General features: G+C 62.6%; 55 protein-coding genes (2 of these 55 only partly in view). 25 read left to right on the top strand and 30 right to left on the bottom strand.

Annotated elements, in window-relative coordinates; translation table 11 throughout:
* The 3 genes in view from ctaD to OGV19_RS23550 are tightly spaced (at most 16 nt apart) and all read left to right on the top strand, a layout consistent with a single transcriptional unit that may run on beyond the window.
* Window positions 1-654: the 3' end of a cytochrome c oxidase subunit I gene (gene ctaD, locus OGV19_RS23560; RefSeq protein ID WP_264310873.1), read on the top strand. 936 nt of this gene lie to the left of the window's left edge; the window shows 654 of its 1590 coding nt (coding positions 937-1590); the start codon falls outside the window, past its left edge; its stop codon occupies window positions 652-654.
* A 2-nt stretch (window positions 655-656) separates the two neighbouring features.
* Window positions 657-1223, top strand: coding sequence for a cytochrome c oxidase assembly protein (locus OGV19_RS23555; protein WP_264310872.1), 567 nt, complete (start codon window positions 657-659; stop codon window positions 1221-1223).
* A 16-nt stretch (window positions 1224-1239) separates the two neighbouring features.
* Window positions 1240-2127 (top strand): cytochrome c oxidase subunit 3, encoded by an 888-nt coding sequence (locus tag OGV19_RS23550; RefSeq protein ID WP_264310871.1) that lies wholly within the window; start codon window positions 1240-1242, stop codon window positions 2125-2127.
* 150 nt (window positions 2128-2277) lie between these two features.
* Here the strand turns inward: OGV19_RS23550 and OGV19_RS23545 are convergent, their stop codons facing one another.
* A complete protein-coding gene (locus OGV19_RS23545) occupies window positions 2278-2481 on the bottom strand; it encodes a twin transmembrane helix small protein (RefSeq protein WP_027591992.1) in 204 nt (67 codons plus the stop codon).
* A gap of 51 nt (window positions 2482-2532) precedes the next feature.
* Between OGV19_RS23545 and OGV19_RS23540 the strand changes: the two genes are divergently transcribed.
* The 5 genes from OGV19_RS23540 to OGV19_RS23520 are packed head-to-tail and all read left to right on the top strand — an operon-like array spanning window position 2533 to window position 6410.
* Entirely contained in the window at window positions 2533-3270 is a 738-nt protein-coding gene (locus OGV19_RS23540) for an SURF1 family protein (RefSeq protein ID WP_264313994.1), read from the top strand.
* The gene (locus OGV19_RS23535) at window positions 3239-3820 is read left to right on the top strand and encodes a PA_0111/PP_0108 family redox-active disulfide protein (protein ID WP_264310870.1); all 582 of its coding nucleotides are present in this window, start codon (window positions 3239-3241) and stop codon (window positions 3818-3820) included. The genes OGV19_RS23540 and OGV19_RS23535 overlap by 32 nt, the downstream gene beginning before the upstream one ends.
* Window positions 3821-3829: 9 nt before the next feature.
* Complete coding sequence (locus OGV19_RS23530) at window positions 3830-4903, top strand: COX15/CtaA family protein (protein WP_264310869.1); 1074 nt, start codon at window positions 3830-3832, stop codon at window positions 4901-4903.
* Entirely contained in the window at window positions 4888-5781 is an 894-nt protein-coding gene (gene cyoE / locus OGV19_RS23525; protein ID WP_264310868.1) for a heme o synthase, read from the top strand. The genes OGV19_RS23530 and cyoE overlap by 16 nt, the downstream gene beginning before the upstream one ends.
* Window positions 5778-6410 (top strand): SCO family protein, encoded by a 633-nt coding sequence (locus OGV19_RS23520; RefSeq protein ID WP_033702518.1) that lies wholly within the window; start codon window positions 5778-5780, stop codon window positions 6408-6410. Before cyoE ends, OGV19_RS23520 begins: the two co-directional genes overlap by 4 nt.
* A 562-nt stretch (window positions 6411-6972) precedes the next feature.
* Here the strand turns inward: OGV19_RS23520 and OGV19_RS23515 are convergent.
* From OGV19_RS23515 to OGV19_RS23505, 3 genes are all read right to left on the bottom strand, one after another.
* Window positions 6973-7743, bottom strand: a complete 771-nt coding sequence (locus OGV19_RS23515; RefSeq protein ID WP_264310867.1) for a MetQ/NlpA family ABC transporter substrate-binding protein — start codon at window positions 7741-7743, stop codon at window positions 6973-6975.
* 64 nt (window positions 7744-7807) lie between these two features.
* The gene (locus OGV19_RS23510; protein ID WP_264310866.1) at window positions 7808-8479 is read right to left on the bottom strand and encodes a methionine ABC transporter permease; all 672 of its coding nucleotides are present in this window, start codon (window positions 8477-8479) and stop codon (window positions 7808-7810) included.
* Window positions 8479-9486, bottom strand: a complete 1008-nt coding sequence (locus OGV19_RS23505; RefSeq protein WP_264310865.1) for a methionine ABC transporter ATP-binding protein — start codon at window positions 9484-9486, stop codon at window positions 8479-8481. Before OGV19_RS23505 ends, OGV19_RS23510 begins: the two co-directional genes overlap by 1 nt.
* Window positions 9487-9712: 226 nt before the next feature.
* On the opposite strand from OGV19_RS23505, the gene katE reads away from it, so the two are divergent.
* Entirely contained in the window at window positions 9713-11857 is a 2145-nt protein-coding gene (gene katE / locus OGV19_RS23500) for a catalase HPII (RefSeq protein ID WP_264310864.1), read from the top strand.
* A 68-nt stretch (window positions 11858-11925) separates the two neighbouring features.
* Here katE and OGV19_RS23495 read toward each other — a convergent pair whose 3' ends face one another.
* The 4 genes from OGV19_RS23495 to zur all read right to left on the bottom strand — a co-directional run bounded on the left by OGV19_RS23495 (window position 11926) and on the right by zur (window position 14791).
* Complete coding sequence (locus tag OGV19_RS23495; RefSeq protein WP_264310863.1) at window positions 11926-12633, bottom strand: PA5502 family lipoprotein; 708 nt, start codon at window positions 12631-12633, stop codon at window positions 11926-11928.
* Window positions 12634-12760: 127 nt separating this feature from the next.
* The gene (znuB, locus tag OGV19_RS23490) at window positions 12761-13543 is read right to left on the bottom strand and encodes a zinc ABC transporter permease subunit ZnuB (protein ID WP_264310862.1); all 783 of its coding nucleotides are present in this window, start codon (window positions 13541-13543) and stop codon (window positions 12761-12763) included.
* Complete coding sequence (gene znuC / locus OGV19_RS23485) at window positions 13536-14309, bottom strand: zinc ABC transporter ATP-binding protein ZnuC (RefSeq protein ID WP_264310861.1); 774 nt, start codon at window positions 14307-14309, stop codon at window positions 13536-13538. Before znuC ends, znuB begins: the two co-directional genes overlap by 8 nt.
* Window positions 14306-14791 carry a zinc uptake transcriptional repressor Zur gene (gene zur, locus OGV19_RS23480; RefSeq protein ID WP_264310860.1) on the bottom strand — a complete coding sequence of 162 codons (486 nt, stop codon included), beginning with the start codon at window positions 14789-14791 and terminating at the stop codon, window positions 14306-14308. Before zur ends, znuC begins: the two co-directional genes overlap by 4 nt.
* Before the next feature lie 18 nt (window positions 14792-14809).
* Between zur and OGV19_RS23475 the strand changes: the two genes are divergently transcribed.
* On the top strand, window positions 14810-15763 hold the full coding sequence (locus OGV19_RS23475) for a zinc ABC transporter substrate-binding protein (RefSeq protein ID WP_264310859.1): 954 nt from the start codon (window positions 14810-14812) through the stop codon (window positions 15761-15763).
* A gap of 111 nt (window positions 15764-15874) precedes the next feature.
* Here OGV19_RS23475 and OGV19_RS23470 read toward each other — a convergent pair whose 3' ends face one another.
* Entirely contained in the window at window positions 15875-16825 is a 951-nt protein-coding gene (locus OGV19_RS23470) for a homoserine kinase (RefSeq protein WP_264310858.1), read from the bottom strand.
* Window positions 16826-16894: 69 nt separating this feature from the next.
* A complete protein-coding gene (locus tag OGV19_RS23465) occupies window positions 16895-17182 on the bottom strand; it encodes a DUF2782 domain-containing protein (protein WP_264310857.1) in 288 nt (95 codons plus the stop codon).
* Window positions 17183-17256: 74 nt separating this feature from the next.
* On the opposite strand from OGV19_RS23465, the gene polA reads away from it, so the two are divergent.
* Window positions 17257-20007: a DNA polymerase I gene (polA, locus tag OGV19_RS23460; RefSeq protein WP_264310856.1), complete on the top strand. Its 2751-nt coding sequence runs from the start codon at window positions 17257-17259 to the stop codon at window positions 20005-20007.
* 361 nt (window positions 20008-20368) lie between these two features.
* On the opposite strand, the gene yihA is transcribed toward polA, so the two are convergent.
* The gene (gene yihA, locus OGV19_RS23455; RefSeq protein ID WP_264310855.1) at window positions 20369-21001 is read right to left on the bottom strand and encodes a ribosome biogenesis GTP-binding protein YihA/YsxC; all 633 of its coding nucleotides are present in this window, start codon (window positions 20999-21001) and stop codon (window positions 20369-20371) included.
* A gap of 201 nt (window positions 21002-21202) precedes the next feature.
* On the opposite strand from yihA, the gene OGV19_RS23450 reads away from it, so the two are divergent.
* The 7 genes from OGV19_RS23450 to OGV19_RS23420 all read left to right on the top strand — a co-directional run bounded on the left by OGV19_RS23450 (window position 21203) and on the right by OGV19_RS23420 (window position 28368).
* Window positions 21203-21505, top strand: a complete 303-nt coding sequence (locus OGV19_RS23450) for a c-type cytochrome (protein ID WP_186655332.1) — start codon at window positions 21203-21205, stop codon at window positions 21503-21505.
* Window positions 21506-21536: 31 nt separating this feature from the next.
* Window positions 21537-22154: a c-type cytochrome gene (locus tag OGV19_RS23445; RefSeq protein WP_264310854.1), complete on the top strand. Its 618-nt coding sequence runs from the start codon at window positions 21537-21539 to the stop codon at window positions 22152-22154.
* Window positions 22155-22323: 169 nt separating this feature from the next.
* Window positions 22324-22956: a thiol:disulfide interchange protein DsbA gene (gene dsbA, locus OGV19_RS23440; RefSeq protein ID WP_264310853.1), complete on the top strand. Its 633-nt coding sequence runs from the start codon at window positions 22324-22326 to the stop codon at window positions 22954-22956.
* Between the two features lie 11 nt (window positions 22957-22967).
* Window positions 22968-23822, top strand: a complete 855-nt coding sequence (locus OGV19_RS23435; protein WP_264310852.1) for an endonuclease/exonuclease/phosphatase family protein — start codon at window positions 22968-22970, stop codon at window positions 23820-23822.
* A gap of 27 nt (window positions 23823-23849) precedes the next feature.
* Complete coding sequence (locus tag OGV19_RS23430; protein WP_264310851.1) at window positions 23850-25781, top strand: diguanylate cyclase; 1932 nt, start codon at window positions 23850-23852, stop codon at window positions 25779-25781.
* An 80-nt stretch (window positions 25782-25861) separates the two neighbouring features.
* The gene (locus tag OGV19_RS23425) at window positions 25862-26650 is read left to right on the top strand and encodes an N-acetylmuramoyl-L-alanine amidase (protein ID WP_264310850.1); all 789 of its coding nucleotides are present in this window, start codon (window positions 25862-25864) and stop codon (window positions 26648-26650) included.
* Window positions 26651-26748: 98 nt separating this feature from the next.
* On the top strand, window positions 26749-28368 hold the full coding sequence (locus OGV19_RS23420) for an EAL domain-containing protein (protein ID WP_264310849.1): 1620 nt from the start codon (window positions 26749-26751) through the stop codon (window positions 28366-28368).
* A gap of 16 nt (window positions 28369-28384) precedes the next feature.
* Here OGV19_RS23420 and OGV19_RS23415 read toward each other — a convergent pair whose 3' ends face one another.
* Together OGV19_RS23415 and algB are read right to left on the bottom strand one after the other, a co-directional pair.
* Window positions 28385-30163 (bottom strand): KinB sensor domain-containing domain, encoded by a 1779-nt coding sequence (locus tag OGV19_RS23415; protein WP_264310848.1) that lies wholly within the window; start codon window positions 30161-30163, stop codon window positions 28385-28387.
* Window positions 30160-31506, bottom strand: a complete 1347-nt coding sequence (gene algB / locus OGV19_RS23410) for a sigma-54-dependent response regulator transcription factor AlgB (RefSeq protein ID WP_264310847.1) — start codon at window positions 31504-31506, stop codon at window positions 30160-30162. Before algB ends, OGV19_RS23415 begins: the two co-directional genes overlap by 4 nt.
* A 209-nt stretch (window positions 31507-31715) precedes the next feature.
* On the opposite strand from algB, the gene OGV19_RS23405 reads away from it, so the two are divergent.
* From OGV19_RS23405 to OGV19_RS23380, 6 genes are all read left to right on the top strand, one after another.
* Window positions 31716-32537: a BON domain-containing protein gene (locus tag OGV19_RS23405; RefSeq protein ID WP_264310846.1), complete on the top strand. Its 822-nt coding sequence runs from the start codon at window positions 31716-31718 to the stop codon at window positions 32535-32537.
* Between the two features lie 174 nt (window positions 32538-32711).
* On the top strand, window positions 32712-33002 hold the full coding sequence (locus OGV19_RS23400) for a hypothetical protein (protein WP_264310845.1): 291 nt from the start codon (window positions 32712-32714) through the stop codon (window positions 33000-33002).
* Between the two features lie 55 nt (window positions 33003-33057).
* The gene (locus OGV19_RS23395) at window positions 33058-33219 is read left to right on the top strand and encodes a DUF1328 domain-containing protein (RefSeq protein ID WP_003252966.1); all 162 of its coding nucleotides are present in this window, start codon (window positions 33058-33060) and stop codon (window positions 33217-33219) included.
* A 2-nt stretch (window positions 33220-33221) separates the two neighbouring features.
* Window positions 33222-33692 carry an inhibitor of vertebrate lysozyme family protein gene (locus OGV19_RS23390; protein ID WP_264310844.1) on the top strand — a complete coding sequence of 157 codons (471 nt, stop codon included), beginning with the start codon at window positions 33222-33224 and terminating at the stop codon, window positions 33690-33692.
* Between the two features lie 783 nt (window positions 33693-34475).
* A complete protein-coding gene (gene gltP, locus OGV19_RS23385; RefSeq protein WP_264310843.1) occupies window positions 34476-35804 on the top strand; it encodes a glutamate/aspartate:proton symporter GltP in 1329 nt (442 codons plus the stop codon).
* 151 nt (window positions 35805-35955) lie between these two features.
* Window positions 35956-37185: a spore maturation protein gene (locus OGV19_RS23380; RefSeq protein ID WP_264310842.1), complete on the top strand. Its 1230-nt coding sequence runs from the start codon at window positions 35956-35958 to the stop codon at window positions 37183-37185.
* On the opposite strand, the gene OGV19_RS23375 is transcribed toward OGV19_RS23380, so the two are convergent.
* From OGV19_RS23375 to OGV19_RS23335, 9 genes are all read right to left on the bottom strand, one after another.
* Window positions 37167-37790 carry an ABC-type transport auxiliary lipoprotein family protein gene (locus tag OGV19_RS23375; protein ID WP_264310841.1) on the bottom strand — a complete coding sequence of 208 codons (624 nt, stop codon included), beginning with the start codon at window positions 37788-37790 and terminating at the stop codon, window positions 37167-37169. The two genes, OGV19_RS23380 and OGV19_RS23375, sit on opposite strands and share 19 nt — an antisense overlap.
* Window positions 37787-38725, bottom strand: coding sequence for an MlaD family protein (locus OGV19_RS23370; RefSeq protein ID WP_264310840.1), 939 nt, complete (start codon window positions 38723-38725; stop codon window positions 37787-37789). Before OGV19_RS23370 ends, OGV19_RS23375 begins: the two co-directional genes overlap by 4 nt.
* Window positions 38726-38728: 3 nt before the next feature.
* Window positions 38729-39520, bottom strand: a complete 792-nt coding sequence (locus OGV19_RS23365) for an ABC transporter ATP-binding protein (protein ID WP_264310839.1) — start codon at window positions 39518-39520, stop codon at window positions 38729-38731.
* Window positions 39517-40650: an ABC transporter permease gene (locus tag OGV19_RS23360; RefSeq protein ID WP_264310838.1), complete on the bottom strand. Its 1134-nt coding sequence runs from the start codon at window positions 40648-40650 to the stop codon at window positions 39517-39519. The genes OGV19_RS23365 and OGV19_RS23360 overlap by 4 nt, the downstream gene beginning before the upstream one ends.
* 113 nt (window positions 40651-40763) lie before the next feature.
* Window positions 40764-41786, bottom strand: a complete 1023-nt coding sequence (locus OGV19_RS23355) for a DUF5924 family protein (protein WP_264310837.1) — start codon at window positions 41784-41786, stop codon at window positions 40764-40766.
* Window positions 41787-41916: 130 nt separating this feature from the next.
* Window positions 41917-43323 (bottom strand): M16 family metallopeptidase, encoded by a 1407-nt coding sequence (locus tag OGV19_RS23350; RefSeq protein ID WP_264310836.1) that lies wholly within the window; start codon window positions 43321-43323, stop codon window positions 41917-41919.
* Between the two features lie 30 nt (window positions 43324-43353).
* Complete coding sequence (locus OGV19_RS23345; protein ID WP_264310835.1) at window positions 43354-45012, bottom strand: Na/Pi cotransporter family protein; 1659 nt, start codon at window positions 45010-45012, stop codon at window positions 43354-43356.
* A 226-nt stretch (window positions 45013-45238) separates the two neighbouring features.
* On the bottom strand, window positions 45239-46009 hold the full coding sequence (locus OGV19_RS23340; protein ID WP_264310834.1) for a TerC family protein: 771 nt from the start codon (window positions 46007-46009) through the stop codon (window positions 45239-45241).
* A gap of 72 nt (window positions 46010-46081) precedes the next feature.
* The gene (locus OGV19_RS23335; protein WP_264310833.1) at window positions 46082-47389 is read right to left on the bottom strand and encodes a CitMHS family transporter; all 1308 of its coding nucleotides are present in this window, start codon (window positions 47387-47389) and stop codon (window positions 46082-46084) included.
* Window positions 47390-47656: 267 nt separating this feature from the next.
* On the opposite strand from OGV19_RS23335, the gene OGV19_RS23330 reads away from it, so the two are divergent.
* Window positions 47657-48058: a GFA family protein gene (locus OGV19_RS23330; protein WP_264310832.1), complete on the top strand. Its 402-nt coding sequence runs from the start codon at window positions 47657-47659 to the stop codon at window positions 48056-48058.
* 80 nt (window positions 48059-48138) lie between these two features.
* Here the strand turns inward: OGV19_RS23330 and OGV19_RS23325 are convergent, their stop codons facing one another.
* The 8 genes from OGV19_RS23325 to OGV19_RS23290 all read right to left on the bottom strand — a co-directional run.
* A complete protein-coding gene (locus OGV19_RS23325; RefSeq protein ID WP_264310831.1) occupies window positions 48139-50094 on the bottom strand; it encodes a DUF7844 domain-containing protein in 1956 nt (651 codons plus the stop codon).
* Window positions 50091-50411: a DUF2388 domain-containing protein gene (locus tag OGV19_RS23320; protein ID WP_027591949.1), complete on the bottom strand. Its 321-nt coding sequence runs from the start codon at window positions 50409-50411 to the stop codon at window positions 50091-50093. The genes OGV19_RS23325 and OGV19_RS23320 overlap by 4 nt, the downstream gene beginning before the upstream one ends.
* A 36-nt stretch (window positions 50412-50447) precedes the next feature.
* Window positions 50448-50753 carry a DUF2388 domain-containing protein gene (locus OGV19_RS23315; protein ID WP_264310830.1) on the bottom strand — a complete coding sequence of 102 codons (306 nt, stop codon included), beginning with the start codon at window positions 50751-50753 and terminating at the stop codon, window positions 50448-50450.
* A gap of 86 nt (window positions 50754-50839) precedes the next feature.
* The gene (locus OGV19_RS23310; RefSeq protein ID WP_264310829.1) at window positions 50840-51157 is read right to left on the bottom strand and encodes a DUF2388 domain-containing protein; all 318 of its coding nucleotides are present in this window, start codon (window positions 51155-51157) and stop codon (window positions 50840-50842) included.
* Between the two features lie 295 nt (window positions 51158-51452).
* Entirely contained in the window at window positions 51453-51668 is a 216-nt protein-coding gene (locus OGV19_RS23305; RefSeq protein WP_186661706.1) for a DUF1127 domain-containing protein, read from the bottom strand.
* A gap of 335 nt (window positions 51669-52003) precedes the next feature.
* Window positions 52004-53497 carry a succinyl-CoA:acetate CoA-transferase ScpC gene (locus OGV19_RS23300; RefSeq protein ID WP_264310828.1) on the bottom strand — a complete coding sequence of 498 codons (1494 nt, stop codon included), beginning with the start codon at window positions 53495-53497 and terminating at the stop codon, window positions 52004-52006.
* Between the two features lie 188 nt (window positions 53498-53685).
* On the bottom strand, window positions 53686-55122 hold the full coding sequence (locus OGV19_RS23295; RefSeq protein WP_264310827.1) for an NAD(P)(+) transhydrogenase (Re/Si-specific) subunit beta: 1437 nt from the start codon (window positions 55120-55122) through the stop codon (window positions 53686-53688).
* 2 nt (window positions 55123-55124) lie between these two features.
* A protein-coding gene (locus OGV19_RS23290; protein ID WP_027591944.1) for an NAD(P) transhydrogenase subunit alpha part 2 crosses the window boundary here: on the bottom strand, window positions 55125-55351 show its 3' portion. The gene runs 88 nt beyond the window's last position; the window shows 227 of its 315 coding nt (coding positions 89-315); the start codon falls outside the window, past its right edge — the gene reads right to left on this strand; it ends in the stop codon at window positions 55125-55127.

Below are 55351 nucleotides of genomic sequence, written 5' to 3'. Positions count from 1 at the left end.
ATCCCGGTGGTGGGCGAACTGTTCTTCATGTACGCCACCATGCTCATCGCCGTGCCCACTGGGGTGAAGGTGTTCAACTGGGTCAGCACCATGTGGGAAGGGTCGCTGACCTTCGAAACGCCGATGCTGTTCGCCATCGCCTTCGTCATCCTGTTTACCATCGGTGGGTTCTCCGGGTTGATGCTGGCCATCGCGCCGGCGGACTTCCAGTACCACGACACGTACTTTGTGGTTGCGCACTTCCACTATGTGCTGGTACCGGGGGCGATCTTCGGCATCTTCGCCTCGGCCTACTACTGGCTGCCGAAATGGACCGGGCACATGTATGACGAAACCCTCGGCAAGCTGCACTTCTGGCTGTCGTTCGTCGGCATGAACATGGCCTTCTTCCCCATGCATTTCGTTGGCCTGGCCGGCATGCCACGGCGTATTCCGGACTACAACCTGCAGTTCGCCGATTTCAACATGGTCTCCTCGATCGGGGCATTCATGTTCGGCGCCACGCAGATCTTCTTCCTGTTCATCGTCATCAAGTGCATCCGTGGCGGCGCGCCGGCGCCGGCCAAACCCTGGGACGGTGCCGAGGGCCTGGAGTGGTCTGTCCCCTCGCCTGCGCCTTACCACACCTTCCAGACGCCACCGGATGTGAAATAGCCATGAACGGCCTGTCGCTCAAACGCCTGGTCACGCGCCTGCTGATGCTGACGGTGGTGATGTTCGCCTTCGGTTTCGCCCTGGTGCCGATCTATGACGTGATGTGCAAGGCCTTCGGCATCAATGGCAAGACCGGCGGCCAGTATGAGGGCAGCCAGGTCAGCGACCCGTCGCGTTCGGTGCGGGTGCAGTTCATGTCGACCAACGCCAGCGACATGGTCTGGGACTTCTACTCCACGGCCGACCAGATCGACGTCAACCCGGGTGCGGTCAACCAGATGATCTTCGTGGCCCGCAACCCGACCGACCGGCCGATGAGTGCCCAGGCGATACCCAGCATCACCCCGGCCGAGGCCGCGGCGTACTTCCACAAGACCGAGTGCTTCTGCTTTACCCAGCAGGTGCTGCAGCCCGGCGAACGCATCGAGATGCCGGTGCGCTTTATCGTTGACCGCGACCTGCCGGCCAGCGTGAAGCACCTGACACTGGCCTACACCTTGTTCGACATCACCGCTCGCCACCCGCCGGTCGCGCATGTTGCGGCCCAGGACGTCCAGGGCGCCCGTTAAGGGAAGGAGAACAGCAATGGCAAGTCATGAGCACTACTACGTTCCGGCGCAGAGCAAGTGGCCGATCATCGCGACAATCGGCATGTTCATCACAGTGTTCGGCCTGGGCACCTGGTTCAACGACATGAAGGCCGGGCACCCCGACTCCCATGGGCCGCTGATTTTCTTCGTCGGCGCGCTGTGCCTGGCCTACATGCTGTTCGGCTGGTTCGGTGCGGTGGTGAAAGAGAGCCGTGGTGGGTTGTACAGCCCGCAACTGGACCGCTCGTTCCGTTGGGGCATGAGTTGGTTCATCTTTTCGGAGGTGATGTTCTTCCTGGCCTTTTTCGGTGCGCTGTTCTACGTACGCGTACTGGCCGGGCCTTGGCTTGGCGGTGAAGGGGCCAAGGGCGTCGCGCATATGCTGTGGCCGAGCTTCGAGTTCGCCTGGCCGTTGCTGCATACCCCGGACCCGAAACTGTTCCCGCCGCCCAAGGAGGTTATCGACCCTTGGCACTTGCCGCTGATCAACACCATTCTGCTGGTCAGTTCGAGTGTGACCATCACCATTGCCCACCACGCCCTGCGGCGTGATCACCGGGGCGCGCTGAAACTGTGGATGGCACTGACCATCGTGCTGGGGATCAGCTTCATCACGTTGCAGGCCTACGAGTACCACGAGGCTTATACCAAGCTGGGGCTGACGCTGGGGTCGGGGATCTATGGCGCGACCTTCTTCATGCTCACCGGCTTTCACGGTGCCCACGTGACGCTGGGCACGATCATCTTGATCGTGATGTTCGTGCGTATCCTGCGCGGGCACTTCAACCCCGACAAGCACTTCGGTTTCGAGGCGGCCAGCTGGTATTGGCACTTCGTCGATGTGGTGTGGGTGGGGCTGTTTATCTTTGTTTATGTGCTTTGACACATGTGGGAGCGGCCTTGTGTCGCGAAAGGGCTGCACAGCAGCCCCAGGGGCTTAGCACAAATGCATAAATTGCTGGGGCTGCTGTGCAGCCCTTTCGCGACACAAGGCCGCTCCCACAAAGGCGGGGCCAGTCAAGGCGATATAGGTTCAAAACGGGGCGTGTGACACCAGTTGGCCACTGATGAAACCGTAGGCCACCAGCCCTATGGTCAGAGCCGCCAGGGTCACGCGCACGGTCAGTGCCTTCAGCAAGCGGGTCGAGTTTTCATCGTCCTTGACCAGGAACACCAGGCCACTGAACAGGCTGGCAACCGTGGCCAACAGCATCAGGACAATCGCGGCCTTGAGCATGGCGCTTCTCCGGGGGGATGCGGTGATGTGGATAAGTATAGCGAGGCGCCTGTGAAGCCGTTTCGCCCAGGCTGGGTACCGACCCTGGTGGTGCTTGCGCTGCTGCCGGGGCTGGTCGCGCTCGGCTGCTGGCAACTGGGCCGCGCCGACGAAAAGCGCGCGTTGCTGGCGACCTATGCCGAGCGCAGCCTTGATGCGCCACTCTCCACTGCCCAGTTGCAGCACAGCGATGATGCCGCTTACCGCCGCGTGCACCTGTACGGCCGTTTCGATGGCGAACACAGCCTGCTGCTGGACAACCGCATGCGCGACGGCGAGGCCGGTGTCGAGCTGTTGCAGCCCTTCCATGACCAGGCCAGCGGCCTGTGGTTGCTGGTCAATCGCGGCTGGTTGCCGTGGCCGGACCGCCGCGTGCCTGTGCACGTTGATACCCCGTCGCAGCCCTTGGCCCTGGATGCTTCGGTGTATGTCGCGCCTGGCAGCACCTTCCAACTGCGCCCGGACCCCATCGGCGGGCAATGGCCGCACCTGCTGACTGCTATCGATGCCGCGCAGCTATGGCAACAGCTTGATCGCGAAGGCTTCGCCCACGAACTACGCCTGGAGCCCGGCCCGGCGAGCTATCGCCTGGGCTGGCCGGTCGTCGCCATGGGCCCGGAAAAACACGTGGGCTACGCCGTGCAGTGGTTTGCCCTGGCTACCGCTCTGGTTCTGCTTTACCTCTATTTCGGCTGGCACCAAAACAAGGAGAAACGCCATGGCCACCGCCACTCCACTGGACCTGCCTGAACGCAGCAAGCCCCGAGCCCGTGGGCGTTTGCAGCTGATTCTGATTTTGCTGGTCGTGCTCGGCCCGATGATCCTGGCCACCAGCATGTACAAGCTCAAGTTCTGGGTACCGGAAGGCCGCAGCTACCACGGCGCGATGATCGGCAACGGCGAAAGCCGCAGCGATATCGGCATCGACGGCCAGGACGCGCGCTGGCAAGTGTTGGTCAGCACCCCCGAGGCCTGCGCCGAAGACTGCCAGCGCCTGGTGTACCTGACTCGGCAGATACAAGTTGGCCTGGGCCGTGATGCCGGCCGCGCCAGCCACGCGCTGGCTGCCGCGCAGCCGTTGAGCGGCGACTACCAGGCGTTGCTCGGCCGTGAGTACCCGCAGTTGCAACGCTACCCGCTGGATGCTCAGCGCTACCTGAACAAGGTCGGTGAGCTCGGCCCGCAGCTGTGGATCGTCGACCCGCACGGCAACCTGGTGTTGCGCTACGACGCCAAGGTCAACGGCAAGCACGTGCTGGACGACCTGCGCCACCTGCTCAAGCTGTCCAACATCGGCTAGGAGCCTGTCATGGCCAGACCTGGAATGCGCCTTGCTGTGTTCGCCACCCTGCTGGCACTGGTGGTCGTTTTGCTCGGTGCCTATACCCGCCTGACCCACGCGGGCCTGGGCTGCCCCGATTGGCCAGGCTGCTATGGCTTCATCAGTGTGCCCAAGACCGACGCCCAGCTGGCCCATGCCGAAGTGCATTTCCCCGAGCACCCGGTGGAAGCCGCCAAGGGCTGGGCCGAGATGGTCCATCGCTATTTCGCCGGTACTCTGGCGCTGGTGATTGCCTGGCTGGCCTTGCAGGCCGTGCGCCGGCATGCGCGTGATGGCCAGCCCTACCGCTTGCCGGTGCTGTTGCTGGCGGTGGTGTTGGCCCAGGCGGCGTTCGGCATGTGGACGGTAACCCTCAAGCTCTGGCCGCAAGTCGTCACCGCGCACCTGCTGGGCGGGTTCACCACCTTGAGCCTGCTATTCTTGCTGTCTCTGCGTCTATCTCGGGCCTTTGCGCCGTTGCCGAAACTACCGCTGAGCCTGCGCCGGATCGCGGCCCTGGCGTTGCTGGTGGTGATCGGCCAGATCGCCCTGGGTGGCTGGGTCAGCGCCAATTATGCCGCGGTCGCCTGTATCGACCTGCCCACCTGCCATGGCCAATGGTGGCCAGCGGCGGACTTCAGCAACGGCTTCCACCTGACCCAGCACGTCGGGCCCAACTACCTGGGCGGCCAACTGGACAGCGATGCGCGCACGGCCATCCACATCAGCCACCGGCTGGGCGCCTTGCTGGTCAGTGCGGTGCTGCTGATGCTGAGCTTCAAGCTGTACCGCTGCGGCCTTTCTGGCCTGGCGCGGCTGGTGCTGTTGGCCTTGGCCGTGCAGGTCGGCCTGGGCATCAGCAACGTGCTGTTCCACCTGCCGCTGGGCGTGGCAGTGGCCCACAACGCGGGTGGGGCCATGCTGTTACTGAGCATGGTGCTGGTGAATTATCGCATCCGCGTGGTCGATAAAGTGCGCGTCGGCCATGGCTGGCGCCTGACACCGGTGGTGGGCGTGGATATCTCCCACCCTATGAGGAACGATTCGTGGCGACGCTTCTAAACGCACAGCGGGCAGGTTGGCGCGACTATCTGGAACTGACCAAACCCAAGGTGGTGGTGCTGATGTTGATCACCTCCCTGGCAGGCATGTTCCTCGCCAGCCGCGCAGGCGTTGCCTGGAGCGTGCTGTTGTTCGGCAACCTGGGCATTGGCCTGTGTGCGGGTGGCGCGGCGGTGGTCAACCACATAGTGGACCGGCGCATCGACGCCTTGATGGCGCGCACCCACAAACGGCCGCTGGCCACAGGCCGGGTCGCGCCGCTGCCCGCGCTGGCCTTTGCATTGGCCCTGGCATTGCTGGGCATGGCACTGCTGCTGGTGTTCACCAACGCCCTGACCGCCTGGCTGACTCTGGCTTCGCTGCTGGGCTATGCGGTGCTCTACACCGGCTTTCTGAAGCGTGCCACGCCGCAGAACATCGTGATTGGCGGCCTGGCCGGCGCGGCGCCGCCACTGCTTGGCTGGGTGGCGGTCAGCGGCCATCTCAGTGCCGAGCCCTTGTTGCTGGTGCTGATCATCTTCGCCTGGACCCCGCCGCACTTCTGGGCCCTGGCCATCCACCGCAAGGCGGAATACGCCAAGGCCGATATCCCGATGTTGCCGGTGACCCACGGCGAGCGCTACACCGCGCTGCATATCCTGCTCTACACCCTGATTCTGCTGGCGGTGAGCCTGCTGCCCTATGCCATCCACATGAGCGGCCCGTTGTACCTGGCGTGTGCCCTCGCCCTGGGCCTGCGCTTCCTGCAGTGGGCCTGGGTGTTGTACCGTGGCAGCCGGCCGCACGCGGCGATCGGCACCTTCAAGTACTCTATCGGCTACTTGTTCGCGCTTTTCATCGCGTTGCTCATTGACCACTACTTGTTGCTGAATCTATGACCCGAACCCAGAAAACCGTCTTCATCCTCGTCGCCCTGGTCGCGTTGATCCTGGGCCTGACCGTCAACAAGGTGCTCAATGGCCGCGATCAGCCAAACCCGACCGAACTGATCGATGCCGGCATCATCCTCTTGCCGCAGAGCCGTACGGTGGCGAACGTGACCATGACCAACCAGGACGGCCAGCCCGTGGCGCTGGATGATCTGAAGGGCAAGTGGTCGTTGCTGTTCTTCGGCTACACCTACTGCCCGGACATCTGCCCAACCACGTTGGCCCAGTTGCGTCAGGTGAAGAGCGAACTGCCCAAGGAAGCCGTGGACCGTTTGCAGGTGGTGCTGGTGAGCGTGGACCCGAATCGCGATACGCCGAACCAGCTCAAGCAGTACCTGGGCTACTTCGACAAAGATTTTGTCGGGGTGGCGGGGTCGATCGAAGACACCCAGAAACTGGCCAATGCCTTGAGCATTCCGTTCATTCCGGCCGATACCAGCAAGCCTGGGTATACCGTGGATCACAGCGGCAACCTGGCGATTGTCGGGCCGGATGGGCGTCAGCGCGGGTTCATTCGTGCGCCGTTCAACAACCAGAAGCTGGTGGCGCAGTTGCCGGGGTTGGTAAAGCGGGATTGATGCAGGCCTGAAAAGCTTCGCGGGGCAAGCCAGCTCCCACAACTACCCCACTGAGCTTGAATACGGTGAGTTGCCTGTGGGAGTTGCCGGGGTTGGTAAAGCGGGATTGATGCAGGCCTGAAAAGCTTCGCGGGGCAAGCCAGCTCCCACAACTACCCCACTGAGCTTGAATACGGTGAGTTGCCTGTGGGAGTTGCCGGGGCTGGTAAAGCGGGATTGATGCAGGCCTGAAAAGCTTCGCGGGGCAAGCCCGCTCCCACAACTACCCCACTGAGCTTGAATACAGTGAGTTGCCTGTGGGAGTTGCCGGGGCTGGTAAAGCGGGATTGATGCAGGCCTGAAAAGCTTCGCGGGGCAAGCCCGCTCCCACAGGTATCCCACTGAGCTTGAATATAGTGAGTTGCCTGTGGAAGTTGCCGGGGCTGGTAAAGCGGGATTGATGCAGGCCTGAAAAGCTTCGCGGGGCAAGCCCGCTCCCACAGGTACCCCACTGAGCTTGAATACAGTGAGTTGCCTGTGGGAGCGGGCTTGCCCCGCGAAGCATCCAGCGCAATTTAACGGCTTAGAACGCCGGCACTACCGCCCCTTTGTACTTCTCGAGGATGAACTGCTTCACCTCTGGCGAGTGCAGCGCGGCCGCCAGTTTCTTCATGTCTTGCGAGTCTTTGTTGTCCGGGCGGGCAACCAGGATGTTCACGTAAGGCGAGTCGCTGCCTTCGATGGCCAGCGCGTCCTTCTCAGGGTTCAGCTTGGCTTCCAGCGCGTAGTTGGTGTTGATCAGGGCGGCATCGACCTGGGTCAGCACGCGCGGGATGGTGGCCGCTTCCAGCTCACGGAACTTGATGTTCTTCGGGTTCTCGGCAACGTCCTTCACGGTCGACAGGATGTTTTTGTTGTCCTTGAGCTTGATCACGCCAGCCTTGTCCAGCAGCAGCAGGGCGCGGCCACCGTTGGTGGCGTCGTTGGGGATGACCACGGTAGCGCCGGAGGACAGCTCGTCGAGCTTCTTGATCTTGGCCGAGTAGACGCCCAGCGGCTCGATGTGCACGCCGGCAACGCTGACCAGCTGGGTTCCCTTGGCCTTGTTGAACTCATCGAGGTACGGCTGGTGCTGGAAGAAGTTGGCATCCAGGCGCTTCTCGGCAACTTGCACGTTCGGCTGGATGTAGTCGGTGAACTCCTTGACCTTCAGCTCTACGCCCTCTTTCGCCAACTGCGGTTTGACGAAGTTGAGGATCTCGGCATGCGGCACCGGGGTGGCGGCGACGGTCAGGGTATCGGCGTGGGCCGAGAAGGCCGCGACAGCGGCAGCGACAGCAAGCAGCTTCTTCATTGATCACTCCTTGTGAGGGCCGCGACGGCCCCCGAACGGGTCGGCCAGGCCGACCCCATTGGGGTTACTTACGGGAAAAATGCACGACCAGTTTGTCGCCCACGCTCTGCAGTACCTGAACCAGCACCAGCAACAGCACCACGGTCACGACCATGACATCGGTCTGGAAGCGCTGGTAGCCGAAGCGGATGGCCAGGTCGCCCAGGCCGCCCGCGCCCACCACACCGGCCATGGCGGTGTACGACACCAGGGTGATGGCGGTGACGGTGATGGCCGCGAAGATGCCCGGGCGGGCTTCCGGCAGCAGGGCACTGGTGATGATCTGGCGCGTGGTAGCGCCCATCGACTGGGTGGCCTCGATGATGCCGCGGTCCACTTCACGCAGGGCGGTTTCGACCAGGCGCGCGAAGAACGGCGTGGCCCCGACCACCAGCGGCGGAATGGCGCCGGCGACGCCCAGCGAGGTGCCGGTGATCAGCACGGTGAACGGGATCATCACGATCAGCAGGATGATGAACGGCAGCGAACGCAGGATGTTGACGACCAGCGACAGCAGCGCATACACACCCTTCTGCTCGAACATCTGGCGCGGGCCGCAGAGGAACAGCAGCACGCCCAGCGGCAGGCCCAGCAACACGGTGAAGAACAGCGAGCCGAACAGCATGGTCATGGTGTCGAGGGTGGCCAGCCAGATTTCGGCCCAATCGACGTTGGCAAAGAAATTCAGGGCGTCCATCAACGCAGTACCTCCATATGTACGTCAGCTGCCTTGAAGCGGTCGAATGCCGCTTCCATGTCGCCGCCGGTGACGGCCAGGGTCAGCTGCCCATAGGGGACATCCTTGATGCGGTCGATACGCCCGGCCAGGATGCTGTAGTCGACACCGGTTTCGCGGGCGACAGTGCCCAGCAGCGGCGCGTAGGTAGCGTCGCCCTGGAACGTCAGGCGCACGATGCGCCCCGGCACGTGGGCGAAGTCATCGCGCTGCTCGCCTTCATCGACCTGTTCGTCCTCCTGGACGAAACGCTTGGTGGTCGGGTGCTGCGGGTGCAGGAATACATCGGCCACCGAGCCCTGCTCGACGATCAGCCCGGCATCCATGACCGCCACGCGGTCGCAGACCCGGCGGATCACGTCCATTTCGTGGGTGATCAGGACGATGGTCAGCTTCAGCTCACGGTTGATCTCGGCCAACAGTTGCAGCACCGACGCAGTGGTCTGCGGGTCGAGGGCACTGGTGGCCTCGTCGCACAGCAGGATCTTCGGGTTGGTGGACAGGGCGCGGGCAATGCCGACGCGCTGCTTCTGGCCGCCGGACAGCTGCGCGGGGTACTTCTTGGCGTGGTCTTGCAAGCCGACGCGGGCCAGCAGCTCGGTGACGCGCTTGTCGATCTCGCTGCGCGACAGCTCGCCAGCCAGGGTCAATGGCAGGGCCACGTTGTCGGCCACGGTCTTGGATGCCAGCAGGTTGAAGTGCTGGAAAATCATCCCGACTTGCTGGCGGAAGCCGCGCAGCTGGTTGGCATTGAACGCGGTGACGTCCTCACCATCGACGATGATCTTGCCGCCCGAAGGCTCTTCGAGGCGGTTGATCAGGCGCAGCATGGTGCTTTTGCCAGCGCCGGAGTGGCCGATCAGGCCGAACACCTGGCCATCTTCGATGGTCAGGCTGGTCGGGTTGAGGGCGGGGATTTCCCTACCGGCGACGCGGTAGGTCTTGTGTACATGTTGGAACTCGATCACGTAGCGAACCTTGTGGGGCGCATGGAATTTTGGGTCAGCGGTTAGCTGGGGTGGCGCATTTTAGCCTTTTCCCATAGCTGTTCTTAGCATTTATTTCGTAATGCACCAACCCATCTGGCATAACGCGACAACCGGTAAAGCTTATTGAACGCAGGCAATCGCGCTCCAGTCACTACTTGAACAAGCCCTCACGGGCAAGCCTGATGACTGATGAGGAAAGCCGACCATGCCTAGCAAGAAAGTTGATGCGCCCAAAGAAAGCCAGGCCGCCGGGGTCAACAGCCCCGATCATGCCAATACCAATACCAAATTGCAGAGCCTGGAGGGTGTGCGCAGCGATGCTACGGGCCAGGCGCTGCGGACCAATCAAGGTGTGAAGATCGCTGACAACCAGAACAGCCTCAAGGCCGGGCCACGCGGGCCTTCGCTGCTCGAAGACTTCATCATGCGCGAGAAGATCACTCACTTCGATCATGAGCGTATCCCTGAACGCATCGTCCATGCCCGGGGCACCGGCGCCCATGGTTATTTCCAGAGTTACGGTAACCACGCCGAACTGACCAAGGCCGGTTTCCTGCAGGACCCCGAGAAGATCACCCCGGTGTTCGTGCGCTTTTCCACGGTGCAGGGCCCGCGCGGTTCGGGCGACACGGTGCGCGATGTGCGTGGTTTTGCCGTCAAGTTCTACACAGATGAAGGCAATTTCGACCTGGTAGGCAATAACATGCCGGTGTTCTTCATCCAGGATGCGATCAAGTTCCCTGACTTCGTGCATGCGGTCAAACCCGAGCCGCACAACGAGATGCCCACCGGTGGCTCGGCCCATGACACCTTTTGGGATTTTGTCTCGCTGGTGCCGGAGTCGGCGCACATGGTCATCTGGGCCATGTCCGACCGTGCGATACCTCGCAGCCTACGGATGATGGAGGGTTTTGGCGTGCACACCTTCCGCCTGATCAATGCCGAAGGGGTGGCGAGCTTCGTCAAGTTTCACTGGAAACCGCGCCAAGGCGTGCACTCGGTGCTGTGGGACGAGGCGCAAAAGCTTGCGGGCAAGGACACCGACTTCCACCGTCGCGACCTTCGCGAAGCGATCGAGACCGGTGATTACCCTGAGTGGGAGCTGGGTGTACAGATCGTGCCGGAAGCTGATGAACACAAGTTCGAATTCGACCTGCTCGACCCCACCAAGATTATCCCCGAGGAACTGGTGCCGGTTACGCCGTTGGGCAAAATGGTGCTCAACCGTAACCCCGACAACTTCTTTGCCGAAGTCGAGCAGGTCGCGTTCTGCCCTGGGCATATCGTGCCGGGCATCGACTTTTCCAATGACCCGCTGCTGCAGGGCCGGTTGTTCTCCTACACCGACACCCAACTGAGCCGCCTGGGCGGGCCTAACTTCCATGAAATCCCGATCAACCGCCCGGTGGCGCCGAACCACAATAATCAACGTGACGCGCTGCACCGGCAGACTATCCACAAGGGCCGTGCGTCTTACGAGCCAAACTCGATTGACGGCGGCTGGCCTAAAGAAACCCCTGCCGCTGCCCAGGATGGCGGCTTCGAAAGTTATCAGGAGCGCATCGATGCGGTGAAAATCCGGCAGCGCAGCGAGTCATTCGGTGACCACTTTTCGCAGGCGCGTCTGTTCTTCCAGAGCATGAGCCCCAATGAGCAGCAGCACATCATCAAGGCCTACAGCTTCGAGCTGGGCAAAGTGGAGCGCGAGCATATCCGCGTGCGTGAGGTGAACGAGATTCTGGCCAACATCGACCTGAAGCTGGCGGCGGCTGTGGCAGCCAACCTCGGCCTGCCTGCGCCCAAGGCTGGCACGGTGCAGGTCAAAGGCAGCAAGTTGGCGCAATCACCTGTCTTGAGCCAGATGAATCACCCAGGGGATGTCGGTATCAAAGGCCGCAAGATCGCTGTGCTGGTGGCCGACGGCGTGGATGGGGCGAGTGTCGATCAACTGGTCAAGGCGCTTGAAGCCCACAGTGCGCGCATTCTGGTGCTGGGGCCGAGTTCGGCGCCGGTTAAAACCGCCCAAGGCAAGCAGCTGCCGGTGGATGCGTCGATGGAGGGTATGCCTTCGATCATGTTCGACGGGATTCTGGTGCCGGCGGGCAAGGCGTCATTGGACGCATTGGGTGCCAGCGGCCTGGCCAAGCACTTCCTGCTTGAGGGCTACAAGCATCTGAAGGCGATCGCATTGGCCAAGGAAGGCAAGGCATTGCTGGGCAGCTTGGGGCTCAAGGAGGACAAGGGCCTGTTGCTGGGGGATGACCAGAAGACCGTGGATGCCTTTGTCAAAGCGGTTGAAGGGCATCGGGTGTGGGAAAGGGAGGCAGTTGCTGAAGCTGTGCCAGCCTGACAGGGCCTCTTCGCGGGGCAAGCCCGCTCCCACTGAGTAGGTGGGAGCGGGCTTGCCCCGCGAAGCTTTTAGCGCTGATGCGGGACCAGAACCACCTGGGCTGGCAGCTTGCGCTGGATTTCGTGCTTCTGCTTAAGCTCGAACCCGCTGTCGATCTTGTGCACCCGTTTTTCCAGCAGCGTCTTCAGCCAAGGCGCATCCTCGGTCCGTGGCACCTGGAACACCACATGGCACTGGTAGTTCACCACATCGGCAGCAATCTCATCGAGCTGGCGGCGCATGGCAGCAATGTCCGTGGTCTTCAGCGCAATCACGGTGCTCGGTGCGGTTGGGTCGATCACCCGCGCCTGAGGCTTCGCCTCGGCCGCCTTCAAGGCTGCCTCGGCCTTTTCCAATTCTGCTTTGCGCGCCTGGCGCACAGCATCGCCACCGGTCACCGCCGGGGCTTGCGGCATCAGCGCGCGGGCACGCGCCAGGGCAGTGGCAGCGGCGTTGACATCGCCTTTCTGCAAGACAATCTGGCTACGCTGCAGATACGCCTCGGCCAACTGCCGCTGGTACTGTTCCAGGCGCGGGTCAACGGGCGACTGCGCCTGCAAGGCAGCCAACTGGTCTTCGGCGGTAGCCAGCTCATTGCTGGCGATGGTCTGTTGCAACTGCTGCCAGGCATCGGCTTGAGCAGGTGCATCGGCCTGTTCGACCGGGGCACTGGAGCAGGCGGCCAGGAACAGGGATAACGCGGCAACAAGCAGATAACGGGAGGCAAACGGCTTCATTCCTGCGACTCTCTATTTGCGCAAAAAGCGAGCAAGTCTACACCCAGGTGCGCACGCTCGAAAACAAGTCTTACAGACCCTTTACCCGTGAAACGGTAACAGGGCGCGCCTTGACGCACCCTGGATTTCAGCGTTTCGGCAAGGCCAGGCTCAGCAAGAATAGCACTGCCGCGCAGACCACGATCGATGGGCCGGCGGGGGTGTCCTTGAACCAGGACATGGCCAGACCGCCACAGACCGCGGTCACCCCCAGCAGGCTGGCACCCAGGGCCATCTGCTCGGGCGAACGGGCGTGGCGTTGCGCCGCAGCGGCGGGAATGATCAGCAGCGAGGTGATCAGCAGCACACCGACGATTTTCATCGCCACGGCAATCACCACCGCGATCAACAGCATCAAGGCCAGGCGCAGGCCCGCCACCGGCAGGCCCTCGACCATGGCCAGCTCTTCATGCACGGTCACTGCCAGCAACGGCCGCCACAGCGCGGCGAGCAACAGCAGTACCAGTACGCTGCCACCGAGGATCCAGCCCAGGTCGGTGGGGCTGATGGCCAGCAGGTCGCCGAACAGGTAGGCCATCAGGTCGATGCGCACGTCGTGCATGAAACTCAGTACCACCAGGCCCAGGGAAAGCGTGCTGGGGGCAAGAATGCCGAGCAGGGTGTCGGAGGCCAGCGGCTGGCGTTGCTGCAAGGTCACCAGCAGGATCGCCAGCAGCAGGCAACCCACGGTCACCGCCAATGCCGGGCTCACGTCCAGGGCAAAACCCAGGGCTACACCGAGCAAGGCGGCGTGGGACAGGGTGTCGCCGAAATAGGCCATGCGCCGCCACACCACGAAAGACCCCAGTGGGCCGGCCACCAGCGCCAGGGACAAACCGGCAAGCAAGGCGTAGAGAAGAAAATCAGCCATGCTTGCAGTGCTCTCCGTGAACATGGGTGCCAGGGGCGACCACCGAGCCATGCAGGTCGTGGCTGTGGTCGTGATGGTGGTGGTAGACAGCCAGGCTTGGTGCGTTCTGGCCGAACAGCTCGACAAAGGCCGGGTCGTTGCTGACCTGCTCGGGGTGGCCGGAGCAGCACACATGACGGTTGAGGCAGACCACCTGGTCGGTGGCGCTCATCACCAGGTGCAGGTCGTGCGAAACCATCAGCACGCCGCAACCGTGGCGGTCGCGCAGGCGGGTGATGAGGTTGTACAGCTCGGTCTGGCCGACCACGTCTACGCCCTGCACCGGTTCGTCGAGCACCAGCAGCTGCGGCTCGCGCAGCAGTGCCCGGGCCAGCAGCACGCGCTGCATCTCGCCACCGGAAATCGTCTGGATGGGGCTGTCGATGACCTGTTCGGCACCCACTTCCTGCAGCGCCGACAAGGCAGCCGCGCGGTCTACGCCGGGCACCAGGCGCAAGAAACGCAGCACTGACAGCGGCAGCGTGGCATCCACCTGGATTTTTTGCGGCATGTAGCCGATGCGCAGCTTCGGCTTGCGCCAGACCGTGCCGCGGTGCGGCTTGAGCAGCCCGAGTACGGCGCGTACCAGGGTGGTCTTGCCTGCCCCGTTAGGGCCGATCAGGGTCACGATCTGGCCCGGTGCCACCGACAGGTCAATGCTGTCGAGCACCGCTTCGCCCGCGAAGGTGACACCCACCTGCTCCAGGCGGATCAGTGCGTCGCTCATGCCGCGCTCCGGCAGTTGCTGCACAGGCCGACCACTTCCACGGTCTGTGTCTCGACGTTGAAGCCGACGCCCTTGGCGCTGCTGATGATGGCGTCGCTGATGCTGTTCTGCTCCAGCTCGATGGCCACATGGCAGGCGCGGCAGATCAGGAACTGGCCCTGGTGCACGTGCTCTGGGTGGCTACAACCGATGAAGGCGTTGAGCGAGGCGATGCGGTGCACCAGGCCGTTGTCGAGGAGGAAATCCAGGGCGCGGTACACGGTCGGCGGCGCGGCGCGGCGGCCGTCCTGCTCGCTGAGCACGGCGAGGATGTCGTAGGCCCCCAGCGGCTTGTGGCTTTGCCATACCAGCTCCAGCACACGGCGGCGCAGAGCGGTCAGGCGCAACCCCTGGCGGGTGCACAAGGCATCGGCTTCGGCCAATGCGCTATGCACGCAATGGGAGTGATCGTGGGGGCGGTTGGCCAGCGGCGTGATGGACATGGGCAGCGACGGTTCTGGATGGAGACGTTATTATGTTACCTGTTTCTGTCGAGCCGAGTATTCACCGTGTCCCGATTCCTAGCCCTTTTTGTCGCTTTCATCGCATTTTCCGCCCAGGCCGACGTGCGTGTGCTGACCAGTATCAAACCGCTGCAGCAGATTGCCGCCGCCGTTCAGGACGGGGTGGGCCGCCCGGACGTGCTGCTGCCGCCTGGCGCTTCGCCGCACCATTACGCCCTGCGCCCCTCCGACGTACGGCGCGTCGCGGATGCCGACCTGTTGTACTGGATCGGCCCGGACATGGAAAACTTCCTGCCGCGGGTGCTGAAAGGGCGGGACAAAGCCACCGTCGCGGTGCAGTCGCTGACCGGCATGCAGTTGCGCCATTTTGGCGAAGACAGCCACTCGCATGAAGAAGCCGACCACGACGATCATGATCACGATCACCGCCCAGGTAGCCTGGACGCGCACCTGTGGCTGTCGTCGGTCAATGCCCGGGTAATTGCGGCGAAGATGGCGGCGGACCTGGCTGAGGCCGATCCGGCCAATGCCGCACGCTACCAGGCCAACCTGAAGGCTTTCGTCGAACGTCTGGATGCTTTGGATGGGCGTATCAAGGCGCGGGTGGCGGGTATTGCCGGCAAGCCGTACTTCGTGTTCCACGAGGCGTTCGATTACTTCGAAGCCAACTATGGCCTGAAGCACACCGGGGTGTTCAGTGTGGCGTCCGAGGTGCAGCCAGGCGCCCAGCATGTGGCCGCGATGCGTAAGCGCCTGCAGGAAGTGGGCAAGACCTGTGTGTTCAGCGAACCGCCGTTGCGGCCACGCCTGGCTGAGACGCTGACGGCTGGGTTACCGGTGCGGTTGGCCGAGCTGGATGCCTTGGGCGGCGATCCTGTGGATGCAAAGGGCTATGAGCGCCTGCTGGAGAAGCTGGGTGGCGACCTGGCGGGGTGCCTGGAGCAGCTCTAGGGTCTGCACTGGCCTCTTCGCGGGCAAGCCCGCTCCCACAGGTACACCACCGCTCGTGAGAACGGTGGAACACCGGTGGGAGCGGGCTTGCCCGCGAAGAGGCCGCCTCGGTTACAAGGCGAACGGCAGGTGCAAATCCACCTGCTGACGCTGCGCCAGGCGCACCTCGAACTCGCTCGGGTCATGGATCATCACATCCATCCCGGCAAACGACTCGGCCGCGATCAAACGCGACAGCCAGAAGCGCACACACCCGATCCGCAGCATCTCCGGCCACAGCTCGGCCTCGGCGGCGGTAAACGGGCGCAGCGCGGCATAGGCCCCCAGCAGCGCCTGGGCGCGTGGCACATCGATTGCCCCGTGCTCATCAATGCACCAGTCGTTCACGGTAATGGCGATGTCGTACAGCATCGGCCCGGAGCAGGCGTTGTAGAAGTCGATCACCCCGGTCAGGTGGGTGCCTTCGAACATCACGTTGTCGCGGAACAGGTCGGCGTGCAGGTTGGCCCGTGGCAAGGCCAGGATCTGCGCCTTGTGCGCGTTGATTTCGTCCAGCGCGGGTTGCAGCAGCGCCACCTGCTCGGCGCTAAGGCGCGGCATCAGCTCGGCGCCAGCGGCCAGCATCCAGTCCAGGCCCCGGTCGGTCTTGCGCTCGATGACGTGGTCACGGGTCGCCAGGTGGATGTGCGCGAGCAATTCGCCAACCTGGGCGCAGTGCTGATTGTTGGGCACCTTGATGTGCTTGCCCGACAACCGCGGCTGCAGCAGCGCAGGCTTGCCGCACAGTTCGCGCAGGCCATTGCCGTCGCGGTCACGCAGGGCGTAAGGCACGGGCATGTCGGCGGCATGCAGCACGTCGAGCAGCTCGATGAAGAACGGCATGTCTTCGCTCGGGCCGCGTTCGATCAGCGTCAGGACGAACTCACCCTGTTCGAGGCTTACGAAGAAATTGCTGTTTTCGGTGCCGGCGGCAATGCCCTGGAAGTCGAGTAGACGGCCCAGCTGGTATGGCGCCAGAAAGGTTTCCAGCTCAGGCCGGGTCACGGGGGTGAAGACTGACATGATGAAAAAATGCCCATACGGGCACTTCCGCCGGGAAGTGCCGGGTTGATGTGAACGATACGCGTCAGCTTACCACTCGAAGATCTTCCAGGACGGAATCAGCATGTCCGGCTGGTCGGAACGAATGAAATTGGCATCAGTGCCATCGGCGCGTACCAGAAAATAAGGCTTGCCGTTTTTCGGCGTGATCTTGATCGCATACAGGAAGCCGTTCTGGCGGTACTCCTGGATGGTTTTATCGCCTTCCGTGCGAATGGTCACCTCGGGATCGGCCGAGGGGGCGTCGTCCGCCGCCAGGGTGACGACTGGCATGGTTGCCAACAGACCGAGCACTAACAGGCGATTGAGTGTACGCATGATAACCTTGTCCCTTTGTCGTCATTGATCCGGCTATTCTAGCTCCGGACCCGCCGAAAAGGTTGATTCTGCTCATGAGCCAAGCGCCCCTCGTCCTGGTGGACGGTTCCTCCTACCTCTACCGCGCTTTCAACGCATTGCCGCCGCTGACCACCTCCAAGGGCATGCCCACCGGCGCGGTCAAGGGTGTGCTGAACATGCTCAAGAGCCTGCGCAAGCAATACCCTGACAGCCTGTTCGCGGTGGTGTTCGACGCCAAGGGCGGCACTTTCCGCGATGCCATGTTTGCCGATTACAAGGCCAACCGCCCGAGCATGCCCGATGACCTGCGGGTGCAGATCGAACCGCTGCATGCCAGCGTCAAGGCGCTGGGCTACCCGTTACTGTGCGTCGAAGGCGTGGAAGCCGACGATGTGATCGGGACCCTGGCGCGCAGCAGTGCGGCGCAGGGCCGGCCGGTGATCATTTCGACGGGCGACAAGGACATGGCGCAGTTGGTGGACGGCCATGTAACCCTGGTCAACACCATGACCGGCAGCGTGATGGATGTTGCCGGGGTGCACGAAAAGTTTGGTGTCGGCCCTGAGCACATCATCGATTTTCTGGCCCTGATGGGCGACAAGGCCGATAACATCCCGGGCGTGCCGGGTGTGGGCGAGAAGACCGCTGCCGGCCTGCTGACCGGTATCGGTGGCGGCCTGCGCGATGTGTACGACAACCTCGACAAGGTCCCAGGCCTGAGCATTCGCGGCGCCAAGACCTTGCCGGCCAAGCTTGAGGAGCACCGTGAGGCGGCGTTCCTGTCCTATGAGTTGGCCACCATCAAGCTCGACGTGCCGCTGGATATCGAAGTTGAGGCGCTGGTCTGCGGCGAGCCAGACCGTGATGCGCTGCTGGCGTTGTACACCGAGATGGAGTTCAAGAGCTGGGTCGCCGATGTCCAGCGCGAAGCCGCCAGGGCCGGTGCAACCGTGGCAGTGCCCGAAGAGGCGCCGGCAGCCAAGGTTGAACCGAAGTACGAGACGGTCCTCGATCAGGCCCGCTTCGACGCCTGGCTGGACAAGCTGCGCCAGGCGCCGCTGTTCGCCTTCGACACCGAAACCACCGGCCTGGACGCGCAACAGGCGCAACTGGTCGGCCTGTCGTTCGCGGTCGAGCCCCATGAGGCGGCCTATGTACCGCTGGCCCACGACTACGAAGGCGCGCCGGTTCAACTGGACCGGGAGGCCGTGCTGCTGGCGCTCAAGCCCCTGCTGGAAGACCCGGCCAAAGCCAAGGTCGGGCAAAACGCCAAATACGACATCAACATCCTGGCTAATGGCGCCCCGGCCATCGACATGCGCGGCGTGGCCTACGACACCATGCTCGAATCCTATGTGCTGGACTCCACGGCCACCCGTCACGACATGGACAGCCTGGCGCTGAAGTACCTCGATCACACCACCATCACCTTTGAGCAGATTGCCGGCAAGGGCGCGAAACAGCTGACCTTCAACCAGATCCCGCTGGACAAGGCCGGCCCGTACGCCGCTGAGGACGCCGACATCACCTTGCGCCTGCACCAGGCGCTGCAGGCGCGCCTGGCCAAGACCCCAAGCGTGCAACCGGTGCTGATGGACATCGAGATGCCGCTGGTGCCGGTGCTGGCGAAGATCGAGCGTCAGGGTGCGCTGGTGGATGCCGAATTGCTCCACGTGCAAAGCGGTGAGCTGGGCGTGAAAATGGCTGAGCTGGAGCGCCAGGCCTATGAGCTGGCTGGCGAGACGTTCAACCTCGGCTCGCCCAAGCAGTTGGGTGCGATCCTCTACGACAAGCTGGGCATGCCGGTGCTGAGCAAGACTGCCAAGGGCCAGCCGTCCACCGCCGAGGCGGTACTCGACGAACTGGCCGAGCAAGGCTACCCGCTGCCCGAAGTACTGATGCAGTACCGCAGCCTGAGCAAGCTCAAGAGCACCTACACCGACAAGCTGCCGGGGCAGATCAACCCACGCACCGGGCGTATTCATACCTCTTACCAGCAGGCGGTGGCCGCCACTGGGCGCCTGTCGTCTAGCGACCCGAACCTGCAGAACATCCCGATCCGCACCGCCGAAGGTCGGCGTATTCGTCAGGCCTTCGTGGCCAGCCCCGGCTATAAGCTGCTGGCGGCGGACTATTCGCAGATCGAGCTGCGCATCATGGCCCACCTGGCCAAGGACGAAGGGTTGCTGCATGCCTTCCGCAACAACCTCGACGTGCACCGCGCTACCGCTGCCGAAGTGTTCGGTGTGGCGCTTGAGGCTGTCACCACTGACCAGCGCCGCAGTGCCAAGGCCATCAACTTCGGCCTTATCTACGGCATGAGTGCCTTTGGCCTGGCCAAGCAGATTGGTGTCGATCGCAAGCAGTCCCAGGACTACATCGACCGTTACTTCGCCCGCTACCCAGGGGTGCAGGCCTACATGGAACGCACCCGCGCCCAGGCGGCCGAGCAAGGCTTCGTCGAAACCCTCTTCGGCCGTCGCCTGTACCTGCCGGACATCAACGCCAAGAACCCGGCCCTGCGCAAAGGCGCCGAGCGTACGGCGATCAACGCACCGATGCAGGGTACGGCTGCCGATATCATCAAGCGGGCGATGGTCAATGTGGACAACTGGCTGACCGAAAGCGGCCTGGATGCCCGGGTGATCCTGCAAGTGCACGACGAACTGGTGCTGGAGGTACGTGAAGACCTGGTCGAGCAGGTGAAAGATGAAATCCGCCTGCACATGAGCCGTGCCGCGCAGCTGGATGTGCCGTTGCTGGTCGAGGCAGGCATTGGCGCGAATTGGGACGAAGCTCACTGATTGAGCGGGCAAAGCTGTGTAGGATCTGCGACGTAGTGACGCGGATCCTGGCATGGCGAGATGCCATTAGTGCTGGAGCTTCATGAAACTATCGCAAATAGTTTTCAGGGGGTCGGAACTAAACCGGTGAAGCGGAACTCAGAGTAACTGAATGGCTGGTGAAGCCCTTCGATGCTCCTATGTTGTGTTAAGTGTTGGCAGATATCTGGACCCCGCCCTAGCGGTCCGGACTTGGACCCCGAACTTCCCCCTCCCCATACGAAGTCCGGGGTTTTTTTTGCCCGCAATTCCTGGTCTGTGCTGTCCTTGTAGGGGCGCCCCGGCAAGGCCGCCCCTACAAAAGGTAGGGCAATGCAGGCCTTCAGGCTGCCGGCTTGTCTTCCAGTTCCATCCAGCCCGCCAGCACGCGGTAAGCCTCTTCCAGCCCCAGGCGCTTGGGTGCCGAGAACAGCTGGATGGTCACAGCGTCCCCCCAACCCTTGCGGATCTCGGACTGCACCTTGAGCAAGGTGTTCTTGCCCGCGCCATGGGTCAGCTTGTCGGCCTTGGTCAGCAGGATGTGCATCGGCATGCCGCTGGCTTTGGCCCAGTCGAGCATCATCTTGTCAAAGTCGGTCATCGGATGGCGCACGTCCATCATCAGGATCACCCCGCGCAGGCACTCGCGGCTGCCCAGGTAGGCTTCCAGGTGGCGCTGCCAGTGCTGCTTGAGCGGAATCGGTACTTTTGCATAACCGTAGCCCGGCAGGTCGACCAATCGCCGTTCATCGTCCAGACTGAAGAAATTCAACAGCTGGGTGCGCCCCGGGGTTTTCGAGGTACGCGCCAGGCTGGCATGAGTCAGGGTGTTGAGGGCGCTGGATTTGCCGGCGTTGGAACGGCCGGCGAAAGCCACCTCGTAACCCTGGTCGTCCGGGCATTGTTCGACCTTGGCAGCGCTAAGGGCGAATGTGGCTTTCTGGCAGAGGCCGAGGATGGGGTTCTTGACTTGCATGGGATATCCGATGTGGGTGTTGCCTGACTCTGTAGGCCCGAGCCTGGCAAGCGGTGTCGTTTCCGTTTGGATGGCGGAAGTATATAATGCCCCAGTTTTTGTGTGCTCATTCTCCCAGCGAAGGAGAGCGAGCATGGGGTGTCGAACAATAGCTCGCGCATCAGAACGCAGCGCGGCCCCCAACCCTGAAGGTCGTTCCGCATGGCGAAATGGCTGCTTGCTGTCGGTATGTTCCTGCCGTTTTTCAGCGCACAGGCTACACAGGATCCCGAGGTGTTGTACAACCGCACGTGTGCGGCCTGTCACGCCGGACAGTTGCCACAGGCCCCCCAGCGGGGTGACCGGGCAGCGTGGGAGCCAAGGCTGGCGCAAGGTGTGGATGTACTCGTGAGGCATGTGACCCAGGGTTTCAAGGCTATGCCGCCGCGTGGATTGTGCATGGACTGCAGTGCCGAGGACTACCGTTTGGTCATCCTTTGGATGAGCGGCAGTCCCGATACATAACATTTCACCCTTAGCCGTGTTGGATTAGCTGATGAACAAACTAGTCGTGAGTCTGCTGTTGACCATGGGTGTCGCAGGTGCGGCCACTGCTGCGGAACCTATCAAAGGCGATGCCGCCGCCGGCCAGGCCAAGACGGCCGTCTGTGGTGCCTGCCATAACCCCGACGGCAATAGCCTGGCACCAAACTTCCCGAAACTGGCAGGTCAGGGCCAGCGCTACCTCGAAAAACAACTGCACGATATCAAGTCCGGCAAACGCACCGTGCTGGAGATGACCGGCATGCTGGCCGCCTTCAGTGACCAGGACCTGGCCGATATCGCGGCGTACTTCGCCAGCCAGAAAGGCAGCGTGGGCGCCGCCGATCCTAAGCTGGTCGAGCGTGGCAAAGCGCTGTTCAACGGCGGCGACCTGGAAAAAGGCATGCCCGCCTGCACCGGCTGCCACTCGCCGAATGGCGCAGGCCTTGCCTTGGCCGGCTTCCCGCACCTGAGCGGGCAGCACTCGCAGTACGTGACCAAGCAGCTCACGGACTTCCGCGAAGGCAACCGCACCAACGATGGCGATGCCATGACCATGCGCACCATTGCCGGCAAGCTGAGCAACAAGGATATCGAAGCGTTGGCCAGCTACATCCAGGGCCTGCACTGAGAGAAATTGGCGCATTAACATTCGGTTAATGTTGTAAGCCAAAGATGAAAGGGCGGCCGGACCGCCCTTTTTTACGTCCGCAGCCGTTACACTACAGAACTCGGGCCTGGCCCGGCCTGTCTCAATACAGGTCGCGTTGAGGCGACCCATGAATGCTCAGGAGTAAAGCATGCGTAAACTGATTCTCAGCGCTGCGTTGGTCGCCGCCAGCGTATTTGGTATGACTGCCGTACAGGCCGCCGAGCCTGTTGCCGGCAAGGAATATATCGAGCTGAGCAACCCTGTTCCGGTTTCCGTGCCTGGCAAGATCGAAGTGGTCGAGCTTTTCTGGTACGGCTGCCCTCATTGCTATCACTTCGAGCCGACCGTCAACCCATGGGCTGAAAAGCTGCCGGCTGACGTCAACTTCAAACGTGTTCCCGCCATGTTCGGTGGCCCATGGGACGCTCACGGCCAGATGTTCCTGACCCTCGAAGCCATGGGCGTCGAGCATAAGGTGCATGCCGCAGTGTTCGATGCCATCCAGAACCAGCGCAAGCAGTTGACCAAACCAGACGACATGGCCGACTTCCTCGCCACTCAAGGCGTGGACAGGGACAAGTTCCTCGCTACCTTTAACTCCTTCGCCATCAAAGGCCAGGTCAACCAGGCCAAGGAACTGGCGAAGAAGTACGAAATCACCGGCGTACCGAGCATGGTCGTCAACGGCAAGTACCGCTTCGACCTGGGTACCGCGGGCGGGCCAGAGGGCGTGCTGAATGTCGCTGACCAACTGATCGCCAAGGAGCGCGCCGCTAAGTAAGCGGCGCACCCATGCCCCGCTTCAGAAGCACGCGCGGCATTGGCCTGCACCAGCCGCAGGTCAACGAGCATCACCTGCAGGCGCCCGGCCTGCCAGAGGATGGTCGCCTGCGGCTGCTCAGTTTCAACATTCAGGTCGGCATCAGCACCGAGCGCTACCGGCATTACCTGACCCGCAGCTGGCAGCACCTGCTGCCGCATACCGGGCGTGCGGGTAACCTGCGCAAAATCGGCGAACTGCTCAGTGACTTCGACCTGGTTGCCCTGCAGGAAGCCGATGGCGGCAGCCTGCGTTCAGGCTACATCAACCAGGTCGAACACTTGGCCCAGCTGGGTGCCTTCCCCTACTGGTACCAGCAGCTCAATCGCAACCTTGGCCGATTCGCCCAGCACAGCAACGGTGTGCTCAGTCGCCTCAAACCCCAACAACTTGAAGACCACCCCCTGCCCGGCCCGGCCGGTCGCGGTGCCATCCTGGTGCGCTTCGGCGAAGGTGAAGACGCGCTGATCGTGGTGATGATGCACCTGGCACTCGGCGCCAAGACGCGCGCCCTGCAGCTCAGCTACATTCGCGAGCTGATCGGCGGCTACCGCCATCAGGTGCTGATGGGCGACATGAACACCCATGCCACCGACTTGCTGGAGCATTCGCCCCTGCGCGATCTGGGCCTGGTCGCCCCTCAGGTCGAGGCCACCTTCCCCAGCTGGCGACCGCAGCGTTGCCTGGACCACATTCTGCTCAGCCCAAGCCTGACGCTTGAGCGCGTCGAGGTACTGGCGCAGCCAATTTCCGATCACCTTCCCGTTGCCGTCGAGATTCGATTGCCTGATGCATTGACTGTGGATACGCTGCCGGTTTTGAGCTAATTGCCATCACCGTTTGCGGACCTGGGCATGACTGACAACGCTGAGCGCTGGAAAGAGAAATACCTTAAGAGCATCGAGCAGCAAGAGAAGCTTGAACGCCGTTGGGACGCACGTCTTGACCTGCTGCGTCGGGGGCTTGTGCGCAGCACCCTGGCCGCCGAAGGCAGCGACAAGGCGGTGGACGAGTGCATGAAGGAAATGCGCGAGGTCATCCGCAGCGACAACATGGACGCCGGCCTCGCCGGGCTGATTCCTCGCCTGGAAAAAGCGGTGTTGGATTCCGAGCAGCGCCGGGAAACCCGTATGAACCAGGTCAGCGATGCGCTGACGGCGCTGGTCAGCCAGTTACAGGGCCTGCCGCTGCCGAGCGAGATCTCGCGGCCGCTGAAAAAGCTGGCGAAAAAGCTCGACGGTGGGGTCGCCCAGTCCCGTGAACTGCCCCCGCTGCTGGGGGAGCTGAGTGGCCTGCAAGGCCGCGCACTCTCGGCTTTGGGCAAGCCCGAAGAAGAGCGACCGGGCTTCTTGCAGCGGTTGTTTGGTGGCCGCGACAACGAGCAACCCGGCGAGGCGCAGGTTGCACTGGAGGCAGCGCCTGCTGCCGCGTTGGCAGACGCAGTGACGCAGCCAGCAGTTGCCCCCGTACAGCGCGTTGCCGAAGACCCTCAGCCCGAGGATGTGGACGCCCTGCTACCGCTGACAGCCCCTGGGCCCGCCGAGCAAGCCTTGCCACAGGAGCCAGAGGGCCCGGCGCTGATCGAAACCGCTGAGGTGCCGGCCGCCCCGCAACCTGAGCCTGTGCTGGACGAGGGGTCTGCCCTCATCCCCTCAGCAGCTGAAACGGAACCTGCGCAGACGCTAGAGGAAACCTTCGGTGAAGACGGCCCCTATGCCCTGCCCTATGCGGTAGAGCCGCCCTACAGCCAGGTGGCCGCGCACATCGAGCAGACCCTGATCGGCCTGCTCGACGACCTCAGCCTGCCCGAACGGCACAAGGCCCAGGCCCTGGAAATGCGTGAGCGGGTGGCGCGCGGGCTGAACTGGTATGAGTTGATCCCGGTGCTGGATGACCTGGCGGTGCTGATGCTGGCGATTACCGACAGCGGCCAGCACGAATTCGAGACCTACCTGCAACAGCTCAATGAGCGCCTGGAGAGCTTCCAAGGCCACCTGCACGAAGCCAGTGCCGGGCATGCCGACAACAGCACCGCCGCCCAGGAGCTGGATACCCAGCTGCGCAAGCAGGTCGATGGGCTGCAGAGCAGCGTGCAAGGGGCCGCCGACGTGGACAGCCTCAAGCACATCCTGGAAAACCGGCTGGAAGGCCTGCTGGTGACCATGGACGAGCACAAGCACGAGCGTGATCGTCGCGAGCAGGAGCTTGCGGGGCGTCTGCAAGGGTTGTCCGAGCGCGTGGCGAACATGGAGCACGAGGCGCTCGGCTACCGCGAGCACCTTGAAGAGCAGCGGCAAAAGGCATTGCTTGACCCGCTGACCGGCCTGCCTAACCGCGCGGCCTGGAGCGAGCACCTGGAACGCGAGATGCTCGACTGGCATGAAAATGGCGGCCACCTGGCAATGGCGATCCTCGATCTGGATCACTTCAAGCGCATCAACGACAACTATGGGCACTTGGCCGGGGACAAAGTGTTGAAGATTGTGGCCGACCAATTGCGCAAGCGCCTGCGAGGGCGCGATTTCATCGCCCGCTTCGGGGGTGAGGAGTTCGTCCTGCTGTTCCCGCAGACCTCGCCCGCCGCTGCCGTGCAGATGGCCGAGCTGCTGCGTGCGACCATCGAAGCCTGCCCGTTCCACTTCAAGGGCGAGCGGGTGGTCATCACTGCCTCCATCGGGTTGGGTGCGTTCCGCTCCGGCGAGCGCGGCGACCAGGTGCTCAAGCGCGCCGATACGGCGCTGTACCGTGCCAAGGACCTGGGGCGCAACCGTGTCGAACAGGGGTAAAGCGTGGCGGCTGACTCGTGGCAGACACGGGGCATGGAGAGCACGTTATACTGTAGCGCTTACACGCTGAGGCCGCTGACGTGCTTTCCACCGTTAAAAAAACACTGCTCACCTGCTTGCTGGTTGCTGTCGCGGGTTGCTCGACGGGGCTGCGGATCGACCGCAGCCACCCTTCGGCCAACCAGGACGAGCGCATCCAGTTTGTTGTCCTTCACTACACCAATGCGTCGCTCGAGCGCTCCTTGGCGCTGCTTACCCATGGTGAGGTCAGCAGCCACTACCTGATTGGCGACGGCCCTGCCACGGTCTATCAGTTGGTGGATGAAAGCCGCCGCGCCTGGCATGCCGGTGACAGCCAGTGGCAGGGGCGCACCTGGTTGAACTCCACCTCCATTGGTATCGAAATCGTCAACCCAGGGTTCACCGATACGCCTAATGGCCGGGTTTGGCATCCCTACAGCGAAGCGCAGGTGCAGTCCTTGATCGCGCTGCTCAAGGACATCGTCAAGCGTAACCATATCGACCCCCGGCACATCGTTGGCCATAGCGATATCGCACCGTTGCGCAAGCTCGACCCAGGCCCGCTGTTCCCATGGAAGCGTCTGGCCGACGCCGGTATTGGCATCTGGCCTGAGCCCAATGCGGTGGCGCGCCAGCAAGCCTTCTTCAGCGTCAACCCGCCGAGCGTGAGCTGGTACCAGCAGGAACTGGCGCGGTTCGGCTACGCCATCGCGCAAACGGGTGAACTCGACGTTGCCACCCGGCATGTGATTGCCGCATTCCAGATGCGTTTCCGCCCACAACGCTTCGACGGTATGCCCGACGCGCAAACGGCCGCCATGCTGCAGGTGCTCAACCGCATGCGCTGAGCCGGGCTGCGCAGCAGCCCCTTGCCCGTCAGGCGCCCAACGGTGAGGGCGATTCCTGATCCAGTTGCTATACCTTAGTAATCAACTGGATGCCCTTGATGTCAGCCCTCATTACCACGCTGCGCCAAATTTTCTACCGTCCCTGGATGCTGGCTTCACTGGCGGCACTGGCCAGCGCCGCCCTGTTGCTCACCGCCAGCATCGGTATTGCCCTGCAGCAGATGAAGCAAAGCGAGAGCGAACAGATGAATGCCCAGGGCGAGCGCTTTCTTGACCGCCTCGAACAGGTGTTTGGCCAGCTTCGCGAAGGTGTCGATATCCTGCAGGCGCAGCCTTTGCGCGGGTGCAATCCGGCGATGCTGGCGGCGTTGCAGCGGGTCGGCCTGAGTTCGCGCTTCATTTATGAAGCGGCCTACGTGGACGCCAATGTCGCCTGTTCCAATCGCGGTGATGAACGCGCGTTCGAGCCACTGCGCGCACCCGACATCAAGGGGCCGACCTACAGCTATTGGCTCAATACCACCACCGAACCCGACGAAAATCTGGCGGCCTTGATGCTGGGGCGTGGCAATTTCGTGGTCTCCACCTCTCGCGGGCATCTGACCGATGTGGTCGACCTGCCTCCCGGCGGCAGCCTGGTGGTGGTGCTGGACAACGGTACTCGGGCAATCCCGGTGCTGGGCCCACCGCAGCTCTGGCCACCGCCCTCGGCCTGGTCGGCCAGCCACAATTCGCTGCTGGAGCTGAGCGACCGCCTCATCTACCGCATGCCGACCAAATCACCGGACTACCAACTGGTGCTGATCGCGCCGCGGGCCAGCCTGCCCCTGCGCATGAATGGCATGCTCTGGCTACTGTTCCCCGGCAGCGTGCTGGCCGCCTGCTGCATCGGCTGGCTGGTGCTGCAGTTGATTCTGCAGCGCCGCTCGATGAGCTCTGAGTTGCAACACGCGCTGCGCAGAGGCGAACTGCAGGTGCTTTACCAGCCGATCATCGAGCTCGACACCCGGCGCTGTGTCGGTGCCGAGGCACTGGTGCGCTGGCGTCGCCCGGATGGCACGCTGACCAGCCCGGACCTGTTCATCCCTTTGGCCGAAAATACCGGGCAGATCCGCCAGATCACCGATTTTGTCTTGCAGCGGGTGCTTGAACAGCTCGGCCAGCTGCTGCGCTCGCACCGCAACCTGTACATTTCGGTGAACCTTGCAGCGTGCGACGTGATGGTCCCGCGTATCGGCCGGGTTGCGGCGCGGCTGCTGGCCCTGCATCGGGTCGCAGCCAGCCAGATCGCCTTCGAAGTGACCGAGCGCGGCCTGGTCGACGTGGTGGTGGCCCGTGACAACTTGCAGGCCCTGCGTGCGGTGGGCCATCAGGTACTGATCGATGATTTTGGTACGGGTTATTGCAGCCTCGCCTATCTGCAGACCCTGCCCGTGGACTGCCTGAAGATCGACAAGGCGTTCATTGATGCCTTGGGGCATGACGCCGCCAGCAGCGGCGTGGCCCCGCATATCATCCGCATGGCCCATGACCTGCACCTGCGGGTGATCGCCGAAGGCATCGAATGCGAAGACCAGGCGGTGCTGCTCAACAGCGAAGGGGTCAACTATGGCCAGGGCTGGCTCTTCGCCCGCCCGTTGAACGCTCGCCAGTTTGCCGAACTGGTCACCCGTGGCCGGCGGCAGGGGCCGGGGCGGCGCGCCGACGATGAGTCTTGAGGGCCAGCCTCGGTCGCTATACCGGCAACGCCATGTAGAACTGGGTACCCTGCCCCGGTCGAGAAAACACGCCCATTCTGCCGCCGTGCAATTGCACGATCTCCTTGCACAACGCCAAGCCCAGCCCTGCACCGCCCTTTTTGCGCCCTACCTGCACAAAGGGCTCGAAGATGCGCCCTTGTTGCCCATAGGCGATGCCCTCGCCATTGTCCTCGACACTGATGATCACCCGCTCTGCATGCCGCCTGGCGTGAAGGCGTATGCGGCCACCGCTGGGGGTATGGCGGACGGCGTTGTGCAGCAGGTTGTCCACTACCCGGTCGAGCTGGGCGCTGTCGGCCTGGATGCGGGGTAGCGGCAGTTCCAGTTCCTTGATCAGCTCGATCTGTTTGTGCGCGGCCTGTTCGGTAAACCGCAGCTGTGCGCGCTCCAGCAACTCATCGATGGCGCACGGGGCGAGGTCGAGCTTCTGCAACCCGCTCTGGTAGCGGGAGAAGTTCAGCAGGTCGTTGATCAGTTGGGTCAGGCGCTGCATTTCCTCGCCGATGGTTTCCAGCAAATCGTACTCGCGCGCCTCGGGCGCAAACGTCACCCGCTCACGCAGCAGGCCGAACGCCATGTGCATGCCGGTGACCGGTGTGCGCAGTTCGTGCGAGGCACGCAGTACGAATTCGCTGCGCACGCGCTCGAAGGCTCGCTGCTCGGTCACATCGTGCAGCACCATCACCGCGCCAAGAATCGGCCCTTGGGGGTGGCTGACCGGTGTCAGGCTGTAGGTGAGCAGGCGGGTTTCTTCATCGACCTCGATGTTCAGGTCGTCTGGCGGGCGATCAAGGCTGCCGCCGCGCAGCACCTGGCGTAGCTGCTGCTCCAGCTCCGGGCGCTGCAGGGCTTCGGCCAGGGCACTGCCAAGGCGGCTGTCATTCCAGCCCAGTTGGCGTTGCGCCACCGGGTTGAGGTGTTCCAGGCGGCCCTGCCGGTCGATGATCAGCAGGCCATCGTCGATGCTGTCGAGCACGGCTTGCAGGCGTTGCTGACCGGCCAGCAGTTCGTCGACGTTGGTGGCCTGGTGCTTGCGCAAGGCGTCGGCCATCAGCCCGAAGCGGCGGGTCAGCTGATTCAGCTCGATGGCCTGGGTGACGGGCAGGGTCACGTCGAAGTCGCCCTTGCCGAGTTGGTCGGCCGCTTTGGCCAGGGCTTCTATCGGTTGGCCGAAGCGCCGCGCGATGTTGTGCGCGGTAACGAAGCCCAACACCAGTATGACCAAGCCCATCAGGCCGAGCACGCCACTGACCAGCAAGGCGCGATCGCGGGTATGTTCCTCGCTGCGGGTGATGTGTTCCAGCGCCTGCTTGTGCGAGTCGATGAGGTCGGTGCGCACTTGGTTGAAGGCGGCCCCCAGGGGCTGCTCGATACCCATGCTGCGCGCAGGTGCGGGGCTTTCCCGGTAGGCCTGGAGGAACGCTTGGTAATTGCTGCTGGCCTTGCTGAAACCGGTGCGTTCGCCGCCTTGTTCGAGCCCTTGATTGAGCAGGGTCTGGAAGTTCTCCTGCAGCAGCCGCAGGTTTTGCGGCGCGGTGTTTTCATCCAGGATGAGGGTCAGCTGCTCGCCCAGGTTTTGCCGCAGCTTCAGGCCCACTTCCAGCGCGTGGGTGGTGTCACGTACCAGCTGCTGTTGCACCGTGGCCATCTGCAACACGCTCACCAGGCCCAGCATCAGGCCCAACAGGGCCACCGTGACCAGTGCCGAAATGCTGAGGAAAAGCCGCGTGCGCAGCTTCATCTGCCATTTCATAGGTTGTACTGCTTGCGTTTGCGATAGAGCGTCGAGGCATCGATGCCCAGGGTCTTGGCGGCCTGGTCGAGGGTATCGCTGGCGGCCAGCACCGCGCCGATGTGGGCGCGCTCCAGTTCATCCAGGCTCAATGCCGCGCCAACGCGCGGCGCGTTGCTTGCCGGCTGTTCGCCCATGCCCAGGTGGCTGATTTCGACGCGCTCCTGCGGGCAGATGATGCTGGCACGCTCCACGACGTTGCGCAGTTCACGAATGTTGCCGGGCCAGCGGTAGTTGAGCAGGGCGGCCCTGGCGTCGTCGCTGAAGCCGCGGGCGGGCCTGGAGTATTCCTTGACGAAGCGGGCCAGAAAACGGTCGGCCAGGGTCAGGATGTCTTCGCTGCGCTCGCGCAGGGGCGGCAGGTGCAAGGTGATGACGTTGAGGCGGTACAGCAGGTCTTCGCGGAAGCGGCTTTCGCGCACCATCTCTTCAAGGTTGAGGTTGGTGGCGGCGAGAATGCGCACATCGGCGCGCCGGGTGACTGGGTCGCCAACACGCTCGTACTCCTTGTCCTGGATGAAGCGCAGCAGCTTTGGCTGCAATGTCAGGGGGAAATCGCCGATTTCATCCAGGAACAGCGTGCCTCCGTCAGCCTGGCTGACGCGGCCCAGGGTGCTCTCGCTGGCGCCGGTGAAGGCGCCGCGGGTATGGCCGAACAGCTCGCTTTCCATGAGCTCGGCATTGAGCGAAGGGCAGTTGATGGTGACGCAGGCCTTACGCGCCCGCTTGCTCCAGCCATGAATGGCACGCGCCAGTTCGCCCTTGCCGGTGCCGGATTCGCCCAGAATAAGGATGTTGGCATCGGTGGTGGCAACCTGACGCGCGGTTTCCAGCACCGCCATCATGGCCGGGCTGTGTGAGTCGAGGCCGTCCTTGGGCTTGCGCACTTCGCCTTCAAGGGCTTCCAGGCGCGCCGAGAGCTGACGCACTTCCAGTTGCTTGGCGGTGGCCAGGCGCAACTGGTCGGGGCTGCAGGGTTTGACCAGATAGTCGGCGGCGCCCGCCTGGATGGCATCCACCGCCGTGTCGATTGCCGAATGCGCGGTGACGATCACCACCCGCATCCAGGGTGCCTGGATACGCATCTGCGCCAGCACGTCGAGGCCGTTGTCCTCGCCCAGGCGCAGGTCGAGGAAGCACAAGTCGAACACCTGGCGTTGCAACAGGCTTTCGGCCTGCGCAGCGCTGTTGGCGGTGGCCACGCTATAGCCTTCGTCTTCGAGGCAGTAGCGGAAGGTGCGCAGGATCGCGGACTCGTCATCCACCAGCAGAATGCGGCCTTGGTTGTCCTGGGCTGATTCCATTTCCTGCGCTCCTTAGGATTGATCTTCAATTAGTGTGGGAAAAATCGGGCAAGTTGCATGGTCAATTCTGAAGGATTCTGTCCTTTGCATGCTAGCCAATGGCCAAACGACGCCTGCAAGCCGCGATATCTCGATGATTTGCTTAGAGCTGCGCGATGGCACATTGGTTGCGACTATTTTCTGTTTTTGCCAACAAAGGAGGCACAGCCATGCCCTTTTCCCCACGACTGGCCGTGTTGGCGGCCACTTTGCTGCCGGTATTGACCCCGGCATTCGCTGACCCTGTGCAGGACGCCCGCCTGGAGGGCGCGTTGCAAACAGCCCTGTCGCTCAACCGCATGCTCAACCCGTTTCGCATCGAGGTGGTGGTAGACGGCACGCAAGCGCGGCTATCGGGTGAGGTCGAGAACGCTGTCGAACGCCAGTTGGCCGAGCATGTCGCCCTGGCCACCCGAGGCATTGAACAGGTCGACAACCAGTTGCGGATCAATGCCCAGCTGGTAGAGCGCCCGCTGGAACTGCGCGCCTATGCACAGCGGCTGGAGGATGCAACCTTGGCTGCGGTGATAAGGGCACGACTGCTGTGGAGCCGCACCACCGAGAAAGCACCTATAGAAGTGCAAAGCAGCGAAGGCGTGGTGACCCTTCGCGGCAGAGTCGACAGCGCAGAGGCCAAGGAGCTGGCCGGGGTCGTGGCACGCACCACCGACGGCGTGCACCTGGTCAACAACCTGGTCAGCCTGGACACCGCTGCCATGGCCAAGGCACGAGAAAACCCGGTAGGTGCGCCGACCGGGCCGCAACCCAGCGATAGCTGGATAGTCGACAAGATCCAGAACAGCTTCCGTTTCAGCCGCAATCTCGATGGCCTGAACCTCAAGGTGGCCAGTGAAGAGGGCATGGTGCGGCTCTCGGGAGAGGTGGTCAGCAGTGAGCAGAAGACCATTGCCGTAGACATTGCCCGGCAGATCATTGGCGTGCGCGGTGTGGACGCCGACTTGCTCAAGGTAGCGACCAAGGTGGAGGGCTGATCGTGCAATTCGCACGACGCTACGGGCGCCATCGTGCAGGATACGTCCTGCCAAGCAATACGATATTAAGGTAAGTATATGATTTATAAGGATTTTTAATTAAATCAAAGGCTGGCATGCAGGCTGCAATTACCTGTTCAGGTGTGAACAACAATTACAGCAGGAGGAGCCGGCATGAACCGCCAATCCGTCAACCGCTTACAGAACGCCGCACTGCCTTTGCGCCAGTTCCTGTTTCTGGGAATGGCGCTGCTGCTGACCTTGGCCGCTGGCCTCTTCTACTACAGCTGGCAGACCGCGCGTCTGGCGGATCAAGTGGCGGCGCAGACCGCCCTTCTGACTCAGATTCAGGCAACCCGTGCCAATACCCTGGTCAAGGCAGCCGACCCGCTGCCTTCGAGCAACGCCACCGCCTCACCGACCACCCTGGAAAATGTCGTGCCTCAGGATCGCTGGGTGTTCTGAGCCTGTTCTGGACATCTGTGGCCGGATTGATTTCAAAAAAGAAAGGAGAACCACCATGCTGAGTTGGGCTATCACTTTCCTCATCATCGCCATTGTCGCTGCAGTACTGGGCTTCGGTGGTATCGCTGGCGCCGCCACGGGTATCGCGAAGATCCTGTTCATCGTCTTCCTGGTCCTGTTCGTAGCCTCCTTCTTCTTTGGACGTGGTCGAGGTTGAAGATGAGCAGGAAGCTATGCACAGCCCTGGCTGCCGCCCTCTTGCTGGGTGGCAGTGCGGCGGCGATGGCGGCCAATGACGGCCAGGTCCGGGTCGATCAGTTGCTCGGCTCGGACCCTGAATACCGGGAAACCTGGCAGGACACGATCAAGGCTGAGGAACGGCTGCCCGATTGGGTGGTCAACCTCACCGGCAATGCGCAGCAACAGATGTCGGCGGTCACCGAACAGGGCGAGCAGTATCTGGTCGGCCCATTGTGCGAATCGGCGGACAACTGTACCTACAAGCGCCTGATCGTGGCGTTCAGCTGGGACAAGGACGATGCCTACGGGATGCTCGTGGAGGTTCCCGAAGGCTTGCCGAGCGACAAGTCGCCTACCCGTCATGCGCAGTACCGCTGGCTCGGCGAGCCGGATGACGGCATGAAGGCGATGTTGCGTGAGCAACTCAAGCGTGACCCCAAATGGTACTGAGCTTTTATAAGCCAATACGGATGAACGGTTACGCACTGTCACGTAATAGAAGCTGAACCTTTTTATAGTTCAGCCTTCTATGATGCGCCGCCCCGAGGAGGGGCAGCACATGACCATGGGGCCGGGCTGTTCTGATTGTTGCAGGATCGGAGTGGCCTAGGGGTACAGGGAGTGCCTCCAGCAGTGGGCCGGGTCAGGAAAGGCGGAATCGGAAGCCTCAGGTCGGTGGTGTCATAGGGATACCTTGAGCCGACCTGACTTCCGAGGAGCCATCGGCTTCATCTACACATCAACCCCCTACAACGCCATCAGCCAAATTACCCCTCCTGCGGGTTTTTCCCCTCAAGACACATTTTGTCTCGACCGTATATCTATTTTTTTTCGAGGGCCAGGGTGCTTTCGCAAGTGTCATTTCGGCCATTCGGATTGTCGAACAAGCCATCTATCCCCCTTTGCACAGGCTGCCAAATCTGCCTAAAAATGGCGCTTTGGTCTTGTTCGGGATTCCGAACGTTATAAATCAAGCACTTGCGACATGCCGTTTTTAGCGTAAATCATTATGCAGTATCGGCATGGGGTATACGTTTCCGGCATTAGATTTCCCCCTTCCCCATCGCAATAGTTGCCGCCTTTTCGCTGGCCCGAGCGCCCTGTCGCTCGCTCGCGGTGTCCTTACATGAGGTCGCCGGACGGAAGCTTTTTCGCTCACCGTGACGTTGCCAACGGCTCTGTTACGCGCGTTTTCGTTCGGCGCCCATGACCACTAGAACAAAGGGTAAAGACATGAAGAAGGCAAAATTGAGCCTCGCCTGGCAGATCGTGATCGGTCTGGTCCTGGGCGTTGCAATCGGCGCGCTACTGAATCATTTCAGTGCGGAAAAGGCATGGTGGATCAGCAACGTTCTCCAGCCCGCTGGTGACATCTTCATTCGCCTGATCAAGATGATCGTCGTCCCGATCGTGATTTCGTCGCTGATCGTGGGCATCGCCGGCGTTGGCGATGCGAAGAAACTGGGCAGCATCGGCCTGAAGACCATCATCTACTTCGAAGTGGTGACCACCATCGCCATCGTCGTCGGTCTGGTGTTGGCCAACCTGTTCCACCCGGGCGCCGGCATCGACATGAGCACCCTGGGTACCGTGGACATCTCCAAGTACCAGGCCACCGCGGCCGAAGTGCAGCATGAGCACGCGTTCATCGAAACCCTGCTCAACCTGATCCCGTCGAACATCTTCGCAGCGCTGATGCGTGGCGAAATGCTGCCGATCATCTTCTTCTCGGTGATGTTCGGCCTGGGCCTTTCGAGCCTTCAGGCAGAGCTGCGCGACCCGCTGGTGCGTACCTTCCAGGCCGTGTCGGAGACCATGTTCAAGGTCACCCACATGATCATGAACTACGCCCCGATCGGCGTGTTCGCCCTGATCGCCGTCACCGTTGCCAACTTCGGCTTCAGCTCGCTGCTGCCGCTGGCCAAGCTGGTGCTGCTGGTGTACTTCGCCATCGCCTTCTTCGCCTTCATGGTGCTGGGCCTGGTGGCACGGGTGTTCGGTTTCTCGGTAATCAAGATCATGCGCATCATGAAAGATGAGCTGATCCTGGCCTACTCCACCTCCAGCTCCGAAACCGTGCTGCCGCGGGTAATCGAGAAGATGGAGAAGTACGGCGCGCCGAAGTCGATCTGCTCGTTCGTGGTGCCGACCGGCTACTCGTTCAACCTCGATGGTTCGACCCTGTACCAGAGCATCGCGGCCATCTTCATCGCCCAGCTGTACGGCATCGACCTGTCGTGGAGCCAGCAGCTGCTGCTGGTGCTGACCCTGATGGTCACCTCCAAGGGCATTGCCGGTGTACCGGGCGTATCCTTCGTGGTGCTGCTGGCGACCCTGGGCAGCGTGGGCATTCCGCTGGAAGGCCTGGCTTTCATCGCCGGTGTCGACCGCATCATGGACATGGCCCGTACCGCGCTGAACGTGGTTGGCAACGCCCTTGCCGCGCTGGTCATCGCTCGCTGGGAAGGCATGTACGACGCTGCCAAGGGCGAGCAGTACTATGCCTCGCTGATGGCCGACAAGCCGGACGCCGTGGTGGTTGGCCAGACCGCCAAGCGCTGAAGCTGATGCGTTGAACGAAGAGCCCCGACTTGTCGGGGCTTTTTGTTGCCTATGAGATCTTGCGCCGATCACGGACCCTTGTAGGAGCGCGGTCGCCAGTCACAGGCTGCGATACGCTATCATTCGGGCATTTTTCAGGGGGAATACTCGGATGCTCAACGGCCTTTGGCTTGGCTTTTTCCTGGTGGCGGCCGTTTCCGCCCTGGCCCAGTGGCTGATCGGTGGCAACGCCGGCATCTTCGCGGCGATGGTCGAGAGCATCTTTGCCATGGCCAAGCTGTCGGTAGAGGTGATGGTCCTGCTGTTCGGCACCCTGACCCTGTGGCTGGGCTTTCTGAAAATCGCCGAAAAGGCCGGTATCGTCGAGTGGCTGGCCAAGGTCCTTGGCCCGCTGTTCGCCAGGCTGATGCCCGAAGTGCCCCCGGGCCACCCTGCCCTGGGCCTGATCACCATGAACTTCGCCGCCAACGGCCTGGGCCTGGATAACGCGGCCACGCCGATCGGCCTGAAGGCCATGCGTGCGCTGCAGGAGCTGAACCCCAGCAGCACGACCGCGAGCAACGCGCAGATCCTCTTCCTGGTGCTCAACGCCTCGTCGCTGACCCTGCTGCCGGTGACCATCTTCATGTACCGCGCCCAGCAAGGCGCGCCCGACCCGACGATGGTGTTCCTGCCGATCCTGCTGGCCACCAGCGTGTCGACCCTGGTGGGCCTGCTGTCGGTGGCGGTCATGCAGCGCCTGCGCCTGTGGGACCCGGTCGTGCTGGCCTACCTGATTCCCGGTGCGTTGCTGTTGGGCTGCTTCATGGCTTTTCTTGGCACCTTGTCGGCCGCTGCACTGGCGAGCCTGTCGTCGATCCTTGGCAACCTCACGCTGTTCGGCGTCATCGTCCTGTTCCTGGTGATTGGTGCGCTGAAACGGGTCAAGGTGTACGAAGCCTTTGTCGAAGGCGCCAAGGAAGGCTTCGATGTGGCGAAAAACCTGCTGCCTTACCTCGTGGCCATGCTGGTGGCGGTGGGTGTGTTGCGCGCCTCGGGCGCCCTGGAGCTGGCGCTGGATGGCATTCGCCATGCGGTCAACTGGATGGGCCTGGACACCCGCTTCGTCGAAGGCCTGCCCACCGCGCTGGTCAAGCCGTTCTCCGGCAGCGCGGCGCGGGCCATGCTGATCGAGACCATGCAGACACACGGTGTGGACAGCTTCCCGGCACTGGTCGCAGCGACCATCCAGGGGAGTACCGAAACCACCTTCTATGTGCTGGCGGTGTACTTCGGTGCGGTGGGCATCCAGCGGGTGCGCCACGCGGTCGGTTGCGCACTGCTGGCTGAATTCTCCGGCGTGGTCGCGGCGATCTTCGTCTGCTACTGGTTCTTCGGCTGAGCCTGCGTGGCCTGGGCGACGGTCCAGGCCACCACCTGCCCTACCAGCTGGTCACTGGCTGCGCCGAAGCCTGCGACCACCGCAGAGACCTGCTTGGCGGCCAGTGGCTGGCGGATTTCGAAGCGTTTGCTGGCGAGGATGCGCTGGCTACGGCCCTGGACCAGACGCGCATCGTAACGAACCACCACCTCCACGGCCCCGTCCGGGCGATATTCACTCTGAAACGCCTGCAGCTCGCCGGCCAGCTCGTAGTCGGCCTGCAGGTTGCTGTCGTCGGCGCTCAGGCGCTGAACCTGGCCGTCACGCTGGAAGCCATCGAGCAGGCGGTTGCGTAACAGCACCGGCGCGGCGTCGCTCCAGCGCGCGCCCTTGTAGCTGCTGATCACGTCGCCTTGGGGAATCACCGCGATTCTTGGGCCCGCCAGCACTTCGCTGGCCAGCGGTTTGTTCAGCCGCAACGACCAGTCCAGCGGCGTGGCAACGCGGCTTGGCTGGTTCACGGGCAGGCGGTAGAGGTCCACGGGTTCGCTTTGCGGCAGAATCGAGCAGGCACTGGCCAGGCTCATCGCGGCCGCCAGGGCCAACAGGCGCAGCGAAGGTTTCATGGCTGGAACTCCTTGTTGTTGTCGCGCCCGAGCAGGTAGCCGCTCGGGTCAGCCTCCAGTTGCCGGGAAATGCCCTTGAGTGCGTTGAGGGTCTCGCGCAGCTCGCGGATTGCGGGGGTTAGCTGGTTCAGGCCCTGGGCACCGTCGCCGATGGCCTCACTGTTGTTCTTGAGCAGCTCGTTGATGGTTGCCGTGCTGTCGGCCAGCGACTGCATGGCCTGCCCGGCATTGCCGATGGCTTGCTTGCCTTCGCTGCCGAGCAGGCCGTTGGCGTTGCGCATCAGTGCCTGGGTTTCGGCCAGGGTAGCGCTGGCCTGTTTGCCAACCTGCACCAGTTGCTCGATGGCCTGGGCAATGCCGCCGTTCTGGCCGGCGAAGGCACTGGTGGTCTTGTCCAAGTTGGCCAGGGTGCTGCTGAGGTGGCCGATGTTGTCGTCAGAGAACATCTGGTTGGCGTTGTGCAGCAGCAGGTTGATGTTGGTCACCAGGTCGCTGCTGTCGTTGAGCAGGCGCGAAATCGGCGAAGGCGAGGCGATGATCACGGGCAACTTGCCGTCCTTGCCCTTGAGCTCCGGGCTGTGTGGCGTGCCGCCGCTGAGTTGGATGAACGAGTTGCCGGTGACCCCGGCCAGGGTCAGCTTGGCTTGGGTGTCTTCCTTGACCGGGGTGTCGCCGCTCAGTCGTACGCGGGCCAGCACGCGGCGTGGGTCCTTAGGGTCCAGGCGCAGGGTCGAAACATCGCCGACCTTGATGCCGTTGTACTGCACCGGGCTGCCCCGGGACAGGCCCGAGACGGCTTCGTTGAACACCACTTCGTAATCCTTGAAGGCATCGTCGACACTGGATTTGGTCAGCCACAGGCCAAACAGCATGGCACCGGCCACCACCAGGACGGTGACCAGGCCGATGAGGACGTGATGTGCTCGGGTTTCCATCGTTCAGCGCTCCTGCCTCGGGCGGGCGGCGGCCTGTTCGGCTGCGCGCCCACGGGGGCCGTGAAAGTATTCTTGAATCCAGGGGTCGTCGGTTTGCTCGACCTCGGCCAAGGGGCCGGCTACCAACACCTTTTTCTGCGACAGCACCGCGATCCGGTCGGTGATGGTGTAGAGGGTGTCGAGGTCGTGGGTAATGAGAAACACCGACAGGCCCAGTGCGTCGCGCAGGGTCAGGATCAACTGGTCGAACGCGGCGGCGCCGATCGGGTCGAGGCCAGCGGTGGGTTCGTCGAGGAACAGGATGTCCGGGTCCAGGGCCAGGGCGCGTGCCAGCGCCGCGCGCTTGATCATGCCGCCGGACAGTGAGGCCGGGTATTTGTCGGCAGCCGAGATGGGCAGCCCGGCCAGGGCCAACTTGACCCCGGCCAGGTGCTCGGCATCGGCGCGGGACAAGCCGGCGTGCTCGATCAGCGGCAAGGCGACGTTTTCGGTGATGGTCAGCGACGAGAACAGCGCGCCCTTCTGGAACAACACGCCGAAGCGCCGCTCGACCAACGAGCGCTGCTCTTCGCGCAGCTCGGCCAGGTCCTGGCCGAATACCTTGATCTGCCCCTCGTTGGGCCGGCGCAGGCCGATGATGCTGCGCAGCAGCACCGATTTGCCGCTACCCGAGCCGCCGACCACGGCAAGGATCTCACCGCGGTACAGGTCCAGGTCGAGGTTTTCATGCACGCTCTGGCTGCCGAAACGGTTACAGATGCCCCGTGCTTCGATCACTGTTTCCCGGCCACTCACCAGCCCATCTCCATGAAGAACAGTGCCGCCACCGCGTCCAGCACGATGACCACGAAAATCGATTGCACCACCGCCGAGGTGGTGTGGGCCCCCACCGATTCTGCGCTACCGCTGACCTTGAAGCCTTCAAGGCAACCGATGGCCGCGATCAGGAAGGCAAAGAAGGGTGCTTTGGCCAGGCCGACGAGAAAGTGCTGCACGCCGATGTCGGTCTGCAGCAGTGACAGGAACATGGCCGGTGAAATGTCCAGCGACAGGGCGCAGACCACCGCGCCGCCGACGATGCCGCAGATCATCGCGAGGAAGGTCAGCAGCGGCAACGAGATCAACAGGGCCAACACCCGCGGCACGACCAGTAGCTCCATGGGGTTGAGGCCCAGGGTACGGATGGCGTCGATTTCTTCGTTGGCCTTCATTGAGCCGATTTGCGCGGTGAAGGCGCTGGCCGTGCGGCCGGCCATAAGGATGGCGGTTAACAGCACGGCGAATTCACGCAGGAACGAGAATGCCACCAAATCGACGGTGAAGATGGTCGCGCCGAAGGCGGCCAGCACCGTCGCGCCCAGAAACGCCACCACCGCGCCCACCAGGAAGGTCAGCAGGGCCACGATGGGCGCGGCGTCCAGGCCGGTCTGTTCGATGTGTGCAACCACTGGCGTGAGCCGCCAGCGGTGGGGTTGGAAGGCCCGGCGCAGCAGGGTTTCCAGAATCAGGCCGACGAAGCCGAGCAATTGCCGGGTGTCCTGCCAGAGGGTACTGACGGCACGGCCGATGCGCTCCAGCAGCAACAGCAGTACCGGGCGCTCTGCCTCCTTGACCGGAATGCAGTAGTCCTGGACCGAGCAATAGACAGTCTTCAGCAGGGCGCGGCTGGCGTCGGGCAGGTTGTCGGTGCACTGCGACAGGCGCTCGGAGCCGAGCAGTTCGGCCAACAGCGAGGCGCCTGCGGTGTCGAGGCGGCCCAGTTGGCTGAGGTCGGCAACGGTGTCGTTGCTGCATTGCGCACGCAGGCGTTCGCTTTCGCGTTTGAGGCTGGCGTAATGGGCCAGGGTCCAGTCACCGGCAATACGCAGGCAGGCCGGCTGGTGGCGGGTGTCCAAGGTGGCGCTGGGGGTGGTCATAGGCTCCATGCAACTGACTCGGCGCTAAGGCTTAGGGGCTGATCATAGCGCAGCGGGCATGGGGCGGTTTGTTGATTATGTGCTCAGTGAACGAATCTGGGGCCGCGAAGCAGCCCCAACAATCACTTCGCCGCAGCGTCGTCGACCACCTTGAACCGCAGCACGCCAATCACCTGCCCGTCTTCGGTCAGCACCCTCACCTGCCACTTGCCCACCGGGTTCGGCGGGAAATTCTGCTTGTGGGTCCAGGCACGGTAGCCTTCCTTGCGCCCACCGTGGATGTCCAGGGCAATGCGGTCGACTTCCGTGCCGTCTTTTTGCCACACGTGATAGATCCGCTCGTTCAGGCCTCGGGGGGCGTTGATCGAGGTGTACGCATACAGCCCGCTGGTCTTGATGCGGCTGGCGGCAATCTGGTCCAGCGATTCACCGGGCTGGCGATTGATCACTTCGGTACTGACGGCCACTTCGGTCAACCACAACGTCGCCGGTGGCACCCAGGATCGCATCAGCCATCCCCCGGCGCCCACCGACAGGGTCACCAGTACCAGGGCCACGCCGCGCCGCCAGGTATTGACTGGGAAGCTGCTGGCCAGGCTCGGGAACGACAGGGCCATGGCGGCGATCAGCGCAAGCTTGAAGCTTTGCGCGGTGGTCAGGTGAAGAATGATCGGCAGCGCTGTGAGCAACGCCGCGAACAAGGTCAGGGTGTGCAGCGCGAGGAACAGCCAGCGCCGTGGGGCCAGCCACTTGTAGTACAGCGGGTCGACGATCGAAATCAGCCCGGCGGCGCCGAGCAGGCCGGTGAACACCAGTTGGCCGCTGTTCCAGGTGGTGGTGATGAAAAAGAACGGCAGGACGAAGAACAGGGTTTCCTGGTGGATCATCTGCGTCGCGTAGCGCAGCAAGGGCTGCGGGATTTCGCGGTTGAAGGTGCGGGCGAACAGGCCGGTAAGGGTGTTTTCCAGCATCAACCAGACCCAGCTGACCAGCATCAGGATAGCCACCCAGCTGGCCAGGCCGGCTTGGCGGTCGACCAGGATGAAGCTGCCGATGCCTGAGAGGAAGCCACCGAGCGCGATGATGCCGGGGTAGCGTTTAAGCAGTTCGATGACGCGCTGGACGAAGCGGGGAATTGGGGGCATGGGTCTACAACAGGAAAGAAAGGGTGGCCGCGCTGGCCTCTTCGCGGGCAAGCCCGCTCCCACACGGTAGACATTGTGGGAGCGGGCTTGCCCGCGAAGAGGCCGGTACTGGCTAAAGGATACCGCCGATTCACCGCTGCCGTGTAGCACCGCTCGGTGGTTGCGGGGTGTGCCGGCGCCAGCGCAGCAGCCCCGCTGCCAGGATCAGCCCCAGCAACAGGGCGAGCAGCCCGTACAGCTCGTCGTAACCCAGCAGCGGTTTCTCGATGCGCAGGTAGCCCTGGTCCTTGAGCAGCTCCTTCAACGCTTGGTTGGCCTGCGCCAGGCTGACCTGGCGCAACTTGCGCACTGGCTTGGCAAAACGGCCGTCGGTGTAGTCGTTCAACGCTCCCCAGTAATAGTCGGCCAAGGCGCTGTTACCTTGGGTGCTCCAGCTTTCCTTGGCGATGGTGGCGTCTTTGATACGGGCGAAGGTGTCCGGGTCGAGGCCTTCCTTACGCAGGTGGTCGAACAACGCCTGCATGACCTTGACCGCTTTGTCGACGTCATCGCGCTCAAGGTCCGCATTGAGGCTGAGCATGCCGCTGTCGCCAAAGCTCTCGCGTTGTACCGATGGCCCGTAGGACAAACCATTGCGCAGGCGAAGCTGGTCGTACAGCGCCCAGTCCAGGTAGCGTGACAGCAGGTCAAGGGTGGGCTGGTGATCGTTGTCCAGCACCGGCTCGATGAACAGCCAGTGCAGCTTGACGCTGTCGCCCAGCCAGCCACGGGTCAGGTCGCGGCGTTGCTCGGCCTGCTGGCTGATGCTTTCGAGGTTGCGCCGTTCTTCCGGTTCGGTCGCGGGCAGCTCGCCAAAGGTGCGTTCCAGATAGGCCGGCAGCAGGCGGTCGAGGCCACCGACCATGATCAGGGTCATGTTGTTGGCCGCGTACCAGCGGTCGCGCAAGGCCTGCACTTGCGCCAAGGTCATGTCGTCGATGTTGGAGCGCTCGGCGCACTTGAGGCCCAGCTCGGTCGCCAGCTGGTCACTGGCCGGGTGGCCGATATCCTGGCGGTCGAGCCAGCGCTGCAGGTGGCCATAATGGCCGCCATCCTCGCGCTCGATGATCCTTTTTGCCGTGGCCAGGGCCTTGGCGTCGATAGGCGTGTCGCGGATCACCGCCAGCAGCAGGTCGAGCACTTTGCGCTGGTTGCGCGCCGGTGCTTCGATCACGAAGGTGGTATCGGCGCTGCTGGTATAAGCGTTCCACTCGCCGCCGAGGGCTTGCAGGCGTTCTTCCAGGCCGCCCTCGCCCGTTTCGTCGATGCCGCTGAACAGCAGGTGTTCGAGCAGGTGCGGCAGCTCCTTCTGCTCGCAGTCGAAGTCATCCAGGCCGACCCCGACCACCAGGCGGATGGCCACGTGGTCACGTTCATAGCCGTTCTTGAGGATGACCTGCAGGCCGTTGGGCAACAGGTACCCTTCAACCCGTGAGCGGTCGAGGGCCAGTGTGGGCAGGCTGCAGATCAGCAGGCAAACGAACATCAGGCAACGCATGGGCGAGCTTGGCTCTCCTGGTGGGCGAAATCATGGCAAGCGGGCTTCGTCCGGCACGCTGTCGAGCATCAGCCCGCCCGTGTCCGAGCCGCCCAGTACCACATAGGCACTGCTGCAGAACAAAGAGTTCAACCGCTTCATGTCGGCAATCAGCTCCAAGTGTAGCGAACTGGTCTCGATACTTTGCACCACCTTGCGTTGCAAGCGGCTGACATGGGCGTGGGCAAGGCGCCTTTCCTGTGCGCGGAAGCGGCGCTTTTCGCGCAGCAGCAGGTGCGCGCTCTCGGGGTCTGCGCTGAGAAATACCGACAGGCCAAGGCGCAGGTTCGCCAGCAGTTGTTCCTGCAGGCCGGTCAATTCGTCCAGGCCGACTTGGGAAAACTCCCGGCGCTGGCTGGTTTTCTGCTGCTGGACCTTGCGCAGCATGCGCTCGACCAGGTCGCCGGCCAGTTTGAGGTTGATCGCCAGTTCGATGATTTCGGCCCAGCGCCGGTTGTCGCGTTCGCTGAGGTCTTCCCGGGTCATTTGCGCCAGGTACAGTTTGATGGCGCTGTACAGGGCCTCGGCGTCCTCGGCCAAGGCGCGGACCTGCTGTGGCAGGGCTGTCTGTGTACCGCGCAGGGCACCGAGCATGGCTTCGAGCAGGCTGTCGACGATATCGCCCAGGCGCAAGGTTTCGCGGGCGGCGTTGGCCAGTGCCAGGCTGGGTGTATCGAGCGCCGAGGCATCGAGGTGGCGCGCGCGAACTTGGCCGTTGCCGTTTTCCCGTTCGGGCAGCAAGGTGTTGCACAGTCGGCCCATGGGTTTGACGGTGGGCAGCATGAGCAGGCAACGCAGGGTGTTGTAGAGCAGGTGGAAACCGATCACCAACTCCTGAGGGCTGAAGCTCAGCGAGTCCATCCATGTTACCAGCGGGTGCAGCACGGGAATGATCAGCAACAGGCCGATCAGCTTGTAGAGCAAGCTGCCCAGGGCGACGCGCCGCCCGGCGGCGTTCTGCATGCTGGTGCTGATGAACGCCAGCAAGCCGCTGCCGATGTTGGCACCCACCACCAGCCCGATGGCCACCGGCAGGCTGATCAGTTCGGCGCCGGCCAGCGTCGCGGTGAGCAGCACGGCCGCGAGGCTTGAATAGGAGATCATCGCAAAGAGTGCGCCGACCAGGGCGTCAAGCAAGATGTCGCCCGTCAGCGAAGCGAACAGGACTTTAACCCCCTGAGCATGGGTGATGGGCGCAGCGGCCTGCACGATCAGTTCCAGGGCCAGGATGATCAGGCCAAGACCAATCCCTACCCGCCCCAGTTGGCCGACCCGGGTCTGCTTGCGGGAAAGGAAGAAGATCACGCCCAGAAAGATCAGCAGCGGCGACAGCCACGACAGGTCGAAGGTCAGCACCCGGGCCATGAGCGCGGTGCCGACATCGGCGCCAAGCATGATCGCCAGGGCTGGGGTCATGGCCATCAGGCCCTGGCCGACGAAGGATGTGACCAGCATGGCAGTCGCGTTGCTGCTCTGCACCATGGCGGTAACCAGAATCCCGGCGATGAACGCCAGGGGGCGTTTGTTCATGTTCTGGCTGATGATGCGGCGCAGGTCGGAACCGAATACCCGCAGGATGCCAGTACGCACGATATGTGTGCCCCAGACCAACAGCGTCACGGCCGAGAGCAGGTTGAGCAGGGTCAGCATGGCGAAGCCCCCTGTTGCCGATGGCCCATGTGGACCAAGAAGTGGAGCGCGGGCGCGTGAGAAATTTCAGTGCCCACTCAAAGCTTTAGTTGTTTTGCGCAGCTGTTGCCAGCTTCGCATGGCTGCCGGCCATTTGAAACAGAGCGGTCATGAATGATTGCCATGCCGCCCAGCAGGCACGAAAAAGGGCCCCGAAGGGCCCTTCTGTAAAACGCGCTTCCTGAGGTTATTGACCCGGAATGTCCTTGCGCAGTTTCACCGGATCATGCTCCTTGCCATCTTTGCGCGACAAGGCGGTGCGCATACGGATGTTGATCGCCTCAACCGCCAGCGAGAACGCCATGGCGAAGTAGACATAGCCTTTTGGCACATGCACATCGAACGATTCGGCGATCAGCACGGTACCGACCACGATCAGGAACGACAGCGCGAGCATCTTCAGCGAAGGGTGCTTGTCGATGAAGTTACTGATGGCACCAGCGCACAGCATCATCACCAGCACGGCGACGACGATGGCGGCGATCATCACTGGCACATGGGACACCATACCCACGGCAGTGATCACCGAGTCCAGGGAGAACACGATGTCGATGATGGCGATCTGGATGATGGTGTAGAAGAACTTGCCGCCCGCGCCTTTGGGCTCGTCCGAGCTTTCGTCTTCGCCTTCCAGGCCGTGGTAGATCTCCTGGGAGCTCTTCCACAACAGGAACAGGCCACCGAAGAACAGGATCAGGTCGCGCCCGGAGATGCCATTGCCGAAGACCACGAACAGGTCGGCAGTCAGGCGCATGACCCAGGTGATCGACAGCAGCAGCAAGATACGCGTGACCATGGCCAGGGCCAGGCCGAAGATCCGGGTACGCGGCTGCATGTGCTTGGGCATGCGGCTGACCAGGATCGAGATCATGATGATGTTGTCGATCCCGAGGACGATCTCAAGCGCGGTGAGGGTAAAAAAGGCAACCCAGATTTCCGGGCTGGTCAGCCATTCCATGTGTATTCCTTCGAACGGTAAAGGCGACGCGCCCCATCAGGGGGCGCGTCGCGGTAGGGTAATACGTGTTTATTAAAGACTACTGAACAGCGGGAAAATCCCCATCAGCAGTGCGGCGAGCATTATGCACAGGCACACCAGAACTGCCCACTTCAAGGTGAAGCGCTGGTGGTCGCCGAATTCGATGCCGGCCAGGGCCACCAGCAGGTAGGTGGAGGGTACCAGGGGGCTGAGCAAGTGTACTGGTTGGCCGACGATCGACGCGCGAGCCATCTCGACTGGGCTGATGCCGTAGTGGCTGGCGGCTTCGGCGAGCACCGGCAGCACGCCGTAGTAGAAGGCGTCGTTGGACATGAAGAAGGTGAACGGCATGCTCACGATCGCGGTGATCACCGCCAGGTACGGGCCCAGGGCCTCGGGGATGACCGCCAGCAGGCTCTTGGACATGGCATCGACCATGCCGGTACCGGACAGGATACCGGTGAAGATACCGGCGGCGAAGATCAGCCCGGTCACTGCCAGAACGCTGCCGGCGTGGGCGGCGATGCGGTCTTTTTGCTGTTGCAGGCACGGGTAGTTGACGATCATGGCGATGCTGAACGCGATCATGAACAGCACGGGCAATGGCAGCACGCCTGCGATCAGGGCAACCATCAGGGCGGCGGTGAGGGCGCCGTTGAAGTACAGCAGTTTGGGCCGGCGCGCATCGGGGTACTGCGAAACGGTAATTTCGCTGTGGTCGATGTCGTCAGTTGGCAGGTGCAGTTCGCCCAGGCGGGCACGTTCGCGCTTGCCGTACAGGTAGGCAATGGCCAGGATCGCCACGACGCCGAACAGCATCGCCGGGATCATCGGCACGAAAATATCCGACGGGTCCACGTGCAGGGCGCTGGCGGCGCGGGCGGTCGGGCCACCCCACGGGGTCATGTTCATCACGCCGCCGGCGAGGATGATCAGGCCGGCCATGATGCGTGGACTCATGCCCAAGCGGCTGTACATCGGCAGCATGGCGGCGCAGCAGATCATGTAGGTGGTGGCGCCGTCTCCGTCGAGCGACACCACCAGTGCCAGCACCGCGGTACCGACCGAGACTTTCAGCGGGTCGCCTTTGACCAGCTTGAGGATCTTGCGCACGGCCGGGTCGAACAGGCCGGAGTCGATCATCAGGGCAAAGTACAGAATGGCGAACATCAACATCACGCCGGTAGGCGCGAGCTTGCTGATGCCTTCGAGCATCATTGGGCCGATCTTGGCGGAGAAACCGCCGAACAGGGCGAACAGGATCGGTACCAGAATCAGCGCGATCAAGGCCGACAGGCGCTTGGTCATGATCAGGTACATGAAGGTGATGACCATGGCAAAGCCGAGGAAGGTCAGCATGGCAATACTCCAGGCGTGGCGCGGCGAAAGGATAGTCGATTCGGGCGGATCAGCGCGTCAGGCGCTGCGCAGGGAGCATGCGGAGGGGGACTACGGGAAGGCGGGCACAGGAATGCATCAGAATCACCATTGTTGTTGTTGATTGGGCCGGGCGCGGAAGGTTCCGGGTGCCCTGGCTGACCGGTCTTGTGCCGGTAGTGGGCGCTATCCTATGAGGGCAAGCTTTCAGCCAGCTTTCGCTGTGACAAAGGCGACGGGAGGTAGGTGATGCAGAATGTGACCGAGGGTGGCTGCCACTGTGGCGCCTTGCGTTATCGGTTGGAGGGTGAACTGACGGATGTCGCCCACTGCCATTGTTCAATCTGTCGGCGGGTCAGTGGCGGCCTGGTGGTGACCTGGCTGACGCTGCCCCGTTCAGGTTTCCAATGGCTGGCGGGCGAGCCTAGCTGCTATGTGGCGCCGGCCAGTTGCAGCCGGTATTTTTGTGGGCATTGTGGGGCGCATGTGGCGCTGGCCACGACGCACAGCCCGCACAGCATCGATGTGACCGTGGCGACGCTGGATCATCCGGAGCGGGTGCGGGCCAACCGGCATATCTGGATCGGTAGCCGGTTGCCCTGGTTGCACCTGGATGAGGATTTGCCTGGGGAGGATGGGGAAAGCCTGTAGGTCATCTGTTTGGCCACATGGCCCAAGCCCGCTCACCTGTGGGAGCGGGCTTGCCCGCGATGAGGCCTGTGCTGTCACGATTACAACTGCAAGCCGCCTGCGGCCTTGTGCAATGCCCGCAAGTGCTCACCCACCTGCTTCACGTTGGTCTCGATCGCGGCAATCTCCTTGGCCCGCGACGGGTCCAGCAGCGCCCTCACCTCTTTGTCCAGGTCGGTGCTCAGGCGCAGCAACTGGGCCTGCCGCTCGCTGCTGACTTTCTCCAGGTGCTTGCGCTCATCGGGTTGTGGCAAGCCGTAGCCCTTGGCATCCAGCAGCTCTGCCGGGCGGCTGAGGAACCCGCTGTTGGCGAGCATCTGCTGCAGCGTCTGGTTGGCCTTATCGATGCTGCCGTCCTTCAGTGCAGCGGCGTTCAGGTAGCGCTGCTTGACCTCGTCCTGGGCCAGCAACAGCTGGCGGCGCAGGCTGGCCTGTTCGAGCAGCAGCAAGGCGGCGCTGGTGCGCAGGTCGGCCTGGGCGAACCAGCCACGGCGCTGCTCGGCATCCAGGGCCAGCCAGTCCTCGACTTTGTCCTGCTTGATCGGCAGCTGCTTTTTCAGCACGTTGAACATGGCCTGGTAGCGGTCGCGGTAGGAGTCGAAGCGGTAACCCAGGCGCAGGGCTTCGCGTGGGTCGTCGAGCACGGTGGTATCGGCAATGCCGCGCCCTTTGAGCACCTCCAGCAGGCCGTTGGGCATGATGCTGTCCAGGTCGTTCAGGCGCGGGTTGGCCGTGCCGCTGCGCAGCAGTTTCAGCGACTCGACCGCGCAATTGTTGGACAGGAAGTAGTAATTGCCGTCGTAGCCCCAGTGCATTTCCGCCGCTTGGCGCACCAGGCTCTCGACCTCCTGGCGGCCGAGCCTGAGGGGGATCGATGCCAGGCTGCGCAGCTCGGTCTTGGTGTATTCGTCAATCACCTGGCCCAACGGCAGCACGAACAGCCGCGACGGATAAGCGCCGACCAGGCCGTCCCAACTGGACAGCTGCACATCGTTGACGAAGGCGCGATACGACAGCACCAGGTGCTGGTCGAGGTCCAGGCGGCAATCCGGGCCGCGAGGCCGCCCAGGCTTGCAGATGACCAGCCGCAGCATGCTGTGGCCCCAGCGGCTGACCCAGTTCTGATTGGCCTCGGCCAGCAGGTAGTCGACCTCATAGACACGTTCGGGGTCGATCTCGCCCAACGGCTGGCGGGCGAAGTCGCTGCCCGCATTGAGGAACGGCAGGCCTTTGGCACAGCTTTGCTGTTCGGGTGCCCAGCCGAAGTGGTCGCGCAGGTATTGGTTCAAGGCTGGGCGCCGGCAGGCATAACTCGGGTCGAGGAGGAAGTACTCCATGTTGACCGCGATGAATTCCTTGGGGCTGCTCAGCTCATAGCTGTCCGGGCTACGTACGAACTGGCCGTTGTGTTGCTCACGTTCGCCACGGCGGCCGACATATTGCTGCCAGCCGGCAAGGTCGAGCAGGCGTGGGTCATCGCTCAAGGTGAAGCGCCGTTCGGCCTGGCCGCGGCACGCTTCTGGCAGGCCGACTTTGCCCACGGTGCCCTGCTGGCGCTTGCAGCGAGTGATCTGCGAGCGTTCGGTGTCGGGCCACAGCCGGGCCCGGTCGTAGAGATGGGTCAGCTCATGCAGGACAGTGGCCAACAGCTCTTCGCGCACCGTGCCATGAGGGCGGTTGGTGCGTTCGCGGGCGGCGCTGCCATCGACCAGCCCCGGTAACAGGCGGCTGTTGAGCTCCAGCTTGGAAACCAGCGATGCCTGGCCGTAAGCGTCGGCGGGCATCCGCGCGCTCCAGCTGACCAGAATACGGCGGTCCAGCTGCTGTTTGAAGCGCGGCGGCAGTTTACCCAACGCTTCGTCGAGCAGTGCCTGGGTGGCTTGACGTTGTTGAGGGTCGAGGCCGGAAGCCTGCAGTACGAGCTGCAGGTCGGCCAGGGCGGGCGTGCCGAGCAGCGTCAGGGCACAACCGAGCAGCCAGGCACGCACCTGGTTCACAGTGCGAGGATGGCTTCGGCCAGTACCTGGTCGCTGGCGCCACGCGCTTCAGGCAGGCGCTCGCGCAGGGTGTTGAACGCTGCTTCGAGCTGGGCGCCACGGATATCACCGTTACTGGCGACGAAGCTGGCGGCATCGTCGTGCGCTTCACGCACGACTTTGGAATCACGGATCGAGGTGGTGGTATCAGACGTGAAGTCGATCGAGCGGCCAAAGGCGCGCACGATGATATTGCTGGTGGCCACCAGAGTCTGTGCCTGGGCCAGGTCGGCCAGCAGCAGCATGCCGAGGGTAGCGGCAATCAGCGGTTTACGCATGGAGCATCTCCGAAAAATACAGGGAGTCAGGTGTAGTCATTGGACGAGAATTGCCTGCGCCAGTTCCAGGTCGCCGACAGCATGCTGTGCGCAGTGGTGGCGCAGCGAATCGAGTGCCGCTTCCAGGCGCGCACCGCGGATCAGGCCATCGCTGGCGACGAATGCCGCAGCATCGTCACGGGCCTGGCTGACCAGCTTGCGGTCGAACGGCGCGGTGGTGACTTGGCTGGTGACATAGCCTGTGATGACCAGGCTTTGCGTGGTGGTGTCCATGGCATGGGCGCTTGCCATGCTCAGGGGGATGCCAACGGCGGCAAACAACAACGGCAAAAGATAACGCATGGGCTTCTAACGGCTGGGTACAGGGCAGTGAAGGCGAGTAAGGCTGTGCTGGCTAACACCCGCACAGCCGCAGGGCTCAGTGCAGATCAGAGCGCCAAGATGGCCTGTGCCAGTTGTGCGTCGCTGGCCTGCAAGGTCGGCATTTGCCCGCGAATGTGCAGGAAGGCGCTTTCCAGCTTGGCGCCACGGATTTCACCTTGGCTGCCGACGAAGCTGGCGGCATCGTCACGGGCGGCCTGGACGATCTTGTCGTCGCGGAACGACGAAGATACGTCGGAGGTGGCGTCAGTGGAGGCGGCAACAGCGCCCACGACTGCGTCGGTGGTAACGACGAAGCTGGTGGCGCTGGCGGTGCCTGCCAGGCTCAGCATCAGAGCGGCGCCAATCAGATGTTTACGGGACATGATCGTGGACTCCTGGGGGGTTCTGCTAATCGGACGCTCGCACTGCGCGCCTCGGTACTTTTTCAACATCCGGTTCTACCAGACTGTTAAGCCAAGCGTATCACGCGCCGGTGTTTCTGGATGTTAATGAACGGTGCGCTTACATACTGTACTGGTATGTTTTTGATTAGTTTGAAACTGTACCTGTTATGCCTTGAGGCGCTCTGGCACGGGGCCTGGAAACAAAAAACCCGTTGCAGTCACCTGCAACGGGTTTGGGAATTCGTGGCGCCGGCCGCAGCCGGCAAGCCGGAGCTTAACGCCAGAAAGGCTTGCTCAGCTCTTCGTAACGCTGCGACTCGCTGATACCGGCGTCGGCCAGCAGGCGGGAGTCCAGGCGAGCCAGTTGGCGGCGGCTGGCCATGCGACGCTGCCACAGCAGCAGGGTGGACAGAGCGCGCAGAGGCATCGAAGCGCTGGATTGCTGGGCGTTGCTTTCAAAAACGAGGCCGGAACTGAGTGTACGTTCCATGATGTTTCATCCTTCCGCTTATGGCGGGATTAGGTAGTGGTTTAACTGATGCCAATGATCCTCCTCTGTTGTCCATAACAGTAGATACAGTTCTGTAGAAGAACGATGGTTCAGTTAACTGTGTAACCCTACTGTTGCACTCGAAATAGGCGCAACTGTACTGGTCTGCACTCTTATGGTGCGAATATGGGTATGGGAAGGTTTGCGGCGAGGAGGGTGAAGCGAGAAAACCAGTACAGTAGTACAGTTTTTATATTCGGTGTTTAGGCAGGTCTTGAACGCTATGACCCAATCGCCGGCAAGCCGGCGATTGGGTTGTTACAGCATGGGTGGAATCAGCTGGCGAGCATGCGCCCGGTTTCTTCCAGGTTTTCGTGCCAGCTCAACGCCTCGCGCAGAATGTGCGGGGTATGACCACCACGCTGGCAGGCGCGCTCGAAGTAGTCGTTCAGCGCTGCGCGGTAATCCGGGTGCACACAGTTGTCGATGATCGCTCGGGCACGCTCGCGTGGCGCCAGGCCGCGCAAGTCTGCCAGCCCCTGCTCGGTGACCAGGATGTCCACGTCGTGCTCGGTGTGGTCAACGTGGCTGACCATCGGCACCACGCTGGAAATTGCACCGCCCTTGGCAATCGACTTGGTGACGAACACGGCCAGGTGGGCGTTGCGGGCGAAATCGCCAGAACCGCCGATGCCGTTCATCATTCGGGTGCCACACACGTGGGTGGAGTTGACGTTGCCGTAGATATCGAACTCCAGTGCGGTGTTGATACCGATGATGCCCAGGCGACGGACCACTTCCGGGTGGTTGGAGATCTCCTGTGGACGCAGCACCAGCTTGTCCTTGTAGCGCTCCAGGTTGCCGAACACATCGGCATTACGGCGGGTCGACAAGGTGATCGAGCTGCCCGAGGCGAAGCTCAGCTTGCCAGCGTCGATCAGGTCGAAGGTCGAATCCTGCAGTACTTCGGAGTACATGGTCAGGTCTTCGAACGGCGAATCGATCAAACCGCACATCACCGCGTTGGCAATGCTGCCGATACCGGCCTGCAGTGGGGCGAGCTTGTTGGTCATGCGGCCGGCGTCGACTTCCTTCTTGAGGAAGTTGATCAGGTGGTCGGCGATGCCCTGGGTTTCGTCGTCAGGCGGCAACACGGTGGACGGCGAGTCCGGCTGGTCGCTGATGACGATGCCGACGATCTTGGCCGGGTCGATCGGGATGGCCGTGCTGCCGATGCGATCATCGACCTTGACCAGCGGGATCGGTGTGCGGGTCGGGCGGTAGGTCGGGATATAGATGTCGTGCAGGCCTTCGAGGTTGGCGTTGTGCGACAGGTTGATCTCGATGATCACTTGCTTGGCGAAGATCGCGAAGCTGGCCGAGTTGCCCACCGAAGTGGTCGGCACGATGTGGCCTTCTTCGGTGATGGCCACGGCTTCGATGACGGCGATGTCTGGCAGCTTGAGCTGCTGGTTGCGCAGTTGCTCGACGGTTTCCGAAAGGTGCTGGTCGATGAACATGACCTGGCCGTCGTTGATGGCCTTGCGCAGGGTGCTGTCGACCTGGAACGGCATGCGGCGAGCCAGCACGCCGGCCTCGGTCAGTTGCTTGTCCAGGTCATTGCCCAGGCTGGCGCCAGTCATCAGGCTGATTTTCAGTGGCGACTGCTTGGCGCGTTCGGCCAGGGCATGGGGTACGGCCTTGGCTTCGCCGGCGCGGGTGAACCCGCTCATGCCGACGGTCATGCCGTCCTCGATCAGACCAGCGGCATCAGCCGCACTCATTACCTTGCTGTGCAGGGAGGACAAGCGGATACGATCACGGTACATGGATTGTTATCTCAGGCTACTGAAGCTACTGCAGCGCAGTCTAGAGATTTCGCCGGTTGCCGTCCCACGACCATGGTCGTATGAGAAGCCCGGAAGTAGAGCCGTTGATCTGGATCAGGCAAATGCAAAAAGCCCCGCCGATTGCTCGGCGGGGCTTCTTATATAGCGCACGGTTTGCCGCGACGGGGTTACTCCACCGCTTTGACCATATCCTCGATCACCTTCTTGGCGTCACCGAATACCATCATGGTCTTGTCCAGGTAGAACAGTTCGTTGTCCAGGCCTGCATAGCCACTGGCCATGGAGCGCTTGTTGACGATGATGGTCTTGGCCTTGAACGCTTCCAGGATCGGCATGCCGGCAATCGGCGATTTGGGATCGTTTTTCGCTGCCGGGTTGACCACGTCGTTGGCGCCCAGCACCAGTACCACGTCGGCCTGGCCGAACTCGGCGTTGATGTCGTCCATCTCGAACACCTGGTCGTAGGGCACTTCGGCTTCGGCCAGCAACACGTTCATGTGCCCTGGCATACGGCCTGCCACCGGGTGGATCGCATATTTCACGGTCACGCCATTGTGCGTCAGCTTCTCAGTCAGCTCCTTCAGCGCGTGCTGGGCACGGGCAACGGCCAGGCCGTAGCCAGGCACGATGATCACCGTGTCGGCATTGCTGAGCAGGAAGGTGGCATCGTCGGCCGAGCCGGATTTCACCGGGCGAGCTTCCTGAGTGCCTGCCGGGCCACCCGCATCAGCCGCGCCGCCGAAGCCGCCCAGGATGACGTTGAAGAACGAACGGTTCATCGCCTTGCACATGATGTACGAGAGGATCGCACCGCTGGAGCCGACCAAAGAGCCTGCGATGATCAGCATCGAGTTGTTCAGCGAGAAGCCGATACCCGCCGCTGCCCAGCCCGAATAGCTGTTGAGCATCGACACCACCACCGGCATGTCCGCGCCACCGATCGGGATAATGATCAGCACGCCCATGATGAAGGCCAAAACCAGCATCAGGGTAAAGGCGCTGTAATGGCCGGTGAAGGTGAACAGCAGGCCCAGGGCGATGGTGGTCAGGCCCAGGATCAGGTTCAGCTTGTGCTGGCCGGCGAACTGTACCGGTGCGCCTTGGAACAGGCGGAACTTGTACTTGCCCGACAGCTTGCCGAAGGCGATCACGGAACCGGAGAAGGTGATGGCACCAATTGCAGCGCCCAGGAACAGCTCCAGGCGGTTGCCGGTGGGGATCGGGTCGCTGATGCTGGCGACGATGCCCATCGACTGGGGCTCAAGCACGGCGGCGATGGCGATGAATACCGCAGCCAGGCCGATCATGCTGTGCATGAAGGCGACCAGCTCCGGCATCTTGGTCATCTCGACGCGCTTGGCCATGATCGAGCCAGCGGTACCGCCGACCAGCAGGCCGACGATCACGTAACCGATGCCGGCGGTTGCCAGCTCTGCACCCAGCTTATAAATGAGGCCAACCGTGGTGACGATAGCCAAGCCCATGCCAATCATGCCGAACAGGTTGCCGCGCCGAGATGTGGTCGGGTGCGAAAGGCCCTTGAGCGCCTGGATGAAGCAGATCGAGGCGACCAGGTAGAGAAGCGTTACCAGATTCATGCTCATGCTTACTTCTTCGCCTCGTTCTTGGCTTTCTTCTTGAACATCTCAAGCATGCGACGGGTGACCAGGAAGCCACCGAACACGTTGACCGCAGCCAAGGCCACGGCGAGCGTGCCCATCAGCTTGCCGGCAGGCGTCACGGTCAGCGCCGCAGCCAGCATGGCACCGACGATGACGATGGCGGAGATGGCATTGGTGACCGCCATCAGCGGCGTGTGCAGGGCCGGGGTGA

Source organism: Pseudomonas putida, from assembly GCF_025905425.1.
Taxonomy (GTDB): Bacteria; Pseudomonadota; Gammaproteobacteria; order Pseudomonadales; family Pseudomonadaceae; genus Aquipseudomonas; species Aquipseudomonas putida_AF.
This window is presented reverse-complemented; position numbering and strand designations above follow the sequence as displayed.

What these genes read in the sequence shown, in the direction of transcription:
- OGV19_RS23555 (WP_264310872.1), top strand. Translation starts at nt 657, where the DNA reads ATGAACGGCCTGTCGCTCAAACGCCTGGTCACGCGCCTGCTGATGCTG.
- OGV19_RS23550 (WP_264310871.1), top strand. Translation starts at nt 1,240, where the DNA reads ATGGCAAGTCATGAGCACTACTACGTTCCGGCGCAGAGCAAGTGGCCG.
- OGV19_RS23545 (WP_027591992.1), bottom strand. Translation starts at nt 2,481, where the DNA reads ATGCTCAAGGCCGCGATTGTCCTGATGCTGTTGGCCACGGTTGCCAGC.
- OGV19_RS23535 (WP_264310870.1), top strand. Translation starts at nt 3,239, where the DNA reads ATGGCCACCGCCACTCCACTGGACCTGCCTGAACGCAGCAAGCCCCGA.
- OGV19_RS23530 (WP_264310869.1), top strand. Translation starts at nt 3,830, where the DNA reads ATGGCCAGACCTGGAATGCGCCTTGCTGTGTTCGCCACCCTGCTGGCA.
- OGV19_RS23520 (WP_033702518.1), top strand. Translation starts at nt 5,778, where the DNA reads ATGACCCGAACCCAGAAAACCGTCTTCATCCTCGTCGCCCTGGTCGCG.
- OGV19_RS23515 (WP_264310867.1), bottom strand. Translation starts at nt 7,743, where the DNA reads ATGAAGAAGCTGCTTGCTGTCGCTGCCGCTGTCGCGGCCTTCTCGGCC.
- OGV19_RS23510 (WP_264310866.1), bottom strand. Translation starts at nt 8,479, where the DNA reads ATGGACGCCCTGAATTTCTTTGCCAACGTCGATTGGGCCGAAATCTGG.
- katE (WP_264310864.1), top strand. Translation starts at nt 9,713, where the DNA reads ATGCCTAGCAAGAAAGTTGATGCGCCCAAAGAAAGCCAGGCCGCCGGG.
- OGV19_RS23495 (WP_264310863.1), bottom strand. Translation starts at nt 12,633, where the DNA reads ATGAAGCCGTTTGCCTCCCGTTATCTGCTTGTTGCCGCGTTATCCCTG.
- znuB (WP_264310862.1), bottom strand. Translation starts at nt 13,543, where the DNA reads ATGGCTGATTTTCTTCTCTACGCCTTGCTTGCCGGTTTGTCCCTGGCG.
- znuC (WP_264310861.1), bottom strand. Translation starts at nt 14,309, where the DNA reads ATGAGCGACGCACTGATCCGCCTGGAGCAGGTGGGTGTCACCTTCGCG.
- zur (WP_264310860.1), bottom strand. Translation starts at nt 14,791, where the DNA reads ATGTCCATCACGCCGCTGGCCAACCGCCCCCACGATCACTCCCATTGC.
- OGV19_RS23475 (WP_264310859.1), top strand. Translation starts at nt 14,810, where the DNA reads ATGGAGACGTTATTATGTTACCTGTTTCTGTCGAGCCGAGTATTCACC.
- OGV19_RS23470 (WP_264310858.1), bottom strand. Translation starts at nt 16,825, where the DNA reads ATGTCAGTCTTCACCCCCGTGACCCGGCCTGAGCTGGAAACCTTTCTG.
- OGV19_RS23465 (WP_264310857.1), bottom strand. Translation starts at nt 17,182, where the DNA reads ATGCGTACACTCAATCGCCTGTTAGTGCTCGGTCTGTTGGCAACCATG.
- polA (WP_264310856.1), top strand. Translation starts at nt 17,257, where the DNA reads ATGAGCCAAGCGCCCCTCGTCCTGGTGGACGGTTCCTCCTACCTCTAC.
- yihA (WP_264310855.1), bottom strand. Translation starts at nt 21,001, where the DNA reads ATGCAAGTCAAGAACCCCATCCTCGGCCTCTGCCAGAAAGCCACATTC.
- OGV19_RS23450 (WP_186655332.1), top strand. Translation starts at nt 21,203, where the DNA reads ATGGCGAAATGGCTGCTTGCTGTCGGTATGTTCCTGCCGTTTTTCAGC.
- OGV19_RS23445 (WP_264310854.1), top strand. Translation starts at nt 21,537, where the DNA reads ATGAACAAACTAGTCGTGAGTCTGCTGTTGACCATGGGTGTCGCAGGT.
- dsbA (WP_264310853.1), top strand. Translation starts at nt 22,324, where the DNA reads ATGCGTAAACTGATTCTCAGCGCTGCGTTGGTCGCCGCCAGCGTATTT.
- OGV19_RS23435 (WP_264310852.1), top strand. Translation starts at nt 22,968, where the DNA reads ATGCCCCGCTTCAGAAGCACGCGCGGCATTGGCCTGCACCAGCCGCAG.
- OGV19_RS23430 (WP_264310851.1), top strand. Translation starts at nt 23,850, where the DNA reads ATGACTGACAACGCTGAGCGCTGGAAAGAGAAATACCTTAAGAGCATC.
- OGV19_RS23420 (WP_264310849.1), top strand. Translation starts at nt 26,749, where the DNA reads ATGTCAGCCCTCATTACCACGCTGCGCCAAATTTTCTACCGTCCCTGG.
- OGV19_RS23415 (WP_264310848.1), bottom strand. Translation starts at nt 30,163, where the DNA reads ATGAAATGGCAGATGAAGCTGCGCACGCGGCTTTTCCTCAGCATTTCG.
- algB (WP_264310847.1), bottom strand. Translation starts at nt 31,506, where the DNA reads ATGGAATCAGCCCAGGACAACCAAGGCCGCATTCTGCTGGTGGATGAC.
- OGV19_RS23405 (WP_264310846.1), top strand. Translation starts at nt 31,716, where the DNA reads ATGCCCTTTTCCCCACGACTGGCCGTGTTGGCGGCCACTTTGCTGCCG.
- OGV19_RS23400 (WP_264310845.1), top strand. Translation starts at nt 32,712, where the DNA reads ATGAACCGCCAATCCGTCAACCGCTTACAGAACGCCGCACTGCCTTTG.
- OGV19_RS23395 (WP_003252966.1), top strand. Translation starts at nt 33,058, where the DNA reads ATGCTGAGTTGGGCTATCACTTTCCTCATCATCGCCATTGTCGCTGCA.
- OGV19_RS23390 (WP_264310844.1), top strand. Translation starts at nt 33,222, where the DNA reads ATGAGCAGGAAGCTATGCACAGCCCTGGCTGCCGCCCTCTTGCTGGGT.
- gltP (WP_264310843.1), top strand. Translation starts at nt 34,476, where the DNA reads ATGAAGAAGGCAAAATTGAGCCTCGCCTGGCAGATCGTGATCGGTCTG.
- OGV19_RS23380 (WP_264310842.1), top strand. Translation starts at nt 35,956, where the DNA reads ATGCTCAACGGCCTTTGGCTTGGCTTTTTCCTGGTGGCGGCCGTTTCC.
- OGV19_RS23375 (WP_264310841.1), bottom strand. Translation starts at nt 37,790, where the DNA reads ATGAAACCTTCGCTGCGCCTGTTGGCCCTGGCGGCCGCGATGAGCCTG.
- OGV19_RS23370 (WP_264310840.1), bottom strand. Translation starts at nt 38,725, where the DNA reads ATGGAAACCCGAGCACATCACGTCCTCATCGGCCTGGTCACCGTCCTG.
- OGV19_RS23360 (WP_264310838.1), bottom strand. Translation starts at nt 40,650, where the DNA reads ATGGAGCCTATGACCACCCCCAGCGCCACCTTGGACACCCGCCACCAG.
- OGV19_RS23355 (WP_264310837.1), bottom strand. Translation starts at nt 41,786, where the DNA reads ATGCCCCCAATTCCCCGCTTCGTCCAGCGCGTCATCGAACTGCTTAAA.
- OGV19_RS23350 (WP_264310836.1), bottom strand. Translation starts at nt 43,323, where the DNA reads ATGCGTTGCCTGATGTTCGTTTGCCTGCTGATCTGCAGCCTGCCCACA.
- OGV19_RS23345 (WP_264310835.1), bottom strand. Translation starts at nt 45,012, where the DNA reads ATGCTGACCCTGCTCAACCTGCTCTCGGCCGTGACGCTGTTGGTCTGG.
- OGV19_RS23340 (WP_264310834.1), bottom strand. Translation starts at nt 46,009, where the DNA reads ATGGAATGGCTGACCAGCCCGGAAATCTGGGTTGCCTTTTTTACCCTC.
- OGV19_RS23335 (WP_264310833.1), bottom strand. Translation starts at nt 47,389, where the DNA reads ATGCTGACCTTCCTCGGCTTTGCCATGGTCATCACCTTCATGTACCTG.
- OGV19_RS23330 (WP_264310832.1), top strand. Translation starts at nt 47,657, where the DNA reads ATGCAGAATGTGACCGAGGGTGGCTGCCACTGTGGCGCCTTGCGTTAT.
- OGV19_RS23320 (WP_027591949.1), bottom strand. Translation starts at nt 50,411, where the DNA reads ATGCGTAAACCGCTGATTGCCGCTACCCTCGGCATGCTGCTGCTGGCC.
- OGV19_RS23315 (WP_264310830.1), bottom strand. Translation starts at nt 50,753, where the DNA reads ATGCGTTATCTTTTGCCGTTGTTGTTTGCCGCCGTTGGCATCCCCCTG.
- OGV19_RS23310 (WP_264310829.1), bottom strand. Translation starts at nt 51,157, where the DNA reads ATGTCCCGTAAACATCTGATTGGCGCCGCTCTGATGCTGAGCCTGGCA.
- OGV19_RS23305 (WP_186661706.1), bottom strand. Translation starts at nt 51,668, where the DNA reads ATGGAACGTACACTCAGTTCCGGCCTCGTTTTTGAAAGCAACGCCCAG.
- OGV19_RS23300 (WP_264310828.1), bottom strand. Translation starts at nt 53,497, where the DNA reads ATGTACCGTGATCGTATCCGCTTGTCCTCCCTGCACAGCAAGGTAATG.
- OGV19_RS23295 (WP_264310827.1), bottom strand. Translation starts at nt 55,122, where the DNA reads ATGAGCATGAATCTGGTAACGCTTCTCTACCTGGTCGCCTCGATCTGC.